Here is a 42936-nt window from a genome sequence, read left to right on the forward strand (position 1 = left end):
GCTGAAGGTGAATTAGTAGATTCAGTTTTTGCAGGTATCCTGCTGGATATCACACCGGAAATAGATGATAACGGTATGATCACTTTAAAGATCAACCCATCTATTTCAGATACGCTAGAGACTGTTACAGCAAGCTCAGGATCAAGAACGATCCCACCTGATTTAGTTAAACAACAGATTGCTTCAGTGATCAAAGTTAAAGATGGACAGCACGCTATTCTGGGAGGATTGATCTCGAGTCAAACTGGATTTAAAGACAACCATGTCCCTCTATTGGGAGATATTCCGGGACTGGGTATGCTCTTTAAACGACAGGAAAAAATTAATAAAGTGGAAGAGCTGGTATTTATTATCACTCCGCACATCGTTAAACATGCTAAATCAGTTTCATTAAAAGATTTAGGATATACAAAGCTTAATGAAAAGTAGATATGAGGCTGCTAAGAATGTATTCGTTGATTCAGTAGATATCGACGACTACATTGATCTGGATTCTTCAGTCACGGCTTTTGAAAAATTGCAACACAGCATGAACAAGCCACTGAAGATGATCTTGCTTTTTGGTAAGCCCGGTACAGGGAAAAGTATATTGTTGCATCGTGTCCAGCAAAAACTGAAACATCAAAAAGAGATTCATTATTTTGATACCCCTGCGATCAATGAAAAAGAGTTTTTTCATAAACTGTTCAAGATCTTAACAAAAAGAGATTTGCCGAGAAACACAGAAGTGAATTTTGCTTCATTGGTTGAGTTCTGCAAAAAACTCAGAGGTAAGAGAGAGATCATCATCTTGCTTGATGAAGCGCAAATGTATAGCCCTGAAATGATGGAAAAGATCCGGCTGCTTTCTGACAGCCGCGCCATCAAATTTGTGGTTTCTTTACATAAGACGGAAGATGAAGACCTGATCGCCAAACAGCATTTTCAGTCTCGTATATGGGAAGTGATAGAATTGAAAAATGCGAGCAAAGAGGACCAGACTGCTTATATACATAAAAAACTCTTAAAAAAGAATCTCTTTGAGATCGCAAACAGTATCAAAGAAAAAAATATGAAACTCATTCACAAATACACCAAAGGAAACTATAGAGAGTGTAATAAGCTGCTGTTTACGATATTTGAAATTTGTGAATTTTATGATAAAAACGAACCTTCAAAGGTCAATTATTCGAAGGTGCCTCAAAAGATCATTGAAATGGCTGCATTGAAGTTAGGATATATTCATGTATGATATCAGGCAATTGGAAGCCGAATGGAAAAAATACAGGAACAAAAAGTTAAGAGTCTGGTATATAGCTTTGATCGTTCTTGTGCTCCTTGGTATTGTTGTGATCATTTCTATCAATAGTGCAAAAACAGATTTCACTACAGTAAAAGGGTATTTTCAAAGTTCAAAAGATGCTTCGACGGTGCGGCAACAGTCAAACAGCAGAGCGGTTTTGGATGAGAGCGGTCTGCAGAGAACTGTCTTGCTTGACAGTCCGATTGAAGGACTTGAAGTCGAAGATCGTGTCATCGAAGTGCAGGAAAGTGCGGAGAGGAAGTCTCCTGGTATCGTGGTTGATGTACCAATACTTGACGATGATACAGGACCGATAGAGACTGGAGCGGCTGGCGGTAGGAAAAAAGTGCATTTGGAGATCATCGAATCCACGAGCGCTTCCGCATACAAGGATGTGGAAAACAGGTTTTATAAATCTGAAGATATCAATGATGCACTGTTTTTGGCAAGGACGTATTACGACAGCGGTAATTATAAAAAGGCGGAACAATGGGCGTTGCAGGCAAACAGGCTGGATGAAAGTCTTGAAGAGAGTTTGCTGTTATTTGTGAAATCAAAAGTAAAACTGGGCAATAAAAATGAGGGGATCTCTATCTTGACGAGCTATCTGAAAAGATCGAATTCTGAGGAAGCACAAAAGTTATTGTATCAGATTGAAAATGATAAGTTCTAGAACGAAATTGCGTAGTGGATGTTATACGTATCAGTTATATTATGGAGTGTTAAATGGTAAAACTCATTGAGATCATGCTTAAGGAAAATCTTATTACTAAAGATGCAATTTCTGCACTGGTAAGAAGCAGACCTCCTAAAAAGATTTCTTTTGCAAACCTTTTGGCAGAAGAGATGACCGATCTTCATACGGTAGAGATCTTTTTAGCCAAGAAGATAAGGCAGGGTGTGATCACTCTGGCCCATCTTGAAAAGATAGAAGGGATCAACATCATTCCCATTATAGAAGAGGTGGCTAAGTCCCTGCATGTGGAGTTTGTAGATCTAGATGATGTCGAAATTGACATGAAGCTCTTTTCAAAAGTTCCCTATAGTCAATTGCGTAAGTATAATATCATTCCTATAGAAGAAAATGATCTGAATGTAAGGATCGTATTTGATGATCCGCTCGACATGGCAGCACAGGATGCTATACAGAGGCTTTTTCCTAAAAAACCTATACGAATTGCCATTGCCAAACCCAGCCAGATACGTCAACATCTGCAGCGGTTGGAGATCAATGAAAGTATCAAAGGTTTGGTTGGAGATATTCGTAAGGACCTCGCGCAAGATGGAAAGGTCGACGAAAAAGCAGATGAGTCTCCCGCCGTTCTCAAACTGATCGATGTGATCTTGAAATCAGCCATATTTGCAGGTGCGAGTGATATCCATATCGAAGCCATGGAGATAAACTGTATCGTAAGATTCCGTGTAGATGGTATACTGCGCCAAAGTTTTACCTTTGACAAAGATATCTTTAGTCCTTTGGCATCACGGATGAAACTGCTTTCAAACCTGGATATTGCAGAAAAAAGAAAACCGCAGGATGGCAGGTTCTCTACAGTGGTCTCCCAAAAAGATTTTGATTTCAGGGTCTCAACACTGCCGACCATCTTTGGGGAGTCCATCGTTCTTCGTATTTTGGACAAATCCAAAGCAATGATCAGGCTTGAAGATGCAGGTATGAGCAAATTCTGTTATGACAGGTTCTCTGAAGCGATCAAAGTGCCCTATGGGATCGTCTTGGTGACAGGTCCTACGGGATCGGGTAAAACGACGACGCTCTATGGGGCATTGAATGCGATCAAAGATGTCAAAGATAAGATCATCACGGTAGAAGACCCGGTAGAGTATCAGATGGCAGGGCTGCAGCAGGTACATGTCAATGCCAATATAGGCTTGAGCTTTGCGGATGCACTTCGATCCATATTGAGACAGGACCCCGACAAGATCATGATAGGGGAGATCAGGGATAAAGAGACCCTGAGGATCGCTATTCAGGCGGCACTGACAGGTCACCTTGTGCTCTCTACGCTGCATACCAATGATGCGATCTCCGCGGTGACAAGGATCTTGGATATGGGCATTGAAGAGTATCTGGTCAGCGGTGCGTTGGTCGCGATACAGGCACAAAGGCTGGTGAGAAAAATATGTCCCCACTGTAAACGGGAAGCAGTACTGGATCTGGCACTGCAAAAATCGGTAGAAGAGTACCTTCCGGAAAATCCTACGTTCTATATAGGTGATGGATGTAAAGAGTGTGGACTTACTGGATATGCAGGAAGGGAAATGATATCTGAAGTGTTAACGGTCAGTGAAACCCTCTCCCGTATGATCGCAAACAATGCATCCAAAGAGGAGTTGACAACACAGGCTGAGGAAGAAGGGTTTATCACGATGTTTGAAGATGGTATCCATAAAGCATTAGAAGGTAAAACGACGATTGCAGAAATTTATAGAGTAGCGAGGTTGTAAGATGAAATATTTTAGTGTAACGGTAATGGAAAAGGGTAAAAGACGACAAGAGATAGTAAAAGCTTCAAATAAGATGGCAGCGGTCAACCTTGCCAAGAACAAATTTCCGAGTACGATGGTAACGAAGGCAGTGGAGACAGCTGCACCATTAGAGGATACTTTGTCCAATCTTTTTGATGCATTGAAAAAAACCGCCAAGTCAAAGATACCGCTGAATGATAAAATATCAACGATACGCCAAATAGCGGTTATGACAGATGCGGGTATTCCGATCAACGACACCTTGATGGAGGTGGCTGAAAATACGGAAAATGCACAGCTGAAAGAGATATACAAAACGATCAACAAAGATATTAACTCCGGTAACAGTATTTCAGACGCGATAACGCCTTATACGGAGGAGTTCGGGCATGTGGCCATAGCGATGACAAACTTGGGTGAGAGAACGGGTAATATTTCCGAGTCGTACCATAAGCTCGCAGATATACTTGAAAATATCAGGGACAACACAGCGAAATTCAAAAAAGCGATACGTACACCTTTGATCACTTTGGCGGCTATGGGGATCGCTTTCACTATTTTGATCATGGTGGTCGTCCCTAAATTTAAAGATATATTTGACAAGTTTAAAACAGAGCTTCCTATTCCAACGCAGATACTTCTTAAACTGGAGTGGGCATTCAGCAATTACGGGGTACTGATCCTCTTTATTCTGTTTGCCATGATCTTTGGTGTCAAATTTTTCTATAAGAACAATAAAGAGTTCAAATATCAAATGGATAAGATACTGATCCATCCACGCTTTTACCTGATCAATAAAGCGATCTTCCTTTCCACGATGCATAAATATAATTTGGTATTTGGCGAATTGGTCAAATCGGGTATCCCTGTATCTGAAGCCTTGGAAACTGCTGTCGGGATGGTAGACAATGCAGCGATCAAAGAGAAGTTGCTGACGGTCAATGCCAATATCGGCCGTGGTATGAGCCTTGCAGAGGCATTCCAGATCACTGGTCTTTATGAGAATATGCTACTTCAAATGATCAAAGCCGGTGAGGCGGGTGGACAATTGGATGCGATGCTGGATAAGGTGACGGACTATTATGATATGAAGTTCCAGGATCTGATCGATAACCTTTCAACCTATATAGAACCGATCATGATGTTCTTCATTGCAGGTTTGGTACTTTTGATGGCCTTGGGAATTTTCATGCCGATGTGGGATCTTGGAAAAGCGGTCAAAAATTAGCAGACAAACCTATAGAGTCTACACTCTATAGGTTCTATAATATAATTTTAAAGCCTATGGTGCCTAATGGCCTTTTCTAGATCTTCCATGGTATCTATACCAAAGCTCTCTGTTTTCACCTCTGTCATCGCCACTTCATAACCGTGATAGAGGGCCCTGAGCTGCTCCAGTTTTTCTATCTCTTCAAGCGGTGCAGGTTCCAGCATACAAAAATTCCGTAACGATCTTACCGTAAATCCGTAAATGCCCAAATGTCCCTTGTAGGCATTAAAGTGATGATCTCTTGGGTAAGGTATTTTTGCTCTTGAAAAATAGAGTGCAATGCCATCACTATCGGTGATCACTTTTACGATATTCGGATCATCCGCTTCCGGATTGGAGATCGTTTTGTAACAGGAGTTCATCAGGATACGCTCATTGTCCTGATGTTTCTCGGTAAGATCGTATATAGCCTGTACGACCTCTGTTTCGATGAAAGGTTCATCCCCCTGCACATTGATGATGATCTCGTTCTCATCCAGGTCCAACTTCTGTGCTGCTTCATAGATACGGTCTGTACCGCTTTGATGTTCCGAGGATGTCAGTATGGCCTGTATGCCATGTTCTCTAGCGATATCTATGACCTCCTGTGAGTCTGTTGCAATGACGACATCATCTATGCCTTCAACCGCTTTGGCAGTTCTTACCACCATGGGCATTCCTCCTATGTCTGCCAGGACCTTATTGGGGAACCGGCTAGACCCTATACGTGCGGGAATAATGATCATAGGTATCCTTTCTTTTTTACTTAAACTAATTTTACACTTTCTATGCTAAGATACAACAACGTAATTGAAAAGGTATGGAATGAAACAAGCGTTATTTCTTTTAAATATGGGTGGCCCCAATAGTTTAGACGAAGTAGAACTATTTTTATATAATATGTTTTCAGATAAAAATATTTTACCCACGAATCCTGCGACACGTGCACTGGTCAGAAAGATCATTATCTCCAAACGATTGGATGAAGCGAAAGAGAGCTATGCCCACTTAGGCGGCAAATCGCCTCTGGCAGATCTGACACAGGAGCTGATAGAAAAGCTCAAAGCCAAATTGGATATGCCTATCTATGCGGCCATGCGCTATGTACCGCCTTTCGCACAGGAATCGCTGATGAAATGCAAGGAGGAGGGGGTTGAAGAGCTTTTGCTTTTTCCGCTCTATCCGCAGTATTCGACCACGACCACACTCTCCTCTTATGAAGACATCGTATCCAGGTGCAAAGCGTTGGATTATCATCCCAAGATCACCGTACTGGCGTGTCAGTATTATGATGACACCGACTACATCAAAGCCAGTGTGGAACAGATAGAAAAAGCGATCGACGGGAAAGAGAGTGTGGAGTATGACCTGCTTTTATCGGCCCATGGATTGCCTTTGAGCATCATTAAAGCCGGGGATCCCTATCAGCGGCAGGTCGAAGCGAACGTGAGTGCCATAAAAACGCTGCTCGATATCAAAGGACTGCATTTCAAAAATGTGAAGTTGGTGTATCAATCCAAAGTGGGCAACGCCTCATGGCTCGAACCAAACCTTGTCGATGTGTTGCGTCATCCTACGAACCGAAAAGTACTTATCTATCCGTTGGCCTTCACCATTGACAATTCTGAAACACTCTTTGAACTGGATATAGAGCATCGCGAGATTGCTGAAAAAATAAAATATGATGATTATATCGTGGCAGCATGTATGAACAGCAGCGAGCCTTTTGTCAATTTGATCGTGAAGTATGTAGACAGACACAGGTCAGGAAAACATACCGGTACATTCCCTTGTGCTGATTGCACGGTGTGTCTTTGCTGTGGCGCAGCAAAACGCTATGAGGCGGACACGGCAGCATCCTGAATCGTAGGAACTTGATGGTCACCGTAAATTCACAAACCACCTGCATCACAGAGGTCAACCGCTCCAAATTCATCACATTGCTTGTACCTATATCCAAGTATGAGGGGCTGCAGGAAGCGTTGAAAAAAGCGCACCCAAAGGCCAGTCATGTCGTCTATGCATTCAGGTATCTCAATGAGTTTGACCAGGTTGTGGAAAACAGCTCTGATGACGGAGAGCCCAAAGGGTGTGCCGGTATTCCGTCACTGAATGTGCTGCGCGGGGAGGGGCTCATTAACTGTGCTGTGCTGACAGTGCGTTATTTTGGAGGAATCAAGCTTGGGACCGGGGGTATGGCAAGGGCCTATGCGTTATCTGTGAAAAATGCACTCAAGGAAGCGACATCGGTAGCTTACGAGAAAGAGGTTGCAACACGGTTCTCGACCCATTATAATGAAGTGGATAAGATACTTTATAGACTTAAACAGCTGGATCTGACAAACTATGAGCGTGATTTTGGTGTGGATAAGGTGGATTGGAAAGTGACGGGAAGCGAAGAGAAGATCGACAGGCTGAAAAGCGAAGAGGGACTCTAAGGAGATCTAGTCCTTAGAGTGCTTCTTCATCCTCTTCCCCCGTTCTGATACGGATCGTTTTAGAGATGTCAGAGACAAAGATCTTGCCATCACCGATCTTTCCGGTTTTGGCAGCTGTTTTGATGGCGTCTATCGTTTTGTTCAGATACTCATCATTGCTCACCACGATCTCCAACTTTACCTTGGGTATGAACTCCACGACATACTCCGCACCTCTGTAGAGCTCCGGGTGTCCCTGTTGTCTTCCGTACCCTTTGACCTCAGAGACGGTCATCCCTTCGATACCCGCTTCTACCAGGGCGTCTTTTACCTCTTCAAGTTTAAATGGTTTGATGATCGCTTCAATTTTTTTCATACGTTATCTCCTTATATACTGCGTTTAAATTCAGGATATGACTCTATACCACACTCCGTAGCATCGATCCCCTCTAACTGCTCTTCATCACCTGCACGAAGTACAAAGATCTTGTTGATACTATATATTGTAATCCACGAAAGTGGAAAAACAATAATACCTACTACAAGTATACCTTTTAATTGTGTCCAGATGCTTACATCTGCTACAAAAATACCTACTGCCAGCGTACCCCAGATCCCATTGACCAGGTGTACGGAGAGGGCACCTACGGGGTCATCCATTCTAAACTTATCAAAGATAGGTACAAACAGAACGACCAGAGCACCGCCAACCGCACCGATCAAAACAGGGGTATGGATATCATACAGGTCCGGCCCTGCAGTGACCGCTACGAGTCCGCCAAGTGCACCATTGAGTATGACCGTGATATCGAATTTTCTATATCTAAAATAGGTCAGGAGCCATCCGCTGATCGCACCTGCAAGTCCGGCCGTATTCGTATTCATGATGGTCAATGCAACCGCATCGGCGTTCTCTTTGGACGAGATCGTACCGACCGATCCGCCATTAAACCCGAACCAGCCTATCCAAAGCAGCAGTGCACCCAGGGTCACCAAGGGAATATTGGATGCCGGGATGACGCGGACGATATCATCTTTATATCTGCCGCGTCTTGGTCCCATGATCAGGATGGCTGCAACCAGTGCCCACCCTCCGGTAGAGTGGATGACCGTGGAACCAGCAAGGTCATGAAGCCCTGAGATATCCAATACGGTTCCCGATAGAAAGTTCGAGCCCCAGGTAATGTTCACAATCGTCGGATAGATAAAGGCTCCTACAAGTACAGTAAAGATGGCCAAAGGCAAGATACGGGAGCGTTCACTGACACCACCGCTCATAATGTTGATCACCTTACCGACAAAGGCCATTTGAAACATAAAAAATGCCCATTTGCTCATACCGTTCTGATGATCCCAACTTCCAAATGCATACTCGTAGCCTATCAGTAGAAATGCCAAGGATGCTATGGCATAGATCATCACGTTCACAGTCAGTACCGATGTGACATTTTTTGTACGTACCAACCCGGCTTCGAGCATGGCAAAGCCAGGTACCATAAAAATGATAAGCGTCATTGCAAAGAGTGCAAAGAACGTATCAATGATATAATGTATTTCCATTGTGAGTACTCCTGGGATTGTTTGATCTATAGTGTATCTTTTTCTTGAGAAATAGTGAAAGGGGAAGTTGCTTTATTATAAAGCAATTTGAAGTGTTCGTAAAGGCAAGTGGTGAATAAAGTGTTTAAATTTTAATCAGCTTGCGCTAAGAACGGAAGGCAGCCAGAGCGATGCTCCGGCGCATATACTACAGTGCGTCAGCATCCGTTTCGTCTGTTCTGATACGGATCACATGATCGATGGTACTTACAAAGATCTTACCGTCACCGATCTTGCCTGTTTTAGCCGTTTCACTGATGGCCTTGATCGCGATATCGGCATACTCATCGGTACTTACAACGATCTCTATCTTGATCTTGGGGATGAACTCCACCACATACTCTGCCCCTCTGTAGAGCTCTGAGTGCCCCTGTTGTCTTCCGTACCCTTTGACTTCAGAGACCGTCATCCCTTCGATACCGGCTTCTACAAGCGCTTCTTTGACATCTTCCAGTTTAAATGGTTTGATAATTGCTTCGATTTTTTTCATACTATTTCCTTTCTACGTTTAGGGTAGTAAATTCTTACGAATTTACCACATTTTCTCCGTGAACTACTTCATCAAGACCAGCTGATTCCGTTTCTTCATCTACTCTTGCACCACCAGTGATGGCTGAAGCGATATAGTAAACGATGATCGTACCGACAAGGGTAAAGAGTCCGACAACGACGACGGATTCAACTTGAACCATGAATTGTCCCATTCTGTCACCACTCTCTTTAAGCGGACCGTCCCAGAGCAGATCTTTGTCATCCAGTGCAAGCAGACCAGTTGCAAGTGCACCCCAAAGACCTGCCAGGAAGTGGATCCCGAATGCATCGAGAGAGTCATCATATCCAAGTTTTTTCTTCAATGTGACCACACCGAAGAAGGCAATGAGTGAACCAACGATACCTATTACAAATGCACCGCCAACGCTGACAAACCCGGCAGCCGGCGTGATCGCCACCAGACCGGCAATGATACCTGAAGCAATGCCAAGCAGTGTAGGCTTTTTAAAGACAAACCACTCAAGAAGCATCCATGTCACAGCAGCCGCAGCAGTGGCAACCGTTGTGGTCATGACAGCCAGACCAGCGATAGCGTTCGCACCGAATGCTGAACCACCGTTAAATCCGTACCAACCGAACCACAACAGAGCCGCACCTACCGCAGTAAGAAGAATACTGTATGGTTTCATCGCCACTTTAGGGTAACCGGCTCTTTTACCGATCAAGAGAGCAAGTACGAGACCGGCCAGACCGCCGTTCATGTGTACCACTGTACCACCGGCGAAATCAAGAGCACCCGCATCAAACAGAAGTGCACCGTCGCCACCCCATACCATATGGGTAATAGGCGCATAGACAAGAAGGCCCCAAAGTACCACAATAACGATCCAGGTCGAGAACTTCATACGTTCGATCACAGAACCTGCAGCGATCGCTACCGTAATAGCCGCAAAGGTACCTTGGAATGCGATAAATACATAGGTAGGGTAGGAACCGGAAAGGTCTGTCCATTTGATGCCATCAAGCATCACATGTCCGAATCCGCCAAATACATTTTGAAGCATGGCACTTTCATTGGTGCCAAATGCGATAGAGTAACCTGCAATGATCCATACTACGAAGGCAACGACAAAAGCACCCATCACCATTGCATAGGTGTTGAGTACATTTCTGCTTCTGGTCATACCGCCATAGAAGAGTGCCAGTCCTGCCGGTGTCATAAGAAGTACCAATGCTGTAGATACCATCATCCATGCTGTATCACCTGTGTCCAGTTTATCTTCTGCAAAAGCGAAGATAGGCAAAAACATTGCCATCAGAGCCGAAAGTTTTAATTTCATGCTATTTCCTTTAAATTTATTTTTACAAGACAATAGTAACATGATTGATGATATTTTAATATTAAGGTGTGATTAATTTTTAATCAACAGAGGGATCATTGTATAAGAGGTATTTCGAGTTTGATGGCGTGTTCACTCAAAATAGGTTTGATCTGACTGATCTCTGCAAGGCTGCGTATTTCGTCATCTGTATCTGTGTAGCGGCCATTGGCTATTACAGAAAGTTGGGCAATAGATTCTTTTTTGCCGTCTATGATCACATGCTGCCCCAAGAGCAGTTTGAGAGAAATATCGATCGAATCTGATGCTCTGAAGGCATTGAGAGTCTTTCTCAAGAGTTTAGAAAAGTTATTTTGGTCTATTTTCAAAGAGGGAAGGTCCTGGTCGGTCAGGAGTTTCAGCGGGTTTGTGTTTTTTGTTTTGAAGAGTGCAATGTTCGCTTCCAGCAGAATGTTGATATCGGTGGTAATAAGTTTGTCTTTTTCTATTTTACGTTTTGATCTGATACGAGGCTTATTGTATAAACGCAACGAGATCTGTTCTTCATTTTCATAGCCTACTGTGATGGCATGAAAGGAAAAACTGTCATAATTCAGAGACAGTGTGGTCGTCTTGTACCCAAAACTCTGAGGCGCGTAGGCTAAAGAAATATCATACAGCTCAGCTTTTGTCACATACCCAAATAAAATTTCTGCAGCATTATTGAGATAGAGTATCTTCCCTTGATTGTTAAAAAGAATAAAAGGATTGTTGTCCCATTCTATAAAAGACTTGAAATCAATCGATGTTGTGTTCATGTATTTTCTTTCTCAATGTATTTCTGTTGATACCTAAAACCTGCGAGAGCTGCAGTTGCGAACCGAATTTTTTAAGACCGGCCTGTATCAGAGGTTTTTCATACAACCCGAGATATTCTCTGTATCCATCATTACCATCAAGGTGTTTGAGTAAGTAGTGGTAGAGCATACCTTCAATATCTTTCGCTTCCATATTTTCCTGCATCAGGTGCATAAAGACGGATCTCTTGAGACTTTTACTGTTTTTGCTGAGGTCTAAAGGGATCTCCCTGGATTCGATGGCATCCTCTTCCATCATCAGTGTTGCACATGCTTCTTTGATGAACCTGTTTTTTAAATATTCAATGTCTTCAGGGCGTTCAGAGAGTGATGGCATCATATAGATGAAAGCAAAAAGATCGTCAATGAGCTCCTGGTTACCCATGTAGTCCGCGGTGGCAATGATACGTTTATTGGTAAAATCAAGAGAACTTTGATTGCTCAGTTTTTCAAAATTGGTGATGATGAGCTCATCATTCTCTTCCAGTGCCTCCTGCACCTCTTTCTGATTTTCGCCAGAGACCAGTGGGGTATTGGGGAAAAGGTATCTCGCAAGTGATTTTTTACCTGTATGTGCGTCACCTATGATGATAGAGGAGACGAAAAGTGTCTTGGTGAGATTGAAACTTTTGATGATATGCTGTATCTTATCGGATGTGGTGAAAAATGATTCCATAATATTCTTTTCTTTTGATTATTAATTATACAGAAATTCTAATATAATTATGTTAAAATAATTCAATTTCAGTATAAAGGCACGGTATCAAAACAGCATTTAAAAGATTTTATCAGCATTTCTCTTATTTGGAATTCGAACAGGCGGTTGAATACTTTTCCATTTTAGGCGGTATGGGAAAAAATATAGAGCTGGACTATTTTGATGATGTCTTTTCGATGGTGGAGTCGAACTTTGTGCAGAACTTTGCAAAGTTTCAGGACCTTGTCTCCCCTTCGTATCTTTTGGAAAATCCTTATAGGGATATACTCATCGCAGTAGCCAGAGGGGACGGAAAGCTTTACTCGGTATTGCGCAAGGCAAAACTGAGCGAAACGCTTGGAGAGCAGCTCGTGCAGGAGCTGGTGGAGCTCAATGTCCTAAAAGTAGAGACGTCAAGAGAATCTCCGCTGCGCAGCCACCCCAAACACAAACTTAAAAAAGAGCAGCGTTCCTACAGGGTGCAGGACAAACTTCGTTTTGTGCAGCCTTTCATGCGTTTCTGGTTCGGTTTTGTGATGACGTACAAAAAAGATCTTGTTTCAGGGAAGGGTGATGCTTTTTTGGAGAATTTTGAAAAACATTATGAACGGCTGCGCTCATTGGTCTACGAACAGCTCTGTGACGCACTGCTTGTACAGCACTATGCGGATGCTTCACCCATAGTGGAGAGCGGAAGCTACTGGAACATTCATAGTGAATTTGACATCCTGGCGGTCAATAAGAACAAAAAGATCATCCTGGGAGAGTGCAAGTACAAAGAGAGGAAGGTATGCAAGAACGAACTCTCAAAACTGAAAGCCAAAGCAGAACAATCCGGGATCAATGTCGATGTCTATGCCCTTTTCTCAAAATCGGGGTTCTCCAATGAGCTTCTGCAAACAAAAGATGAGCAATTGCTTCTGTTTGACCTGGAGGATTTGAAAGTGCTCACTGGCTAAGTGAGCCCGTAGTTTCTCCCCGCCCGTACTCAGGTCTTCTTTCGGTTCTAATGCCTGTTTTTTGCTTCAAGCCACTGTTGAAACAGTTTGTTCTCTATCAGTCCTACCTTGGCAGCGGTCATCAGGTTGTTGGTTTTATAGTATTCAAGCAGCTCTTCCGGGTCCTGGCCGGTCATCATTGCCTGGATCTCAAGTGCGGAAAGTACCTCTTGGTCACTTACGTCGACACCTTCTTTCTTCGCCAGCGCATCGACGATCAGGGCAGCTTTGACGGAATCTCTGGCTTCGCCCCTGAGCGTATCTCTGAGTTCATTGAACTTTTCCTTGTCTTCTTTGTAGCGTGCATGTTCCTCCTGGCTCATGCGCTGTGCCCTCTCATTGATCTTGGCATCTATCTCTTGTTCCACGACGTTGTTAGGCAGAGTAAAGTCGAACTTTGTAAGCAGTCCCCTGATGATCTGTGGTTTTAACGTTTCATTGTAAAGGTTCGAGAACTCCTGAGTGAGGATCTTCTCGGCCATTTTTGCTTTCAGGGTATCCAGGGTGGCATTCTCATTGCCGAGTATCCTTTGCGCCAGGGCATCGTTGAGCTCTATGCGTTTTTGTTCCCGGATCTCATGCAGTTTCACTTTGAACTCGGTCTCCTGTCCTGCCAAAGCTTTTGACTGGTAGTCCTGCGGGAAGGTGATCTTGACGGTTTTTTCTTCATTCGTTCTCCACCCGATCATCTGTTCTTCAAAGCCCGGAATGAACGTTTTGGAACCGACCTTGAGGTTGTATTTCTCCGCACTGCCGCCCTCCAGGGCTCTGCCGTTTAAAAAGCCTTCAAAGTCAATGACAACAAGGTCGCCGTTCTGCACCGCTCTTTCTTCTTTGATCTTTTCGAACGGGGCGTGTTGTACGGCCATCTCTTCCAGTTTGGCATCTACGGCTTTGGGGTCTATGGTCGGCTTGGTATAGCTTGGCACGATGTCCATATAGGCGACACTGGTATCTATCTCCGGGCGAGTGGAGATCTCTACTTCGAGGAAGAGGCCGTTTTCCTGTTCCTCATACGTTTTAAAGCTGGGCTGGCCCAACATTTCATCCTGTGTCACCTTTGCTTCCTTCATGCCTCTCTCTATGAAGTCATGCAGTATCTGACCTTCGGCCTCACGCTGGAAGGTACTGTCGTCTGCAGCATTCTCTTTTCCTGCCTGCGCCCGCAGTTCGGAGATCTTCTCTTGAATGACGTTATGGGGAATGGTACCTCGGAGGGTGATGTTGATATCATCTCTCTTTTCTACTGTAAGGAGCATCAGCGTTTGTCCAGACCAAGCATTTTGCCAAAAAGTTTATCCTGCGTGAGTCCCATTTTTGCAGCGGTCATCAGGTTGTTCTCTTTGTAGTAGTTCACAAGCTCCTGTGCATCCTGACCTGACATCATTGCCTGGTAGTAGAGTGCGGAGAGAATTTCCTGGTCATCTGCTTCAAGCCCTTCTTTTTTAGCCAGGGCATCGACGATAAGCGCCGTTTTAATGGTATCTCTTGCTTCGGCTCTCAGACTCTCTCTGAGTGCATGGAACTTCTCTCTGTTCTCGCTTAACGCTTTTCTCTCCTCTTCGCTCATCTGCTGGATGCTTTCAGTGACCTTCGCGTCGATCTCCTGTTCCACGATATTGCGGGGGAGAGTAAAGTCGAATTTGGTCAGAAGCCCTTTGATCAGCAAAGGTTTGAGCTGGTCATTGTAGAACTGTGAGAGTGCCTGTGACATGATCTGGTCGGCCAGTTTTTTCTTCAGCGTCTCCAGGGTCGCTTTCTCATCGTTGAGAATTCGCTGCGCGAACGCATCATCCGGCTCGATGGCCTTCTGTTCCTGGATCTCATGCAGTTTTACTTTGAATTGCGCTTCCTTCCCTGCCAGCTCTTTGGACTGGTACTCTTCAGGAAAGGTCACGGTGATCGTTCTTTCCTCTCCGTACTCCATACCGATCATCTGAGCTTCAAAACCCGGGATAAAGGCGTTGGAACCGATCTTCAGGTTGAACTTCTCGGCACTGCCGCCTTCAAATGCGACCCCATCCACGAACCCTTCAAAGTCAATGACCGTGACATCTCCATCTTCTACCGCTCTGGGTGTTTCGATCGGAGTGAACGGCGCTTGCTGCACAGCCATCTGATGGAGTCTTTCTTCGACCTCTTTGGGGTCTGCATCAGGTACTGTAAAGGTAGGAATGATATCGGTGTAATCTACGCTGGTATCGATCTCCGGGTTGGTGGAGACGGATATTTCAAGATAGAGGCCATTGTCTCTTTTTTCATATTTGTTGAACCCCGGCTGTCCCAGGATCTCTTCTAGATCGATGTTCGCTTCTTTGAGTCCGGATTCGATGAATTCCGTCAGCACTTCGCTCTCCGCTTTTTGCCGGATCTTCTCATCACTGACCGTTTCGGAGCTCTCTTTGGCCTCTTTTTCCGCTTCCTCTTTGAGCTTGGCAAACTTCTCTTCAGTCATATTATTGTCGATGATGCCGCTAATGATAAGGTTGATATCATCGATCTTTTCTACTGTAACGTTCACTGCTATCCTTTAGTATTTAATGCCGCGATTTTAACTAAATAGTCTAAAACTAACTTTTCCCGCACGCTGCTGCTGTATTGGAGAGACCGGCTTCTGGCCTTCTCCCCGCTAAAAACCTGTACTGAGGAGAGGGGGTAAAATCGTGCCATTTCCTGTCTGGACATCCAAGTAATTATAAGGTAAAATCCGGTTCTAATCTTTTTATGGTATTTTAGCATGCATGAATTTCAGCTAAACCCCTGATTAAAAATACAAAGTAAAGAATACGAAAATGAATAACGGTCAAGATTATATTAAAGTGGCGAACAAGCTCAGAAAAGCACTGACAAAAGAGTTGTTTGGCCAAGACAGAGCGATCGAAGCGATTGTCAATAGTGTAAAAAGCAATATCGTAACCAACAAAAGTGCACCCAAAGCAACCTATCTCTTTTTGGGCTCACCCGCAACGGGTAAAACCTATCTGGCCGAGCTGATGACGAAGAACTTTGACGGCTATAAGATCAGAACCTTCGATATGACACAGTACCACGAGCAGAACGGTGGAGAACTGTACGGATATCCAAAAGGATGGTCAGGGTACAGTGTAGGGCAGCTGACCGGTTTTGTGCATGACAACCCCAAATCGATCATTGTCCTGGATGCTTTTGAAAAAGCGGACAACGTGATACAGACGAACCTGCTCTCCATCTTTGAAGGCGGAATGATGAGGGATGCCTGCGGCTGGGACAAACTGACCGACCAGCCGTGTAATGACGCGGAAGAGAAAGTATACACTGAGGACAATGCCAACTTTATCGTTGATTTCAGGGAGACGATCTTCATCATCACCTCCAGTCTGGGAGAAGAGCTGTATTCGGACAACAAGTTCGTGAAACTCATTGAGGATGATTACATTCAGGCGGAATCGATGATCCTTGAGGCACTGAAAAGAGAAGAAAAAACCAATATCAAAACGGGCGGGATGCAAAAAGCGATCATACCTGAACTGATCTCACGTTTTTCCCAGGCCACGATCGTCCTGTTCAATAAATTGAACTATCCTGCCTACGAATCGATAGGTGAAAAAGCGTTTCTGGAATATGAAAGGGTCTTCAGAGAGAACTACTCGATCGGTTTTAATGTGGACAAGAACTTCAGTAATTTTCTAAAAACACAGATCCTTATTTTCGCCCCCGAATTGGATGCGAGAAGACTGAAAAACAAAATAGGGGAAATGTTCTTTACCAAGGTCACAGACTACATGATGACGTTGGGAGAAGAGGCAGACAAGTATAAAGAGATCAAAGTGTCGCTCTCCAAAAAGTGTATCGATTTCATCGATGAAAATATCGTGCCGCTGATAGAAGATGACAAACTGGTCAAAGAGCTTTTCCGAAAAAATATCAAGTTGGAACTCGATGAGGGGTTCAGCGCGAGAGGTTCTGTGATCACCTATAAGGTCAAAGACTGCCGGTTCAAACAGGTGAAACGTATCAAGGATTTCAGCGAGGATGGACTGGTGTTCGATATCCCTGATGTCTCATTTGACGATATCGCGGGACATACCAATGCCAAGATGAGGCTGCATGAAGTGATCAACTTTTTAAAAGACCCGAAACTGCTCAAAGAGTTCAATGTCCAGCCTCCCAAAGGAATGCTTCTCTATGGCCCTCCGGGAACAGGGAAGACACTTTTGGCCAAAGCCTTCTCGGCTGAAGCGGAGCTCCCTTTTATCTCTATCACAGGGGTTGAGCTGTTGCAGCTCGATAAGATCAAAAAGGTCTTTGCAAAGGCCAAAGAGTATGCACCGGCCATTATCTTTATCGATGAGCTGGATACGATCGGGATACGGGGAAAAGACAATACCCGTGAAGTGCAGATCAACAAGTTCCTGGCAGAAATGGACGGTTTTTCCAATAAACCCGATGAGCATATCTTTATCATCGCAGCGACAAACTATAAGGAGAATATCGACAGTGCCATCATCAGACCGGGAAGGATCGAGATACATATCAAGGTAGATGACCTGGACAAAGATGCCAGAAAATATTTCCTTAACAAGATCATCAAGAACAAGCCGACAAGCGGCAAATTCGACATGAACAAGCTGTTGACCTACACCGCGGGTATGACAGGTGCGGAACTTGAACTGGTCAGTAAAGAGGCATCGTTCTACTGTATCAGACACAATCTGCCTGCGATCACCCAGGAGATATTGATCAAACAGATCAACACCATCAAGTATGGAGAGAAGATCTCACATGTCTCCAACGAAGAGGTATTTAAAAAGACCGCCATCAGAGAAGCGGCACATACCATCATCTCAAAAGTACTGATGCCTGAAGTGAAAATAAGACAGATATCGGTAACGCCGCGAAATAATAAAAACGGCTTCATCAGCAATAATTTTGAAGACAACCAGACGAATATGACGATCGAAGATATCAAAAACAGGATCTGCGTATCACTGGCCGGAAGGATCGCACAGATCAAAAAGTACGGAACGGTCTACGGAATGGATATGGAAGGCTCTCCAGATCTGCAGCATGCGATCAATGATGCCTATATGGCCATCACACACTATGGTATGGATGACGAGGTGAAATACCTTTCGATCAAAGGCAATAGAGATAAAACCTCAGAGACAGATACCGGCCGATATAACCATACAAAGATCGATGATGCACTGCAAAGATGGATGGTCGAAGGGGAACAAAAAACACGTAAACTGATAGACGACAATTGGGATAGGATCGAACGGCTGTCAAACCAGCTGCTTGATCATGAAATCCTCTATGAGGATGAGTTGGAGACAGTTTAAGGATATGGGCCTGGGTAAAAGACCCATGCCTATAGAACTACAGGTATAGTTCTATCTAGAGGGGTATTTACTCGTAACCGTGTGCTACAGTATGGATCTCTTCCATGAACTGCTCAATATAGAAGGTCACAAGGTTTGCCAGATCTTCCGGTGTTTTTTCAAGATAGTTTGGTTTGATAGGTATCTTCTGCTCTCGGTTCTCTGTTCCGTTCACGACATACTTCAGCAGGACATAGGGATCACCCGACTTCGTATCATGAACGCCGTTTCTTGTGATCTCTTCAGGGATATAGTAATCAAGCGCGATATCCGGATCTACTAAGACGTTATTGACAAGTTCTACAACTTTTTCTAATTTTTCTTTCATTGCTTGTTGCATATTATTTCTCCTTATGATTGATAGTACCTAGTATTGGCTCCACAGAGATGCTCTGCGAAAACCATACCAACGCTTTAGCCTAAAAACGGTGCGAGTGCCTCTTTAGCCCATCTCTACAGAGTCTATCTCTGTTTTGAACTGCTCGATGGAGAAAGTGACCATATCGGCTATCTTTTCAGCGGAATAAGGAAGATAGGTTCTGCCTAAACGGATCTTTCGCTCAGGAACAGTATATTCACTTACCACATATTTCACCAAAATGTAAGGGTCACCCGAAAGATCACCAGGCTCTTTGGATCCGCTCGGTATGTCACAACTGTCTGCTGTGGTCGCTACCTCAGGTATACAATATTCAATATCAATATCAGGGTCAGCCATCACATTGTTTACAAGTGCTACGACCGCCTCCAGTTTTTCTTTAAGTGCTTTTTCCATTATTCTTACTCCTTAAATAATATGACTCATTTTTAATGATGAGCATGAAGTATGATCGTGACAGAGATGATACCTTGAGAGGCATCTCTACCCCAACTCCATAATACATTGTAGCAAAAAAAATTAAAGAATTAAATAAAAATTAATGAATAAAACAGAAGGCAGTGCTTGCGGGCAGTAGGTGGAAAAAGTTTAGTATGGAGCAGAGGAGGAGGATACCGGGGTGACAGCTCTCCTAGCGGGCTTTGTTGATATGCTTGAGATGTCTGCTGTAGCTGTCGGTAAAGTCATGCAGACCCTCGGAATTCTTCATAAAATAGAGGTAGTTGGTCTTTGCCGGCTTCATGGCGGCTTTCAGCGCATCCAGACTTACGGCACCGATAGGCGAGGGTGGAAGTCCTTTGTACTTATAGGTGTTGAAACGGCTGGTATCGTTCTTGATGCGTTCCGGAGTCACCTTGATGTGTGAGTATTTCCCGTAGTTGAGCGTGCCGTCCATCTGCAAAGGCATGTCACGTTTCAGGCGGTTGTAAATGACCGAAGCCACCAGAGGCATCTCTTTGGTATTGGCAGCTTCTTTCTGTATGATGGAAGCAACGGTCAGTATCTCGAGCCACTTTTTTTCTCTGTAGGTGCCATAGACCTTTTGGGAGATCTCCTGGTATCTTTTTTCAGATTCTGTGGTAAGAAAATGCATAAGGTGTTCTTCACTGATGCCATAGGGTACGTAATAGGTATCTGCATAGATACCTGCCTCGGGATAGCGGGAGAATTTCCTGTAGTAGTCATGGAGTTTGTTTTTGCTGAGGTTAAGGTCTTTGGCCAGAGAGTCTAAAAAAAGTTCGGTCGTCTCGCCGGGGATCAGTGTGACCTCTTCCATTTTCGCTTTAGCCGTGGCAAGTCTATGGAGAAAATCGATGCGGTTCAGGCGGGTGGCCCCTATATCTACCCATCCGCTTTGGGGTTTGCCGAGAAAGACCAGAATATACCTGTCAATGGGGCTTAGCGCATAGCCTTTTTGTGTCAGCTGTGATATAATATGCGTGATCGAGCCCTGAGGGACAAGAAGTGTTCTGGTAGTTTTGACGGGGAGTGTAGTATAAAAGGCAAATGAGATGATCAAGACCAGTACCATGTTTTCTATGCATGCTATCCATGTACTTCTGCGTAATATACTCATCTCTCTGATCGTCCTTTGTACTGCTCTTTTCATGTGGCTCTTGGCAGGCATCAAGTTCGATACCTTGAAAATAGCCAATTACGATGTAGCTGGATTATACATTAAACTCGATAAAAAGCTTACACTGAAAGCAGATCATGTCGTCATTCACAAAAATAAAGAAGCGCCTGCTTTTCATAATGTACGAAAGACACTGGAACGTGTCAAATACCTGCTGACCTTTTTTGAACATATAGAACTTCAAAACCTTGTATTTGACAACAATACCATGAAGATCGTCTTCAGCCGGGACTATCTGCTGATCGATAGCAAGGAGTACAGGATCTCAGGGAACATTTCCCATGATGGCAGCCTGCTCAAAGCAACCATTCCCATCCTGAACATCAAAGAGCATAACCTGACCGTGAGCGGAAAGTTCACCTATGACCTGGACCGAGACATTCTTGATACCAAGGGGCAGTTTCTCCTCAATGATATTTCAGGAGAGTTCAATGCAAGTAAAGAGAGGTCCCAGATCACTTTTGCGTTGAAAAGCAGTGAATTTACAGACCTGAGACCTGTCATCAACAGATTCAAACTTGCAGAAGCGGTCAGAAGCTGGGTGCTGGACAAAGTAGAAGCAAAGAGCTACAGACTGCTTTCCCTAAGCGGGAAAGGGAGCATCGTCAAAAAGCGATTTAAAATGGACCTGGATGCCTTAAAGGGAGAGGCACTTTTCAGCGAAGCGAAAATACATTTCAAAGAGCAGCTGGCACCGGTGCTGGCACCAAGCTTTCTGTTGACCTATGAGGAGGGAGGGCTCTATTTCGATCTGCATGCACCGACCTATCAAGAGATCAGTCTAAAAGGAAGCGAGGTTTCGATACTCGGTCTGCGCAAGCCCGATACCTATTTAAAACTGAAGATCAGGGCCCATACCTCTTTTGACACTGAACTGCAGCATCTGCTGGAAGCCTATAACCTTGTCGTGCCCCTCAAGCAGACCAGCGGAAAAGCAAAGCTTCTTTTTATGGCAGACCTGGGGTTAAAGAACCGCTATCAGGACTTCTTTGTCAATGTGGACTTCGATAAAAGTGATCTATGGCTGAAGAGATTCAAACTTCCGATTGAAAAAGGCAACCTGCAGTACAAACAGGGTGTGGTCACGTTAAAAGATATCCATCTCAAAGATGCACTCTATGAAGGGGTGCTGCATGGCAAGATAGCGGTGCAGAAGAAAAAAGCGGATCTGACCCTGAAGGCAAAAAAGATCGCACTGGGAAACAAGGAAGAGAAATTTTTTGTTTTGAAAAATAAAACCGTGCCTTTTACGGTCGAATTTGGCAACAAGACGGTCGTGACCGTACCTAAACTGCACGCGCAGTTCATCAATGATAAGAATGAGAGCTATATCTATTTAACGGACCTCAGTAAGATCAAACCCTACCTTACAGATCCGGGACCTCTTGAGGAGGGGGGGTATGTGGATATCTATACACAGGATCATCAGACCTATACCTTTAACGGCATTATGAAAAGAAGCTCATGTTTTTTATATGAGAAAGAGAACGAATGCAAGACAAGAGTGCCTTTTGAGGGTAGGGTCACTGCAGAGAACCTCTATTTTTATGCCTTCGATAAACGTTTTTACTACAACAGAGCCAAGGCGAGGGTGAGACTTACCGATCTGAATATCGATCTTGAAAAGTTTTTACAGATCAATGCCAGGCAGAAAAAAGAGGATGCAGGGGCCCAAAAGAGTGCTGAAGAGGGGAAGCCTTTGATCATTCTGGGTAAAAACAGTCAATTAAGATATGGTGAATACAGTCTTGTCACGGACAGCTATGATGTAGAGGTAAAACCCAATGGAGATATAAAAGCGTTGGGCAGTTCCTCCGGGGATATTATCAAGTTTTCCAAAAAGGGAGATATCCTGTCGATGCAGGCATTGCGTGTACAGGATAAAGTGCTTCATCCCCTGATCAACTTTAAAGGGTTGAAGGATGGACGCTACACGCTCAAACTCTCAGGCGCCCCGGAGGGAACCATGAAGGGCAGGATCATCGTAGAAGGCGGTGTGATGAAAGATTTCAAAGCCTACAACAATACCCTGGCCCTGATCAATACCCTGCCTACTTTGGCCATTCTGCAGAACCCGGGATACTCTTCAGAGGGATTTACCATAGAAGAGGGTGTTGCCGAATACCGTATGGTCAAACAGGACAAGATCCTCTTTGACTCTATTTATATCAAAGGGACTTCCGCAACGATCGCAGGTACCGGAGAGATCGACCTGAACCAAAAAACGATCAGGCTCGATCTTGCCATCCAGACAGCCAGAGAACTTGGAAAGTTGGTAGGGAGTCTGCCGCTTTTGGGCTATATCATCACAGGCGGAGACAAAAGTTTGACATTCGGTTTGCAGATCACAGGAAGTCTGGACAAACCCGAAGTGAGCACGTCAGCGGCGAAAGATATCTTTGCTCTGCCGCTGAAAATACTGCAAAGAACCCTGGAAGCACCGAAGAATATCATCAATCGCTAGCCGCAGCAGATACTGCTGCAGTAGCGGTTACTCGTTCCTGAGTACGGTCAAAGGATCCGTCTGAGACGCTTTTTTTGCAGGATAGAGGGAGGAGAGCAGGATAATGATGCTCGTACCTAAAATGATCAATCCGAAGTCAGTGGGTGTCAGATCCACAGGCAGTTTGGAAGTACCGTACACATCTGCAGGCATGGAGATGATGTCAAATGTCGAGAGTAGCCAAATGCCAAGTCCGCCCAGCAGGGTACCGGCGACGATCCCCGCACTGCCTATGATGACCCCCAGTTGAAAGAAGATGGACTTGATCTCAGCTCTGGTGGCACCCAGGGTACGCATCAGGGCGATCTCCCTTCTTCGGCTCATCACCGTCATCAGCAAAGAGGAGATGATGTTGAGGGATGCCACAAGGATGATCAGCAGCAAGACCAAAAAGAGCGCTTTTTTCTCCATCTCCATGGCCGCAAAGAAGTTTCCGTTCTGCTGCCACCACCCTTCAATGACCACCATGTCCGGCAGTACACGCTTGATCTTTTCGATCTCATCCAGAGGCTTTTCCGTATAGATGTGCAGGCCATCATAGCTTCCGTGCTTGCGGTCCAGCAGTTTTTCGAACGCTTCCAGGGAGGTATACATAATGGCTTTGTCATAGGCTTTGAGACCGGACTTGAAAATACCATCGACGGTAAAACGTTTTTGAAGCGGCATCGTTCCAAAACCGATCGCCTGCTGTTCTGAAAAATAGAGCGTGACCTTCTCGCCTTGCGGAGCGTTCATTTCAAAAGAGAGGCCTTCCCCTATGACGACCCTGAACTTGCCCGTTCCGTCTCCTCTGGCCTCTTTGAATATGGGATTGATGGCACTCTCTTTGTCAAAATCCACGCCATAGACCAAAGATCCCTGTACCGCACCGTCGTTCTTTGTGATGACCTGGGTCGTATAGTAGGGACTGAATTGAAGGTGGGGAAACTGCTTTTTCAGCGACGTGATCAGGGTGTCATTCACCGCATCTTCATCCAGGGGAAGTACGGTAAGGGGGTAGTTCATCACGAAAAGCTTCTTGGTGAACTCTTTTTGTGTCCCGTTCATGATCCCCATGGCGATCATCAGAACCATGACACCTGCCGAGATACCCAAAAAGGCCAGCATCGCAGAGATGAATATAAAAGGGTTCTCTTTATCGTATTTGAGATAGTGCCTGATGATATGCCTGATAAACTTTTTATTGGGCGAGGAGGTCTTGGCAGGCGCGGACATTAGGCCAACAGCCCTTTTTTAGGGCCGCTTTGTCCACAGCAGTTCTTATATTTCTTACCTGATCCGCACGGGCAGGGTTCATTTCTTTTAGGCTTTTTTGTACCCGCCAGCGGTTTGTTCCTGGTGGCTTCCTGCGCTTCTGTACTGAGCGTGGCATGGGCAACCTCATTCTCCAGCTCTTCCCTGATATGCTCGACGGCAGCCTCTTCCTCTTCCGGAGAGGTAAAGTCGAACTGCACCAGCTGAAGCACTTTGACCGCTTCAAGTTTGATACGGCTTACCAGCTCTGTGAAGAGTTTGTAGCTGTCCTGTTTATATTCGGTCAGCGGGTCTTTCTGGTTGTATCCACGAAGACCGATCCCTGTTTTAAGGACATCCATTTCATAGAGATGGTCTCTCCATTGAGGGTCCAGCACCTGCAGGTAGAGGATGCGTTCTATCTCCTGACGCTGCGCCGGGTCGAGTTGAGACATTTTTCTTTCATAAAGATCTTCCATCATCCTGGTGATCATCTCAGTCAGCTCGTCGACCTCTTTCTCTTTGAACTGTTCGCTGTCCACTTGAATATGAAGCTCTTCTTTGATCAGTGCGGCCAGTCTCTCTACATCATAGTCTTCCGTTGGCATACCTGCAAATATTTCCGCTTCTGCCAGAAGATGGGCTACATATTCGGCACGGTTCTCTTTGATCTTGGCGCCGATGTCGAATTCAGGGTCCAGGAGCTGGTTTCTGAATGCATAGATCGCTTTTCTCTGGTGGTTGGCCACATCATCGTACTCCAGGATGTGCTTTCGTGACTCGTAGTGCTGGTTCTCCACTTTTTTCTGTGCCTTCTCTACAGAACGTGTGACGATCTTGGAGTCGATGAACTCTCCCTCTTCGACACCGAGTCTGCTCATGATGTTTCTGATCTTCTCTCCGCCGAAGATCCTCAGAAGGTTGTCATCCAGGCTGAGGAAGAACTGACTCTCTCCCGGGTCACCCTGGCGGCCTGAACGTCCTCTCAGCTGGTTGTCGATACGTCTGCTCTCATGGCGTTCCGTACCGAGGATCATCAGTCCGCCGAGCGCTCTTACTTCATCATCGATCTTGATGTCGACACCACGTCCCGCCATGTTGGTCGCCACGGTCACGGCACCTTTCTGGCCGGCATTCATGATGATCTCTGCTTCCTGCGCATGGTTCTTCGCGTTCAGGACATTGTGCGGGATCTTCTCTTTTTTGAGTCTCTCATGGATCATTTCCGATTTTTCAATGGAGGCTGTACCGATCAGCACCGGCTGGCCTTTTTGATTCAGCTCTTTGACCCTTCTTACCACCGCGTCCATTTTCTCACGCTCTGTATTGTAGATCAGGTCGTTCTTGTCTATTCTTGCAATAGGCAGGTTGGTCGGGATGGAGATCACGTCCAGGTTATAGATCTGCGAGAACTCGGTCGCTTCGGTCTGTGCCGTCCCTGTCATACCGGCCAGTTTCTCATACAGTCTGAAGTAGTTCTGGTAGGTGATCTCGGCAAGTGTCTGGGACTCTTCCTGTATCTCAACACCTTCTTTGGCTTCGAGTGCCTGATGCAGCCCTTCAGAATATCGGCGGCCTTCAGAGAGTCTCCCGGTAAACTCATCCACGATGATGATCTCATTGTTCTGTACGACATAGTCCACATCTTTCACAAAGATATAGTGTGCCTTAAGTGCCTGGTCAAGGTGGTGCGAGAGTACGGCATTTTCAAGACTGTAGAGGTTGTCTACTTCAAAGAGGTCCTGCGCTTTCTGGAGCCCGTCCTCTGTCATCACGACGGTCCTGTTCTTTTCGTCTACGATGAAATCTCCCGTGGTCTGTTCCGGTTCACCCGGTCTGGTCGCTACTTTTTCGCCGCGTACCATCTGCTTGGCGATGGCATCGGCTCTGGCATAGTAGTTATGTTCGCGCTGGGTAGGTCCGGAGATGATGAGCGGTGTTCTGGCTTCATCGATGAGGATGGAGTCTACTTCATCCACGATGGCAAAGTAGTGCTCACGCTGCACTTTCTCTTCCACCCTTACTTTCATATTGTCGCGAAGATAGTCAAAACCGTACTCATTGTTCGTTCCGTAGGTGATATCCGCATCATATTGTGCTTTTCTGCTGGCATCGTCATGGATGTTCGCAGTGAGGCATCCTACACTGTACCCCAGGAACTCATAGAGCTTTCCCATTTCATCGGAGTCTCTTTTTGCCAGATAGTCATTGACCGTCACGACATGCACCCCTTTGCCTGTCATGGCATTGAGTACCACAGCCAGTGTGGCTACCAATGTTTTACCTTCCCCTGTCTTCATTTCGGCAATGTTGCCGTCATTCAGTACCAGTCCTCCGACCATCTGTACATCATAATGTCTCATGCCCATGGCACGTTTTGCTGCTTCCCTGGTAATGGCAAAAGAGTCAAAAAGCACGTCATTGAGTGTTTTGGTACCGTTCTGTACTTCATTTTTCAGTGTTTCAAATGCCGCTTTGAGTGCCTCATCGTCCAGGGCTTCATACTGAGGTTCCAGTTGATTGATACTTTTTACTTTCTTGAGATAGTTCTTTACGATCTTGTCATTTTGGGTGCCAAAGAGTTTGAGTACGCTTTTTATCATTGTAGGTTTAGCCTTTGCATAAATTCCGATTATTTTATCCAAATAGAGATTAATATTCCGTTAGACAAAGCGCAGGCTTATCCACGCTTGTGACACAATTTTTTGAGAATATGCAATATCTTATCACGTTAAAAGTGCTATTTTGGTATATTTCAAGTTATGGAAAAGGATAAAGAATGAGACTGTTGTTATTACTGTTATCGGTACCGTCACTGCTGCTGGCCAACATAGAACTGCCGGAAAATTTTCAGGCAGATTTTGTACAAAAGATCACCAACCCCAAACAAAAGGTGATCACCTACAGTGGAAAGGTACGTTTTTCCAACGGGACACTTTTCAAATGGAGCTACAAGGAACCTACCAAAAAAGAGGTATGTACCGACGGTAAGGAGCTGCTTGTCGTAGACCATGATCTCGAACAGGTCTCTGCCTACCGTATATCCGACGGCATAGATATCGCCAAAATATTACAAAAAGCAGAACCCTACCGTCCCAATGTCTATGTGGCAGTGTATGAGGCTAAAAAATACACCATACAGGTAGACAGAGAGCAGAAGCTTCACAGTATCGCCTATTATGATGACCTGGACAACAAAGTACAGATCATCTTCCAGCAGATGAAGTACGGAAAGGGAGATCTGCCTGCAGAGAGCATGAAGTGCAACTATCCGATAGCGTATGACAGGATCGAAGGATAAGCATGCAGGATTTTTTGGTGACGATCGAGAATGATTCTACCCTGATGCTGACGATGGGCGTTGCATTGGCGGTACTTTTGATCATTCTGCTTGTGATCGTAGTGTCGGCCATGAAGGTCAAAACCTATAAAGAGACATACTGGGACACGAAAGTCGACAACGAAGAGAAAACCGCCTATATTGCTGAGCTGGAGCATGCGCTTGAGGCCAGTAAGCACCAGAACACAACGGATCAGCAGGCGCTGGAAGCCTTTGCAGAGACCAGGGAGACACTGAAGTCAACGAGTGAGACCCTGCATGCATTGCAGGAGAAACACACCTCCCTGGAAAAAGAGCTTGCCCAGACAAGAACGGACCTGGAGAATGCCCGCGAGATGCATGCGGCACTTCAGGAGGAGCATCATCTTCTGAAAGAGAGACATGAAGTGGTAGTGGAAGAGAACAGCAGATGCCGTACCAACAATGCGCGTTTACTGATGAAGCTTGAGAGTATGGAACGCCAAGGCGCTTCGCACAACCATAAAGAGCAGGATAGTTAAACCAATACAGAAAGGACCAACATGGCAAAACCAACGATATGGCATAACCCAAGATGCAGCAAGTCAAGAGATGCGCTGACGCTTCTGGAAGAGAAAGGGATCGATGCAGAGGTGGTGAAATATCTGGAGACGCCTCCGAGCAAAGAGGAGATCAGGGAAGTGCTTGACATGCTGGGTATCTCAGCGAGAGAATTGATGAGAACCAAAGAAGAGATCTACAGGGAGTTGAACCTGAAAGAGGTAACGGATGAAGAGAAGCTCATCGAAGCGATGGCGGAGCATCCAAAGCTCATCGAGCGCCCCATTGTGATCAAAGAGGGCAAAGCAGCGATCGGCCGTCCTGTTGAAAACATCATTGACCTTTTGGATGGTTAACAGATTTCTTCTGCAAGCGTTTCAGGACCGGAAAACGCTTTGCCAATTTCTTTTTTCCACTTTCAGTCCATTATGCTAAAATTCCAACAATCAACTACAAGGATGCGAGATGCTTAGTACAGTAAATTTAACACAGCGCTATGGAAAAAGAGTGCTTTTTGACAAGATCAATATCACGTTGGATGCGGGTAAACGTTACGGACTTATCGGTGCCAACGGTGCGGGTAAGTCAACGTTCTTAAAGATCCTCGCAGGTCAGATAGAGCCAACGGACGGTGAAGTCCAGCTGCAGCCGGGACTGAAAATGGGAGTCCTTGGACAGAACCAGTATGCGTTCGAGGACTATACCCTGAGAGATGCGGTACTCTATGGGAACAAAAAGCTTTTTGATGCACAAAAAGAGAAAGAGAAGCTCTATATGGAGGGGGACTTCGAGAGCGATGAGGTCAACAACCGTCTGGCAGAGCTTGAAATGATCTGTGCGGATGAAGATCCTACCTACGAATCGGATGTAAAGATAGAAAAACTGCTTGAAGCCTTGGGTTTCCCTGCTTCACAGCATGATGACCTGATGTCTTCGCTGACCGGCGGGGACAAGTTCAAGATCCTTTTGGCGCAGGTACTCTTCCTGAAACCCGATGTGCTGCTTCTGGATGAGCCTACCAACAACCTGGATATGGATACGATCAGCTGGCTGGAGGAGGAGCTCAAACGCCATGAAGGTACACTGCTTGTCATCTCTCACGACAGACATTTCCTTAACGGGGTAGTGACGCATATACTCGATCTTGATTTCCAGAATATCCGTGAGTTCACAGGCAACTATGATGACTGGTATATCGCAGCGAACCTGATAGCCAAACAGGCAGAGACGGACAGGGGCAAAGCGCTCAAGGAGAAAGAGGAGCTTGAAAAGTTCATTGCCAGATTCTCTGCGAATGCCTCCAAAGCAAAACAGGCGACGAGCCGTCAGAAGCAGTTGGACAAACTGGATGTCGGCGAGATCAAACTCTCCTCGCGCCGTGACCCTTCCATCATGTTCAAAGCGCACAGGGAGATCGGTAATGAAGTACTGGAAGTGGAAGGGCTTTCCAAAAGCTATGAGGACGAAAAGGTATTTGAAGGTCTTACGTTCAAGGTCAACAAAGGCGACAAGATCGCGCTGATAGGTACCAACGGTGCAGGGAAGACCACGCTTCTCAAGATCCTGATGGGAGAGGTGGAAGCAGACAGCGGAAGCTTTACATGGGGACAAACGATCACCTACAGCTACTTCCCCCAAAATACCACGGACATCGTCGTAGGTGAGGAAGAGCTGCCGCAATGGATCCAGGGATTTGACCAAAAATGGCATATCGATGATATTCGAAAGACCCTGGGCCGTATGCTTTTCAGCGGAGAAGAACAGAAAAAGAAGATCAATGCCTGTTCAGGGGGCGAGAAACACCGTGTCATGCTCTCCAAGATCATGATGGATGCTTCCAATTTCCTTGTGATGGATGAGCCGAACAACCACCTGGACCTTGAAGCGATCGTCGCGTTGGGCGAGGCGCTCCATAACTATCAGGGCGGGGTGATCTGTGTATCACACGACAGGGAGCTTATCGATGCCTTTGCGAACCGCATCATCAAACTCAATGAAGACGGGACGATGATCGACTTTGAAGGCGGCTATGAGGAGTTCGTCGAGCAGTACGGAGCGCACTAACCGTGCTTTTCCAACCAGATCACAGCTTGATAAAGCCGTGATCCCACTATCATAAACGCTATTCCCACTCTCTTCACACTATCTTCATACTTCTGTTTTATACTTCCTTATCTTTACAAAAGAAAGGATTCAAATGAAAAGATTAACAGCGATTTTACTTCTGGCAGCCGCTTTGGTATCCAATGTATCGGCACATCATATGGCGCAGTCTGACACTGCAGGTTGGAATATCGATGAGGATTCTCCGCATCTATTGATGACGTTTTAATATAAAAAAGAAAGGATCACTATGAGAAAACTATTAACACTATTACTATTGGCTATCGGTCTGGCATCAAGTGCCTCAGCACACCACATGGCGCAGTCTGATACTGCAGGGGTAAATATCGATGAGGATTCTCCGCATCTGTTGATGACGTTTTATTAATAAATAAATACCTCTCCATAAGCATATCCTGAATGCAGGATATGCTTCTCACCTCTAGCTTATTTTTTAGGCGATGTTCGTATAGACAGCCTGCACATCTTCATCATCTTCTAGTTTTTCGATGAGCGTATCTATCTCTTCCATCTGTTCGTCATTCAGCTCTACAGGTGTATTGGCAATATACTCCAAAGTCGCTTTTTTGACCTCTATCTGCATATCTTCCAATGCTTTGCTCAGTTCACCAAATGCAGTAAAGTCACCGTAAACCCTCACGATATTGATATCATCACCATTTTCCTGAGGCTCGACATCCTCTTCTATCTCTTCCAACCCAAAGTCGATCAGTTCCAGTTCCAGCTCTTCAAGGTCCATCTCTTCCGTTCTGTTGAACACAAAGACGCATTTGCGGGTGAACATGAAGTTGAGAGAACCGGAGGTAAGCATCTCTCCGCCGTTACGGTTAAGGATCGCTTTGACGTTCGCCACGGTTCTTGTATTGTTGTCTGTCGCACACTCTACGATCATCTGCACACCATAGGAAGCTTTGACATCGTAGGTAAGCTCCTTGATATCCGCCGCATCTTTGGCCGAAGCCCTTTTGATGGCCGCTTCAATGTTGTCCTTAGGCATATTTTGCGCTTTTGCATTGAGAATAGCGGTACGAAGTTTAGGGTTCATATCAGGGTCCGGACCGCCCTCTTTGGCCGCCATCGTGATGATCTTTCCTAATTTGGGGAAAACCCTGGACATGGTTCCCCATCTTTTCATTTTCGCTGCTTTTCGGTATTCGAACGCTCTACCCATGTGTGATTCCTTACAAGATTTAATTGTGTGATTATACTCTATTTCGCTTAAGTAGTATCAAGGAGATGCTGTGTAGAATAGCAGTATGAAACTAAATGAAATCAAACTGACCAACCCCTATTTGGAGCTGCCCAGGGAGTGTTACACCAGGGTGGAGCCGACACCGCTGGAAAACGTTTTTCTGATCCATGCCAACGAAGCGGTCGCATCCTTGCTGGGTATCGATATCGAAGAGCTCTACAGTGACGCTTTTCTGGATTTTGTCAACGGCGCGCTGGCACTGGAGGGTTCTGACCCCTTTGCCATGTGCTACGCAGGGCATCAGTTCGGCCATTTCGTCCCGCGTCTGGGTGACGGAAGAGCGATCAACATCGGTACGCTCAACCACCTGCATCTGCAGCTGAAGGGGGCAGGGCAGACACGCTACTCCCGTTCTGGGGACGGACGCGCCGTTCTGCGTTCGAGCATACGCGAATACCTGATGAGCGAAGCGATACACGGACTGGGTATAGAGAGCACCAGGGCGCTGGCTCTGATAGGCTCGGAACATAAGGTCTACAGAGAAGTGTGGGAGACAGGTGCCATCGTATTGCGTGTCTCTCCCAGCTGGATACGCTTTGGTACCTTTGAATACTTCGCGCACAAAAAAAGATACAAAGAGCTGGAAGCCCTGGCGGACTATGCCATAGCTGAAAGCTACCCACACCTCGCAGATGCACCGGACAAATATCTGCACTTTTTTACTGCAGTGGCAGGCAAGACAGCCAGACTGATGGCCGAGTGGCAGGCGGTGGGGTTCAACCACGGCGTCATGAACACGGACAATATGTCCATTGCAGGACTCACCCTGGACTACGGCCCCTTCGCCTTCCTGGACGACTATGATCTTCAGTATATCTGCAACCACACCGACCAGCACGGACGCTACAGTTTCGGCAACCAGCCCAACATAGGAAAATGGAACCTGCAGGCGCTGATGCATGCACTCTCACCGATAGTGCAGAGGGAAAAGCTCGAAAGTGCATTGGAAGGGTATGCAGACCTCTACCATCACCACTACCTGGAGCTGATGCGAAAAAAACTGGGATTGGATGCACTGAAAGAGGAGAAGGACCTGGAGCTTGTCAGGCAGCTGCTGCGGATGATGCAGGAACTCCAGCCTGATTATACACTTTTCTTTCGGACGCTCAGCCGCTATGACGGAGAGAGAAGTTCACTGCTGAAACTGGGGCTTTACCATCAGCCCATGCATGCGTGGCTGGAGCGTTACGATGAGAGACTGAAAGAAAACCGTTCCACCCTGCAGGAGAGACACCGGGCCATGCTGCGGACCAACCCGAAGTTCGTACTGAAGAACTACATGCTCCAGGAAGCCATAGAAGCTGCCCAGAAGGGTGACTTTTCTGTGGTAGATGCGTTGTTCAGGATCGCGCAGGATCCCTATGCGGAGCATCCACAGCATGAAAGATGGGCAGGGCCTACCCCGGACGCCTTCAAGAACCAGAAGCTGAGTTGCAGTTCCTAAGCGATATAATTTGAAAGATCATTGAAGGAGCAGGTATGACCCTCGAAGCACTACAAAATACGATAAAAAATGAAGTAGGGGTGCTGCTCTATTTCTCCGGAGAACACTGCAATGTATGCCATGCGCTCAGACCCAAGTTCAAAGAGGTCTTTGATGCGAACTTTCCACTACTGAAACAGATCTATCTCGATGCCCATGAAAACCTGGAGATCTCTGTACATTTCCGGGTCTTTTCGGTCCCTACGATGATCGTCTTCCTGGATGGTAAAGAGTTCGCAAGGGAAGGGCGTTCTGTCAGTATGCATCAGCTGACCGAGAAGCTGAAGCGTCCGTATACGATGATGACGGAGTAATTCAGAAGTACGTTATCCTTGTACTTCTGGTATATATTTTCGGTTATGTACCCCTGGCTAAGTCATCCAGGATTTTTGAGAGTTTTGCCGAACTTCCTTAAGGTTCAAACTGCGGTGGTGTTACCCTCTTCATTTTTTTAGAAAAAACGAAGCAAAAAAGCGTCATGGCTCTCGAATCGCTTTGCTTTCAAGGGCGTTCGCCATGACATGGGCGCACATCCGTGCGATCAATAACAAGAAGAGCATGAGTATCGTTTACGATACCTTTCATCAATCGTACGAAGTACGTTTTTTGACACTACGAACACCTTTGTAAGCGAAGCGATTTGAGAGTAGTGTCGACTTTTGCATACTTTTCTAGAAAAGTATGAGAGAAACAACGCCACAATTCAAATGATCGGAAGTTCAATTAAAATATTAAAAATAAGATGGTCGATTTATCGACCTTACGGTATGTTATTTCTTCGTAATGATAGAGATATTCTCAAACCCTTTGGTCTTCAGAATATCGATGATGCTGACAAAGTATTGGAAGGCACTCTCTTTGTCCATATGCAAAGAGACCAGATCCTTTTTCGGATCGAGCTTCATCAGTCTCTCTTCAATGGCCTCAAGACTCAGGGCCTCTTTATTATAGAAGTATTTCCCCTCTTTGTCTATGGCGATGTGGATGCTTTTTTTCTCTTCACTCTTCTTGGAACTGGCACTGGGAAGGTCCACTTTGATCGTCTGATTGGTGACGAACGTAGCGGTGGCGAGTACGATGACCAGAAGTACCAGTACGATGTCGATGAAGGGAACGACATTCATCTTGTCAAAGCGTTCGCGTCTCATTGACAGGTTCCTTTTTGAGCAAAGCCCAACAAAGGACTCTTCAACAGAGGGTTCGCGTGACTGGTCACTTTTAAGCTGCTTCTGTCTATGAGTACTTTTTTGTTAAGCATGCGTGTTCTCATCCTGTGCTATTTCCCATTTGGCCAGGATCCTGTCGACCTGTGTCAGCAGTGCATTGTAGAGCACCGTGGCAGGGATCGCTACGACCAGACCAGCGGCGGTGGCTTTCAGCGCCAGCGCCAGGTGCTTCATTATCTCACCAGGGTTGATCGTATCCTGCTGGTCCCCGATGATGTAAAAAGTAAGGATGATCGCCAGAACCGTACCGAGCAATCCTATATAGGGGGCATTCGAACCGATGGAGGCGATGGTGGCCAGACGTTTTGAAAGGTCCAGCTCCAGGGCTGTCTTGTTGCGGTAGTCTGAAAGTCGGATACCGCGGTAGAAAAGTACCCTTTCGATAGCAAAAGCAAAGGTAATGAAACTCAAGAAAAAGAGCAACCCTATGATGCCATAATCCACGATATCTTTTATCTGTTCAATAAGCACTGTTTTTCCTCATACGTTTAATTTAGAGTGCATTATATAGAAATTGAGTTAAATTCATGTTAAATCCGTTTTAAGACGCCTGGCTTCGATTTTAAGCGCTTTTAAGCCTTTTTATTAAGGCGATGTTAGGTACAATGAATGCAATTTTTTACACAATTAAGGAAATGTATGAGCGATCTATTTGACGAGCAAAAAAACACCGGACAAGTGTTGATAGAAGACAGTATGAAGGCCAGCTATCTCGACTACTCCATGAGTGTGATCATCGGTAGAGCATTGCCTGATGCAAGAGACGGGTTGAAGCCTGTACATAGAAGAATCCTGTATGCGATGAACGACCTTCATCTTACCCACAGAAACCCTTACAAGAAATCCGCACGTATCGTCGGTGACGTGATCGGTAAGTATCACCCGCACGGCGACAGTTCGGTCTATGATGCACTGGTGCGTATGGCACAGGATTTCTCCATGCAGGCACCTCTGGTCGACGGGCAGGGTAACTTCGGTTCGATCGATGGTGACAATGCCGCGGCGATGAGATATACCGAAGCGCGTATGACCAAGATCGCAGAAGAGCTTCTGTCCGACCTCGAAAAAGATACGGTCGATTTCGTACCCAACTATGATGACTCCATGCAGGAACCTGACGTACTTCCTTCGCGTGTGCCGAACCTGCTGCTGAACGGTTCAAGCGGTATCGCGGTCGGTATGGCCACGAACATCCCTCCGCACAGACTCGATGAACTGGTCAGTGCGCTTGTCGCACGTATCGACGATCCGAACGCTACCGTCGAAGAGATGATGCAGATCGTACAGGGGCCTGACTTCCCGACCGGCGGTATCATCTTCGGACGCAAAGGTATCACAGATGCCTACACTACAGGGCGCGGGCGTATCAAAGTACGTGCCAAAACACATATAGAGCAAAAAGGCTCCAAAGAGATCATCATCATCGACGAGCTCCCGTTCCAAGTGAACAAGTCCAGACTGATAGAGAGCATTGCACAGCTCGTACGTGACAAACAGATCGAGGGGATCTCCGAACTTCGTGATGAGTCGGACAGAGAAGGTATCCGTGTGGTGATCGAGCTGAAGCGTGATGCGATGAGCGAGATCGTCCTCAACAACCTCTTTAAAAGTACACAGCTGCAGGTGACGTTCGGTATCATCATGCTTGCGATCGCAGACAAAGAGCCGAAAGTGTTCAATCTTTTGGAACTCTTCGATCTTTTCCTGAAACACAGAAAAACAGTGGTGATCAGAAGAACGATCTTCGATCTTGAAAAAGCAAGAGCCAGAGCGCATATCCTGGAAGGTCTGAAGATCGCTGTCGACAACATCGATGAGGTGATCAAGATCATCCGTGCCTCTTCGGATGATGTGGAAGCCAGAGAGAGCCTGATGGCACGCTTCAAGCTTTCAGAGATACAGGCAAAAGCGATCCTCGAGATGAGACTCAGACGTCTGACCGGTCTTGAGATCGAGAAGATCGAAAGCGAGCTTGCCGAACTTCTCAGACTCATCGCAGAACTCGAAGGTATCCTGAAAAGCGAAGAGAAGATCAATGCGATCATCCGTGAAGAGCTTGTAGAGATCGGCGAGAAATATACCACGCCGCGCCGTACAGAGATCGTGGATGACTATGACGATATCGATATCGAAGACCTTATCCCGAATGAACCGATGGTGGTGACGATCACACACCGCGGGTATATCAAACGTGTACCGGTGAAGCAGTACGAGAAACAGCATCGCGGCGGCAAAGGCAAGATCGCCGTGACGACCTATGATGACGACTTCATCGAGAAGTTCTTCACCTCCAACACGCACGATACGCTGATGTTCGTGACGGACAGAGGACAGCTCTACTGGCTCAAGGTCTACCGTATCCCTGAAGGTACGCGTACGGCCAAAGGCAAGGCGGTCGTGAACCTGATCAACCTCCAGCAGGATGAGAAGATCATGGCGATCATCCCTACCACGGACTTCGAAGCGGATAAAGGGCTCGTATTCTTCACGCAGAACGGTATCGTCAAGCGAACCAACCTCTCCGAGTATTCGAACATCAGAAGCAACGGTGTCAGAGCGATCAACCTGGATGAAGATGATGTACTGGTGGATGCGAAGATCGTCAAGCCGGATACAAAATGGCTCTTTGTCGCAACGAAAAAAGGTCTCTGTATCAGATTCAGAGTGGAAGATGCAAGAGAGATCGGTAGAGTGGCACGCGGTGTGACGGCGATCAAGTTCAAGATCGAAGGGGACCATGTCTGCGGGGCAACGACCATCGAGAACGAAGAGGACGAACTGCTGATGATCAGCGAAAAAGGTCTTGGAAAACGTACCACTGCAAGCGAGTACCGCGAACAGAACCGTGCCGGAAAAGGGGTCATCTCCATGAAGCTGACGCCTAAGACCGGTGATGTGGTAGGCGTGGTATTCGTAGAAGAGGACAAAGACCTGATGTGTCTGACGAGCATCGGCAAGATGATCCGTGTGGACATGGAGACCATCCGTAAAGCAGGGCGCAACACTTCAGGTGTGAAGATCGTCAATGTGGATGCGAAAGACAGAGTGGTGAGCATAGCGAAATGTCAAAAGGCAGAAGTGCCGGATGAGAATGATGACGAAGAGACAGATGATACATTAGGATTAGAATAAAGTGAAGAGATATAAAGTAGCAGTAGTCGGTGCATCAGGTGCCGTAGGAGAAGAGCTTTTTAGAGTATTGGATGAGGTGAAGTTCCCGGTAGAGGACCTTTTGCCTTTGGCGAGTGCGAGATCCGCAGGTGAGATCATTGAATTTCAGGGGGAAGAGTACAGGATAGAGGAGCTGACCGAAGAGGTATTTGAGGGACGTGATATCGATATCGCTTTCTTCTCCGCTGGCGGCAGCATCTCTGCACATTATGCAAAGTATGCGGTAGCATCGGGAGCCGTGGTGATAGACAACACTTCCCACTTCAGAATGGACCCCAAGATACCGCTGGTCGTACCGGAAGTGAACCCGGAAGACATCGAGCTCTGGAAAGAGACAGGGATCATCGCCAACCCCAACTGTTCCACGATCCAGATGGTACAGCTTCTGAAACCGCTTCATGACCTTTACGGGATCAAAAGAGTGGATGTCAGTACCTACCAGGCGGTCAGCGGCGCAGGTAAAAAAGGGATGGAGGAGCTTGTGGCGCAGATGCAGGCGTTCTTCAACTTTTCTCTGAATGATGCGAAGGTGGAAGCGTTCGCGCACCGTATCGCGCTGAATGTCATTCCCCACATCGATGTACCGCAGGAGAACGGCTATACGAAAGAAGAGATGAAGATGGTTAAAGAGACCAACAAGATCATGCACAGTGATTTTGCCGTCTCTGCCACCTGTGTACGTGTGCCGGTCCTCAGAAGCCACTCAGAATCGATCACGGTCACCTTTGAAGAGGGTGTGAATGTCGATGTGGACAAGGTAAGAGAAGCACTGGGCAACTTTGAAAATGTCACGGTGATAGATGACATGTCCAAAAACGCGTACCCTATGCCTCTGACCGCGACCGATACGGATGAGACCTATGTCGGGCGTATCAGAAAAGATATCTATGCGGACAATATCCTGCACCTTTGGGGCGTAGCGGACCAGGTAAGGGTCGGTGCCGCGACCAATGCCGTGCGTATTGCACAGAAATGGATCAAACTCGAGGAGAACGCGTAATGTTGGAAAAACTCTTTGAAGGAGCGATCTGGAGAAGCCGTCTGATCGTGCTTTTGGCAGTGGTCTTTGGTCTGCTGGGTGCGATCATTCTTTTTGTGGTGGCTTCCATGGACATTTGGAACGTGGCGGTCACATCATTTCAGGTCGTGACACATACGATACCGCATCCTGAACATTTTCACGAAGATGTGGTTGCCGGTATCATCGGTGCGGTGGACCTCTACCTGATCGCGGTGGTGATGTTCATCTTCTCTTTCGGGCTGTATGAGCTTTTTATTTCGGACATCGATGAGGCAAGCGGGAAGAACGGCTCCAAACTGTTGGCGATCCAGTCACTGGACCAGCTCAAGGACAAGATCGCAAAGGTCATCGTGATGGTGCTTGTGGTGAACTTCTTTCAAAGGGTATTGCATACGAAGTTCTCTACACCTATCGAGATGATGTATTTTGCACTTTCCATCACCGCATTGGCAGTAGGCCTGTATTTTTTGGGAAAAGTAGGCAAACACTAGAGCGCCGCAGAGGTCACTAAGACTTTTCTTGTCAAAGGGAAGCGAATAATTTTTAAGGAAACACAATTGAGTAAGATATTTGTAGATGCATGTTTGGGGAAAGAGACACCATACACTCCGGTATGGATGATGAGACAGGCAGGACGCTATCTACCCGAATATATGGCAGTCAGAGCCGAAGCGGGAAATTTCCTTAACCTCTGCCACGATCCCAAGAAGGCAGCAGAAGTGACGCTGCAGCCGCTGGACATCGTGGGTGTGGATGCGGCGATCCTTTTCTCGGATATCCTTGTGATCCCGGATGAAATGGGTATGGACCTGAGCTTTGTCAAAGGGGAGGGGCCGAAATTTTCCGACCCGCTCACTTCACAGGAAGACCTGGACAGACTCATCGGTGGCGACGAGGCGGCCAGCAAACTGACCTATGTGTACGATACGATCAAACTGCTCAGAGAGCAGCTGGATGCGAGAGGGGATGAGAAGGCGCTGATCGGTTTTACCGGCGCGCCCTGGACTCTGGCCACCTATATGATAGAAGGGCAGGGGACCAAGACCTACAATATCTGCAAGAAGATGATGTACTCCAACCCGGAACTCCTTCACAACATCCTCAGAAAAGTGACGGATGTCGTCAAGCTCTATATGGAGAAACAGATCCAGGCGGGTGTGGATGTCGTGCAGATCTTCGACTCCTGGGCCGCGGCGATCGAGCCGGGCAACTATGACGAGTTCTCCTGGAAGTACATGGTGGAGATCGCCGAGTATCTGAAAGAGAAATATCCGCATATCCCTGTGATCATGTTCCCCAAAGGGGTGGCTGCCTTCATCGAGCGCGGCAAAGTGTACGGGAACTTCGACGTCTTCGGTGTCGACTGGGGAACCCCTATGGCACTGGCCAAAGAGAAGCTCGGCGACAAATACGTCCTTCAGGGCAATATGGAGCCATGCAGGCTCTACTCCAAAGAGGCCACGACCAAGTGTGTTGAGTCCATCCAGGAGACCATGGGCGGCAAAAGACACATCTTCAACCTCGGACACGGTATTTTGCCAGATGTACCGGTAGAGAATGCAATACATTTCGTAAGTGAGTGTCAGAGAGTTTCTGCGAAGCAGTAACACTCTGGCACAGCGTTCAGCGTTCAGTGTGTAGCGAGTAGCGTGTAGTGTTAAGAGCTACGTGTTACGATAAAAGGAGTTTGCTTTTGAAGTGTGAAAAGTTGGATGTTTGGAAAAAGAGTGCCTGAGGGTGAGTGCGAAGCGCTAAAGCTCTTCGGCACAGCGTTCAGTATGTAGCGCGTAGCGTTCAGAAAGAAAGGCAAATTTATGAGATGTGAAAGATTGGATGTTTGGAAACGTTCTTGCAGACTGAGTGTCGATGTCTACAGATCTTTTGCATCTTGTAAAGATTACGGTTTTAAAGACCAGATCACTCGAAGTTCTTTATCGATCGCTAGCAATATTGCAGAAGGTATGGAAAAAGAGTCTGATAAAGATAAAAACCGTTTTATAAATATCTCTCAAGGCTCAGCGGCCGAACTTATCACACAAACCTATATCGGCATAGAAATCGGATATATTGAAAAACATATTGGTATGCAATGGATCAAAGAGATCAATGAACTACTAAGAATGCTAACTGCACTAAAGAAAAGTTATGATGAAAGACTCTGAACGCTACACGCTAAACGCTGAACTCTCGCCCAAGGCGTCCCAAACACATATAAAAGATCGTAACACGTAGCACGTAATACGTATCACCATAAAGGAACTTTATGCAGAATGATCCTGAACGCTCAACGCTAAACGCTGAACTCTCGCCCAAGGCGTCCCAAACCGTCGAAGAATGTGAACTCGGGATCGTAGGGCATAAGGTGTTCGTGCGGCTGAAAGACATCCCGATGTATCTTTCCAAGCGTACCAAGGACAGCATCCGTAACCGCTACAGCCACTCGATGGAAGTGGGGTTGAGCACCGAGTATATGCTGAACCATCTGAGCAGGCAGCTTGGAGAGGATGTCGACCTGAACTTCTTCAAGATAGGGAAGATCGTGGGGCTGCTGCATGACATCGGCCATACGGCGTTCAGCCATGACGGCGAGACCATTCTGGACAAGATGCTGCAGAAGGCTTCCGGCTCCTTCGAAAGACCGCTCAGGTTCAACGCCAACCTCAATAACTTCAGACGTATCCTCAAATACGAATTCTATGAGAATCTGCCCGAGGATGTAAAGCAGTATGCCCTGGCCTCTCTGGTCAAGCGTGTGCATGAGCTGGAAGAGTATCCGGAGTATCTCTACTTGAAGGAGTATGTGCGGGATTCCATTGCCCTGGAGGAGAAGTATCTTGCCTCCAAGGGCATCACCATCCAGAACAGTACGGGAAAAACGATCCTCTGCCAGGCGATGGACCTGGCGGACGAGAACCGGTACCGTGTGACGGACATCATCGATTCGCTCAACATCTATTCGATAGAGAAACTGCAGGAGATCCTGCTGCGTTCCCTCAAGAGCGAGGTGCGGGTCAAGGATATACGCAAACTGGTGCATCTGAAGACACTTGCTGTGCCCGGGTATGAAACGGTGCATTTTGACAAGATGAAGATCAAGGAGCTGCTGATCGCGCTGCTGAACCGTTCCAGCAATGCCAAGACGGAGTTCCAGAACACGATGAACGCGATCTCTATGGCGTTCAACAGGAACTTCAGGCTCAGGGAAGACGGGAAACTGGTGCCTGTGGATGCAGAGATCGAGGCTTTGAGAAAGGAGTTCCAGACGGTCGCTGCGACCTATCTGTGGGGTTCGAAAAAAGTGCAGAACATCAAGAAGCCGTTCAGGCACTATTTTACGACGGTGGCGGACTACTTTATCAACAAAGAGTTCGAACTGGAGCTGATCGACAGCAATACCTACAAAGAGGCGCTGACTGCGTTGCGCAGCAGTGATCTGGGCATGGAAGCCTACCAGAGGGAGAAGCTGTGTCTGATGCGGAACTTTCTGGGCGGTTTGACCAATCTGAAGATCATGGAGCTCTATAAAAAGATCGCGCTCTTGAAGTTTGAAGCAAAATTGGGGTATAAACTGGAAAACCGTGACAAACTCGTAGAGAAACATTCGGTAGAGGCTTTTGAAAAAAAGCTGGAAAAAAAGAGTAAAAGATTACTGAAAAAGGGGTAGCTGTGAACATTATCTTCGGTCCCATCCATTCACGCCGTTTCGGCAAGTCCTTAGGGGTTGACCTGAGCCCTTCGAAAAAGCAGTGCAACTTCGACTGTCTCTACTGTGAGCTTGAACCGGCCAAGACGGTGGATGGCTATGAGGATGTCGTGAGTGTCGAAGAGGTGGTCGCTGCACTGAAGGCTGCCCTCAAAGAGCATGGCGATATAGATTTCATCACCCTCACTGCCAACGGCGAACCCACGCTTTACCCCCATCTCTCAGAACTTATAGATGAGATCAATACCTTTAAAGGGTCCACCAAAACGCTCATCCTTTCCAATGCGGGCAATATAGACGATGTCAGGGTGCAGGATGCACTTCTGAAACTGGACGAGGTGAAGCTCTCTCTGGACTGTGCCACGCAAAAGTGCCTAAAAAAACTGGACCGTGCCCATGAGGGTATAGAGGTGGAGAACATCAAGGCGGGGATGCTGGCTTTCAAAGAAAGATACAGCGGGCCGCTGGTCATCGAGATCCTCATCGTCAAAACGCTCAACGACTCCGAAGAGGAGATCGCCAGGCTCAACGAGTTCCTGCTGAAGCTGCGTCCCACACGTATCGACATAGGGACCATCGACAGGCCGCC

Annotated in this window: 41 protein-coding genes and 1 pseudogene; 25 read left to right on the top strand and 17 right to left on the bottom strand. The window is 46.4% G+C overall.

Features of this window, described 5'->3' with window-relative positions:
- From VIM88_RS04200 to VIM88_RS04220, 5 genes and pseudogenes are all read left to right on the top strand, one after another.
- A pseudogene (locus tag VIM88_RS04200) lies at positions 1 to 429 on the top strand (pilus (MSHA type) biogenesis protein MshL); the annotation flags it as partial.
- Positions 419 to 1231, top strand: a complete 813-nt coding sequence (locus VIM88_RS04205) for an ATP-binding protein (RefSeq protein ID WP_331861633.1) — start codon at positions 419 to 421, stop codon at positions 1229 to 1231. The pseudogene VIM88_RS04200 and the gene VIM88_RS04205, both read left to right, overlap by 11 nt.
- Positions 1224 to 1955, top strand: coding sequence for a CDC27 family protein (locus VIM88_RS04210; protein WP_331861634.1), 732 nt, complete (start codon positions 1224 to 1226; stop codon positions 1953 to 1955). Before VIM88_RS04205 ends, VIM88_RS04210 begins: the two co-directional genes overlap by 8 nt.
- A 53-nt stretch (positions 1956 to 2008) precedes the next feature.
- Positions 2009 to 3748: a GspE/PulE family protein gene (locus tag VIM88_RS04215; protein ID WP_331861635.1), complete on the top strand. Its 1740-nt coding sequence runs from the start codon at positions 2009 to 2011 to the stop codon at positions 3746 to 3748.
- 1 nt (position 3749) lies between these two features.
- Positions 3750 to 4997: a type II secretion system F family protein gene (locus tag VIM88_RS04220; RefSeq protein WP_331861636.1), complete on the top strand. Its 1248-nt coding sequence runs from the start codon at positions 3750 to 3752 to the stop codon at positions 4995 to 4997.
- A 47-nt stretch (positions 4998 to 5044) separates the two neighbouring features.
- Here VIM88_RS04220 and kdsB read toward each other — a convergent pair whose 3' ends face one another.
- Positions 5045 to 5764 (bottom strand): 3-deoxy-manno-octulosonate cytidylyltransferase, encoded by a 720-nt coding sequence (kdsB, locus tag VIM88_RS04225; protein ID WP_331861637.1) that lies wholly within the window; start codon positions 5762 to 5764, stop codon positions 5045 to 5047.
- Positions 5765 to 5843: 79 nt separating this feature from the next.
- Between kdsB and hemH the strand changes: the two genes are divergently transcribed.
- Both hemH and VIM88_RS04235 read left to right on the top strand, forming a co-directional pair.
- Positions 5844 to 6881: a ferrochelatase gene (gene hemH, locus VIM88_RS04230; protein WP_331861638.1), complete on the top strand. Its 1038-nt coding sequence runs from the start codon at positions 5844 to 5846 to the stop codon at positions 6879 to 6881.
- Positions 6882 to 6895: 14 nt separating this feature from the next.
- Positions 6896 to 7456: an IMPACT family protein gene (locus VIM88_RS04235; protein ID WP_331861639.1), complete on the top strand. Its 561-nt coding sequence runs from the start codon at positions 6896 to 6898 to the stop codon at positions 7454 to 7456.
- A 13-nt stretch (positions 7457 to 7469) separates the two neighbouring features.
- Here VIM88_RS04235 and VIM88_RS04240 read toward each other — a convergent pair whose 3' ends face one another.
- The 6 genes from VIM88_RS04240 to VIM88_RS04265 all read right to left on the bottom strand — a co-directional run bounded on the left by VIM88_RS04240 (position 7470) and on the right by VIM88_RS04265 (position 12378).
- Positions 7470 to 7811, bottom strand: coding sequence for a P-II family nitrogen regulator (locus VIM88_RS04240; protein WP_331861640.1), 342 nt, complete (start codon positions 7809 to 7811; stop codon positions 7470 to 7472).
- A gap of 11 nt (positions 7812 to 7822) precedes the next feature.
- Positions 7823 to 8995 carry an ammonium transporter gene (locus VIM88_RS04245; protein ID WP_331861641.1) on the bottom strand — a complete coding sequence of 391 codons (1173 nt, stop codon included), beginning with the start codon at positions 8993 to 8995 and terminating at the stop codon, positions 7823 to 7825.
- Positions 8996 to 9182: 187 nt separating this feature from the next.
- The gene (locus VIM88_RS04250) at positions 9183 to 9524 is read right to left on the bottom strand and encodes a P-II family nitrogen regulator (protein ID WP_331861642.1); all 342 of its coding nucleotides are present in this window, start codon (positions 9522 to 9524) and stop codon (positions 9183 to 9185) included.
- Positions 9525 to 9558: 34 nt separating this feature from the next.
- Entirely contained in the window at positions 9559 to 10866 is a 1308-nt protein-coding gene (locus tag VIM88_RS04255; RefSeq protein WP_331861643.1) for an ammonium transporter, read from the bottom strand.
- A 95-nt stretch (positions 10867 to 10961) separates the two neighbouring features.
- Complete coding sequence (locus VIM88_RS04260; protein WP_331861644.1) at positions 10962 to 11663, bottom strand: PAS domain-containing protein; 702 nt, start codon at positions 11661 to 11663, stop codon at positions 10962 to 10964.
- On the bottom strand, positions 11644 to 12378 hold the full coding sequence (locus VIM88_RS04265; RefSeq protein ID WP_331861645.1) for a helix-turn-helix domain-containing protein: 735 nt from the start codon (positions 12376 to 12378) through the stop codon (positions 11644 to 11646). Before VIM88_RS04265 ends, VIM88_RS04260 begins: the two co-directional genes overlap by 20 nt.
- 128 nt (positions 12379 to 12506) lie before the next feature.
- Here VIM88_RS04265 and VIM88_RS04270 point away from each other — a divergent pair, with 128 nt between their 5' ends.
- Complete coding sequence (locus VIM88_RS04270; RefSeq protein WP_331861646.1) at positions 12507 to 13358, top strand: DUF234 domain-containing protein; 852 nt, start codon at positions 12507 to 12509, stop codon at positions 13356 to 13358.
- A gap of 47 nt (positions 13359 to 13405) precedes the next feature.
- Here the strand turns inward: VIM88_RS04270 and tig (VIM88_RS04275) are convergent, their stop codons facing one another.
- Together tig (VIM88_RS04275) and tig (VIM88_RS04280) are read right to left on the bottom strand one after the other, a co-directional pair.
- On the bottom strand, positions 13406 to 14656 hold the full coding sequence (gene tig / locus VIM88_RS04275) for a trigger factor (RefSeq protein ID WP_331861647.1): 1251 nt from the start codon (positions 14654 to 14656) through the stop codon (positions 13406 to 13408).
- Positions 14656 to 15918, bottom strand: coding sequence for a trigger factor (tig, locus tag VIM88_RS04280; RefSeq protein WP_331861648.1), 1263 nt, complete (start codon positions 15916 to 15918; stop codon positions 14656 to 14658). The genes tig (VIM88_RS04275) and tig (VIM88_RS04280) overlap by 1 nt, the downstream gene beginning before the upstream one ends.
- Before the next feature lie 271 nt (positions 15919 to 16189).
- On the opposite strand from tig (VIM88_RS04280), the gene VIM88_RS04285 reads away from it, so the two are divergent.
- Entirely contained in the window at positions 16190 to 18718 is a 2529-nt protein-coding gene (locus tag VIM88_RS04285) for an AAA family ATPase (RefSeq protein WP_331861649.1), read from the top strand.
- A gap of 67 nt (positions 18719 to 18785) precedes the next feature.
- Here VIM88_RS04285 and VIM88_RS04290 read toward each other — a convergent pair whose 3' ends face one another.
- The 3 genes from VIM88_RS04290 to mltG form a co-directional block, all read right to left on the bottom strand.
- Entirely contained in the window at positions 18786 to 19097 is a 312-nt protein-coding gene (locus tag VIM88_RS04290) for a hypothetical protein (RefSeq protein ID WP_331861650.1), read from the bottom strand.
- Between the two features lie 102 nt (positions 19098 to 19199).
- On the bottom strand, positions 19200 to 19532 hold the full coding sequence (locus VIM88_RS04295) for a hypothetical protein (RefSeq protein WP_331861651.1): 333 nt from the start codon (positions 19530 to 19532) through the stop codon (positions 19200 to 19202).
- 235 nt (positions 19533 to 19767) lie between these two features.
- The gene (gene mltG / locus VIM88_RS04300) at positions 19768 to 20667 is read right to left on the bottom strand and encodes an endolytic transglycosylase MltG (protein WP_331861652.1); all 900 of its coding nucleotides are present in this window, start codon (positions 20665 to 20667) and stop codon (positions 19768 to 19770) included.
- Between mltG and VIM88_RS04305 the strand changes: the two genes are divergently transcribed.
- Complete coding sequence (locus tag VIM88_RS04305) at positions 20648 to 23236, top strand: AsmA-like C-terminal domain-containing protein (RefSeq protein WP_331861653.1); 2589 nt, start codon at positions 20648 to 20650, stop codon at positions 23234 to 23236. The genes mltG and VIM88_RS04305 overlap by 20 nt on opposite strands.
- A gap of 27 nt (positions 23237 to 23263) precedes the next feature.
- On the opposite strand, the gene VIM88_RS04310 is transcribed toward VIM88_RS04305, so the two are convergent.
- Complete coding sequence (locus tag VIM88_RS04310) at positions 23264 to 24490, bottom strand: ABC transporter permease (protein WP_331861654.1); 1227 nt, start codon at positions 24488 to 24490, stop codon at positions 23264 to 23266.
- The gene (gene secA / locus VIM88_RS04315) at positions 24490 to 27111 is read right to left on the bottom strand and encodes a preprotein translocase subunit SecA (protein ID WP_331861655.1); all 2622 of its coding nucleotides are present in this window, start codon (positions 27109 to 27111) and stop codon (positions 24490 to 24492) included. Before secA ends, VIM88_RS04310 begins: the two co-directional genes overlap by 1 nt.
- A gap of 176 nt (positions 27112 to 27287) precedes the next feature.
- On the opposite strand from secA, the gene lolA reads away from it, so the two are divergent.
- The 6 genes from lolA to VIM88_RS04345 all read left to right on the top strand — a co-directional run bounded on the left by lolA (position 27288) and on the right by VIM88_RS04345 (position 30858).
- On the top strand, positions 27288 to 27809 hold the full coding sequence (gene lolA / locus VIM88_RS04320; protein ID WP_331861656.1) for a LolA-like outer membrane lipoprotein chaperone: 522 nt from the start codon (positions 27288 to 27290) through the stop codon (positions 27807 to 27809).
- A 2-nt stretch (positions 27810 to 27811) separates the two neighbouring features.
- Complete coding sequence (locus tag VIM88_RS04325) at positions 27812 to 28348, top strand: hypothetical protein (RefSeq protein WP_331861657.1); 537 nt, start codon at positions 27812 to 27814, stop codon at positions 28346 to 28348.
- Between the two features lie 21 nt (positions 28349 to 28369).
- Positions 28370 to 28723 (top strand): arsenate reductase (glutaredoxin), encoded by a 354-nt coding sequence (arsC, locus tag VIM88_RS04330; protein WP_331861658.1) that lies wholly within the window; start codon positions 28370 to 28372, stop codon positions 28721 to 28723.
- Positions 28724 to 28832: 109 nt separating this feature from the next.
- Entirely contained in the window at positions 28833 to 30431 is a 1599-nt protein-coding gene (locus VIM88_RS04335) for an ABC-F family ATP-binding cassette domain-containing protein (RefSeq protein ID WP_331861659.1), read from the top strand.
- A 133-nt stretch (positions 30432 to 30564) separates the two neighbouring features.
- Complete coding sequence (locus VIM88_RS04340) at positions 30565 to 30699, top strand: hypothetical protein (RefSeq protein WP_255344716.1); 135 nt, start codon at positions 30565 to 30567, stop codon at positions 30697 to 30699.
- A 21-nt stretch (positions 30700 to 30720) separates the two neighbouring features.
- The gene (locus VIM88_RS04345) at positions 30721 to 30858 is read left to right on the top strand and encodes a hypothetical protein (protein WP_331861660.1); all 138 of its coding nucleotides are present in this window, start codon (positions 30721 to 30723) and stop codon (positions 30856 to 30858) included.
- Between the two features lie 66 nt (positions 30859 to 30924).
- Here VIM88_RS04345 and VIM88_RS04350 read toward each other — a convergent pair whose 3' ends face one another.
- Complete coding sequence (locus tag VIM88_RS04350; RefSeq protein WP_331861661.1) at positions 30925 to 31662, bottom strand: YebC/PmpR family DNA-binding transcriptional regulator; 738 nt, start codon at positions 31660 to 31662, stop codon at positions 30925 to 30927.
- Positions 31663 to 31747: 85 nt separating this feature from the next.
- Between VIM88_RS04350 and VIM88_RS04355 the strand changes: the two genes are divergently transcribed.
- Together VIM88_RS04355 and VIM88_RS04360 are read left to right on the top strand one after the other, a co-directional pair.
- A complete protein-coding gene (locus VIM88_RS04355) occupies positions 31748 to 33187 on the top strand; it encodes a protein adenylyltransferase SelO (protein WP_331861662.1) in 1440 nt (479 codons plus the stop codon).
- Between the two features lie 35 nt (positions 33188 to 33222).
- Complete coding sequence (locus tag VIM88_RS04360; protein ID WP_331861663.1) at positions 33223 to 33540, top strand: thioredoxin family protein; 318 nt, start codon at positions 33223 to 33225, stop codon at positions 33538 to 33540.
- Positions 33541 to 33996: 456 nt separating this feature from the next.
- On the opposite strand, the gene VIM88_RS04365 is transcribed toward VIM88_RS04360, so the two are convergent.
- Together VIM88_RS04365 and exbB are read right to left on the bottom strand one after the other, a co-directional pair.
- The gene (locus VIM88_RS04365) at positions 33997 to 34374 is read right to left on the bottom strand and encodes a biopolymer transporter ExbD (RefSeq protein WP_331861664.1); all 378 of its coding nucleotides are present in this window, start codon (positions 34372 to 34374) and stop codon (positions 33997 to 33999) included.
- A 102-nt stretch (positions 34375 to 34476) separates the two neighbouring features.
- Positions 34477 to 34923, bottom strand: coding sequence for a TonB-system energizer ExbB (gene exbB / locus VIM88_RS04370; RefSeq protein WP_331861665.1), 447 nt, complete (start codon positions 34921 to 34923; stop codon positions 34477 to 34479).
- A gap of 168 nt (positions 34924 to 35091) precedes the next feature.
- Here exbB and gyrA point away from each other — a divergent pair, with 168 nt between their 5' ends.
- The 7 genes from gyrA to VIM88_RS04405 form a co-directional block, all read left to right on the top strand.
- A complete protein-coding gene (gene gyrA, locus VIM88_RS04375; protein ID WP_331861666.1) occupies positions 35092 to 37584 on the top strand; it encodes a DNA gyrase subunit A in 2493 nt (830 codons plus the stop codon).
- Between the two features lies 1 nt (position 37585).
- Positions 37586 to 38623, top strand: coding sequence for an aspartate-semialdehyde dehydrogenase (locus VIM88_RS04380; protein ID WP_331861667.1), 1038 nt, complete (start codon positions 37586 to 37588; stop codon positions 38621 to 38623).
- Positions 38623 to 39135, top strand: coding sequence for a YqhA family protein (locus tag VIM88_RS04385; protein ID WP_331861668.1), 513 nt, complete (start codon positions 38623 to 38625; stop codon positions 39133 to 39135). Before VIM88_RS04380 ends, VIM88_RS04385 begins: the two co-directional genes overlap by 1 nt.
- 66 nt (positions 39136 to 39201) lie before the next feature.
- Positions 39202 to 40251, top strand: a complete 1050-nt coding sequence (gene hemE / locus VIM88_RS04390; RefSeq protein ID WP_331861669.1) for a uroporphyrinogen decarboxylase — start codon at positions 39202 to 39204, stop codon at positions 40249 to 40251.
- A gap of 207 nt (positions 40252 to 40458) precedes the next feature.
- Positions 40459 to 40806, top strand: a complete 348-nt coding sequence (locus tag VIM88_RS04395; RefSeq protein WP_331861670.1) for a four helix bundle protein — start codon at positions 40459 to 40461, stop codon at positions 40804 to 40806.
- Between the two features lie 101 nt (positions 40807 to 40907).
- On the top strand, positions 40908 to 42308 hold the full coding sequence (locus VIM88_RS04400; protein ID WP_331861671.1) for an HD domain-containing protein: 1401 nt from the start codon (positions 40908 to 40910) through the stop codon (positions 42306 to 42308).
- A gap of 2 nt (positions 42309 to 42310) precedes the next feature.
- On the top strand, positions 42311 to 42936 hold a 626-nt coding region (locus VIM88_RS04405), incomplete at its 3' end, for a radical SAM protein (RefSeq protein WP_331861672.1).

Origin of the sequence: Sulfurovum sp. (assembly GCF_036568385.1) — a bacterium.
In the GTDB taxonomy this organism is placed as follows: domain Bacteria; phylum Campylobacterota; class Campylobacteria; order Campylobacterales; family Sulfurovaceae; genus Sulfurovum.

What these genes read in the sequence shown, in the direction of transcription:
- VIM88_RS04205 (WP_331861633.1), top strand. Translation starts at nt 419, where the DNA reads ATGAAAAGTAGATATGAGGCTGCTAAGAATGTATTCGTTGATTCAGTA.
- VIM88_RS04210 (WP_331861634.1), top strand. Translation starts at nt 1,224, where the DNA reads ATGTATGATATCAGGCAATTGGAAGCCGAATGGAAAAAATACAGGAAC.
- VIM88_RS04215 (WP_331861635.1), top strand. Translation starts at nt 2,009, where the DNA reads ATGGTAAAACTCATTGAGATCATGCTTAAGGAAAATCTTATTACTAAA.
- VIM88_RS04220 (WP_331861636.1), top strand. Translation starts at nt 3,750, where the DNA reads ATGAAATATTTTAGTGTAACGGTAATGGAAAAGGGTAAAAGACGACAA.
- kdsB (WP_331861637.1), bottom strand. Translation starts at nt 5,764, where the DNA reads ATGATCATTATTCCCGCACGTATAGGGTCTAGCCGGTTCCCCAATAAG.
- hemH (WP_331861638.1), top strand. Translation starts at nt 5,844, where the DNA reads ATGAAACAAGCGTTATTTCTTTTAAATATGGGTGGCCCCAATAGTTTA.
- VIM88_RS04235 (WP_331861639.1), top strand. Translation starts at nt 6,896, where the DNA reads ATGGTCACCGTAAATTCACAAACCACCTGCATCACAGAGGTCAACCGC.
- VIM88_RS04240 (WP_331861640.1), bottom strand. Translation starts at nt 7,811, where the DNA reads ATGAAAAAAATTGAAGCGATCATCAAACCATTTAAACTTGAAGAGGTA.
- VIM88_RS04245 (WP_331861641.1), bottom strand. Translation starts at nt 8,995, where the DNA reads ATGGAAATACATTATATCATTGATACGTTCTTTGCACTCTTTGCAATG.
- VIM88_RS04250 (WP_331861642.1), bottom strand. Translation starts at nt 9,524, where the DNA reads ATGAAAAAAATCGAAGCAATTATCAAACCATTTAAACTGGAAGATGTC.
- VIM88_RS04255 (WP_331861643.1), bottom strand. Translation starts at nt 10,866, where the DNA reads ATGAAATTAAAACTTTCGGCTCTGATGGCAATGTTTTTGCCTATCTTC.
- VIM88_RS04260 (WP_331861644.1), bottom strand. Translation starts at nt 11,663, where the DNA reads ATGAACACAACATCGATTGATTTCAAGTCTTTTATAGAATGGGACAAC.
- VIM88_RS04265 (WP_331861645.1), bottom strand. Translation starts at nt 12,378, where the DNA reads ATGGAATCATTTTTCACCACATCCGATAAGATACAGCATATCATCAAA.
- tig (WP_331861647.1), bottom strand. Translation starts at nt 14,656, where the DNA reads ATGCTCCTTACAGTAGAAAAGAGAGATGATATCAACATCACCCTCCGA.
- VIM88_RS04285 (WP_331861649.1), top strand. Translation starts at nt 16,190, where the DNA reads ATGAATAACGGTCAAGATTATATTAAAGTGGCGAACAAGCTCAGAAAA.
- VIM88_RS04290 (WP_331861650.1), bottom strand. Translation starts at nt 19,097, where the DNA reads ATGCAACAAGCAATGAAAGAAAAATTAGAAAAAGTTGTAGAACTTGTC.
- VIM88_RS04295 (WP_331861651.1), bottom strand. Translation starts at nt 19,532, where the DNA reads ATGGAAAAAGCACTTAAAGAAAAACTGGAGGCGGTCGTAGCACTTGTA.
- VIM88_RS04305 (WP_331861653.1), top strand. Translation starts at nt 20,648, where the DNA reads ATGATCAAGACCAGTACCATGTTTTCTATGCATGCTATCCATGTACTT.
- mltG (WP_331861652.1), bottom strand. Translation starts at nt 20,667, where the DNA reads ATGGTACTGGTCTTGATCATCTCATTTGCCTTTTATACTACACTCCCC.
- VIM88_RS04310 (WP_331861654.1), bottom strand. Translation starts at nt 24,490, where the DNA reads ATGTCCGCGCCTGCCAAGACCTCCTCGCCCAATAAAAAGTTTATCAGG.
- secA (WP_331861655.1), bottom strand. Translation starts at nt 27,111, where the DNA reads ATGATAAAAAGCGTACTCAAACTCTTTGGCACCCAAAATGACAAGATC.
- lolA (WP_331861656.1), top strand. Translation starts at nt 27,288, where the DNA reads ATGAGACTGTTGTTATTACTGTTATCGGTACCGTCACTGCTGCTGGCC.
- VIM88_RS04325 (WP_331861657.1), top strand. Translation starts at nt 27,812, where the DNA reads ATGCAGGATTTTTTGGTGACGATCGAGAATGATTCTACCCTGATGCTG.
- arsC (WP_331861658.1), top strand. Translation starts at nt 28,370, where the DNA reads ATGGCAAAACCAACGATATGGCATAACCCAAGATGCAGCAAGTCAAGA.
- VIM88_RS04335 (WP_331861659.1), top strand. Translation starts at nt 28,833, where the DNA reads ATGCTTAGTACAGTAAATTTAACACAGCGCTATGGAAAAAGAGTGCTT.
- VIM88_RS04340 (WP_255344716.1), top strand. Translation starts at nt 30,565, where the DNA reads ATGAAAAGATTAACAGCGATTTTACTTCTGGCAGCCGCTTTGGTATCC.
- VIM88_RS04345 (WP_331861660.1), top strand. Translation starts at nt 30,721, where the DNA reads ATGAGAAAACTATTAACACTATTACTATTGGCTATCGGTCTGGCATCA.
- VIM88_RS04350 (WP_331861661.1), bottom strand. Translation starts at nt 31,662, where the DNA reads ATGGGTAGAGCGTTCGAATACCGAAAAGCAGCGAAAATGAAAAGATGG.
- VIM88_RS04355 (WP_331861662.1), top strand. Translation starts at nt 31,748, where the DNA reads ATGAAACTAAATGAAATCAAACTGACCAACCCCTATTTGGAGCTGCCC.
- VIM88_RS04360 (WP_331861663.1), top strand. Translation starts at nt 33,223, where the DNA reads ATGACCCTCGAAGCACTACAAAATACGATAAAAAATGAAGTAGGGGTG.
- VIM88_RS04365 (WP_331861664.1), bottom strand. Translation starts at nt 34,374, where the DNA reads ATGAGACGCGAACGCTTTGACAAGATGAATGTCGTTCCCTTCATCGAC.
- gyrA (WP_331861666.1), top strand. Translation starts at nt 35,092, where the DNA reads ATGAGCGATCTATTTGACGAGCAAAAAAACACCGGACAAGTGTTGATA.
- VIM88_RS04385 (WP_331861668.1), top strand. Translation starts at nt 38,623, where the DNA reads ATGTTGGAAAAACTCTTTGAAGGAGCGATCTGGAGAAGCCGTCTGATC.
- VIM88_RS04395 (WP_331861670.1), top strand. Translation starts at nt 40,459, where the DNA reads ATGAGATGTGAAAGATTGGATGTTTGGAAACGTTCTTGCAGACTGAGT.
- VIM88_RS04400 (WP_331861671.1), top strand. Translation starts at nt 40,908, where the DNA reads ATGCAGAATGATCCTGAACGCTCAACGCTAAACGCTGAACTCTCGCCC.